The sequence below is a fragment of the Pseudoalteromonas luteoviolacea genome, from assembly GCF_021654285.1.
Taxonomy (GTDB): Bacteria; Pseudomonadota; Gammaproteobacteria; order Enterobacterales; family Alteromonadaceae; genus Pseudoalteromonas; species Pseudoalteromonas luteoviolacea_J.
In genome coordinates, this window is sequence record NZ_JAKFZS010000006.1 from 173,015 (window position 1) to 230,685 (window position 57,671).

The window sequence follows — 57,671 nt, forward strand, 5'->3', positions numbered from 1 at the left end:
ATATGTTTAGTGCATCTGACATATCATCATACCATGTTAGCCGTTTTTCAATATCCTTATCTAAGAATGTAAATGCAGAACTGGTATTAAATGCATATTTATCTGGCTTAGCTTCACTTAGCGTATATTGTGCGAATATAACAGCTGAAAGCACAAAGAAGAAAAATGGTCTAAATATACTTTGGCCATAATTACTAATGAATGAATAAGATAATATTGCCAATATCTTAAGCGGGTTGCACCCAATCCATTTTTTGATTTTGAGTGTTTGCGCATTAAAGCGCACAGTTTGTTGATAACGTATGCCATACTTACGCGCTAATTCTGTCAGCTTAGATAAGCGTTGTGCGTTTTCTTTATTGATGTCACTGTTAAAGTTGTAAATAATAGACGGCTCTACGATTAGAGTGCTGAGGTCAATTAGCTCATCCTCATTAATCTCTCTTAGGTCTGGCACAAATTTAAATTTGCCTTGTAACGATGCGCCATAATGAAACTTTGCATTTCTAAAATCTAGACCACCTTGCTTAGGTACTCCTTTTGGTTTGAAGAAAAACCGACATGCAAATTTTGCATTTTTAAAGTCCAGGGCATCATCAAACTGTATGTTTTCAAATTCAATTTTTTTACAGAAGTTTGCGCTATTAAATTGAATAGATTTTTTGAATACTGAGCTAGTAAAAAAGGCGTTGTCCTTGAATGTTGTATTTGAAAATATGGCGCTCTCACTAAAGCAGCTTTCGTGAAAATGTACACGATCATCGAATAGTGAGTGTGAGAAGCTTGTTTTACCGAAAAAATGTGCGTTGGAGAATGTGCTATTTTCACAAAACAAAGCGTGCTCAAAGTTCGCATGATAGGCTGTGTCAGTATTTGAACAAAAGGATGCTGAGTCAAAAACTGCTGAATTACTAAATGTCGTGTTTAGAAATGTGACATTGGTCTTAAAACATGCTTCTGAAAAGTAAGCTTTTTGTTCAAACTTTACTTCAGAAAAGTGAGCGTCTTTTAAAAATACGGCTTTGACAAAATCCACATCACCTTTAAAAACAGCATTATTGAAACTGACAGGGTTTTTAAATTTTGCGTGATAAAAGTTAACTTGGCCATTAAAGACAAAGCCGTCAAAGCAAATAACTTTCTCTGTTTTGAGCTCTAGCCCATTTAAAGGGATTTGTTCTTGAAAGTATTGTGGATATTGAGTGGCTAAATTATCTAGACAAAATTGAACATCTTCAAAGCTGACATCTGTATTAGGGTTGGCATACATCCATGCATTCCAGGCGTTTTTACCTTTGAGCCATAATTTTAATGCTTTATCTCCGCTTAAAACATGGTGTTCCTCTGTGTGAGTCGTGTGCTTGTCTGCTTTATTAATTTCCATTTCTCTTCATGTTTAGTAAGACTTTACTGATTATATAATACTGGTTTGATCTTTTTTTAAAACTAAAAATGGCTGTTTTTTACTGTGTTTACACTGTGGTTTCATTTGAGGTTTTAATTTATAAATTCTGCTGCTTTTATTTAATAACCTTTAGAGGTTTGTATTTTTATAATGGAAGGTTGCTTTTTTGTTTTTCTTGGTTTTTTTGTGTGAATTATTTTGTTTTATAGATGGGTTTTTGGTTGAAAAAATGATTTTAATTGACAATTTTTATCAAAGATAATTTAATTTGTTCTTTGTTTTTTTGTTGGTTTTTATTAACTGTAATCTGCTTTTTAATTCATTATTTAATTTTTTGTTTGCTGTTAATTTTTTAATTGCCTGCGTTTAGTTTATGGTGTTTTTGAGTTTTTGGTTAAGTTGAAATGACCTATATAGTACTAAGAGGGTACATGGAACATTGTAATTCAACAGTTTTTGTGGGCGATAACTTTTGCAGCCGATGTGGCGAAAAAGTTAGCAATGAAAATAAATATTTAACACTTTTTGATATATTACCTGAACAAAAAGAATTACTAGAGCAGTATTATGATAGTTCAATCGTATTTACAGGTGAAGTAATTGCGACGCAGTTATATCAACGTAAAATTGTTTCTGATGAAGAGAGTAAGTCTTATGCGAATAGTCAAAATAAAACTTATTCTTACTGGTGGATTGAGCTTAAAAATAAAGAGGGTGATATCTATACATTTTCAATCTCAGCAGAGACAAAGGGTATTCATACGATTAAAAAAGGTGATGTATTTTCATTAGTGAGCCCATATTGGTATCAGTTGAATGCACCAAAGGATAATATTCCAGCAAACTCGATGATTACCAATAATGATACACCACCATGTTTTATATTTCATGGTCGGCCCCGTCATACTGGAGAAGGGTGTCATCAGTATATGATGAAAGATATCGAGAAACCTATTCGTGGCTCATTTCAAATAGCCGAAACACTAGGTGCATGGGCTTTTATTTGCGTGACTTTAATTTCTATTCTTGGTATTTCAACATTGTTGGCTTGGGGCGCATCATTGGTTACATTGGCTGCTGCGGCAAGGTTGGCGTATCGATGCAATAACGAGAAGAAAACATATCAAACAAAGCTAGAAAAGTTTAAGGCTTTAAATACGTTCATCAGTCAAGTGGCATCAATTTCTGCTGACCAGTTAGGCTATGATTTTGCTGTGAGGTCTGTATCGGATACTGATTTAATATGTGGCGGCTGTCATACAAGAGTACCTGAAGGCACACCTTATTGCTTTAATTGTGGTTTCAAGTCAACAGTAGAGACTTCAGAGTCATTAGATAAAAGTGATAAAACGTCTCTAAGCGTGAGTGAGCTTAAAAGTAGCTTAATGCAACAATACTCAATGAACTACTCTGAGCAGTACACTCACAAAAATGTGTTGCGTTCAAATCAGGTTGGAGATGTAAAACTGTGTTTCTTACTGGGTAAAGTTGTGAGTAAAGAAGTGTCAAACACTGTTACCAATAAGAAAGTTCATACAGGTACAAACTCAACGGAGGATAAGCATGGGCTTACGCAATACTCGAATGTTTATCAAACCTTGAGAAAATCAGAAATGCATGGCCCTGTTAATATAGAGTGCAATGACGGCAGTATCTATACCTATTATTTTGATTTAGATATGCTCGGAAGTCTTAATGAGGGAGATTGGCTTTCTTTTGGTCAGTCGGTTGCTACATTAAATGGTGAAACCTTCGTATTTAGGGAGTATGCCTATAATATGACTCAAGATATTGTATATCATGGAAACAGTCTTTCACGCTTTGAAGGGAATTCGTGTGTTGGTGTATGGTGGTTCCTTGGTTTATTGATGCTGATAGCGACTTTCTTTGCATTGGACATCAATGATGGCGAATTGGCTTCTGTGCCATTTATATTGTTTGTATTAAGCAGTGTTTATTGGCGAGTGAAGCATAAAAAGAATATCAAAGAGAATAGACTGCAAAAAAAGAGAGTACTTGATAAGTTTCTTAGTATGAAGAAAGAATTTATTGATAATCTAGAACAGATCCAAACACAAAGTAAAAATTTGTAGTCTCTTGCTTTGGGCAATATCTCTTAAATCAAAAGAGTGAACTAATGAACGTTTGGCAGAGTGTTTTATTTTTAAAGCGTCCCCAGCTTTAAATTCACTGATAGTTTTCGTTAATTCGGGTTTTAATTTTGAGATAACTTATGGGTAGTCGCTAGGGTGTTTTTAGGGCATACCTTAGCGACTACTGATTATATTATTTAGGCTCTAGGGTTATCTGCAAAGTTTGTTTTCCTTTCGCTATATTATGCCAGCTTCGATAAGGCTTAAAATTCGGCGCAACGATCTGAATGTCGTACCTTCCTGGTAATAGTTGTATATTATCCGTGTATTTTGGCTTTATATTCATAATACGAATATTTGCAGATTTTGCGTTTGTCTTTACTATCAAATATGATGGTTCTGGCAATACTTCTTGCACAGCCTTCAACGACTCTTTACCTTGCTGGGATGTTGGTAATTTGGCATCAATTAAGGCCAAGCTATGAGTGTATGGCTCGACATGTTTATAAATATGGGTGGATGCCTCCAAATTAACACCAAGCGGATGTAAGAAGGGCTGAACATGTAATGTCCATCTCAGTGCAAATGAATATACAGGGTTACTTACCGACTCCACTTTTTCTAAAAAATGGTTCACAGGGCTGTTATTGTTGGCCGTAAATTGATTACTGATCACCAATACAGGCATTACGATAAGCAGAATAACAGGGATGCTCTTAATGCAAGATACTTGCCACCATGATAAGTTCTTACCCCAGTGAGGTTTAAAAACTTCGAACGCTTTAACTGGCAGTTTAATGATAGTTAAGCAGATCAAAAATAAACTGAGTGACATTGAAATAGGTGGAACGATGACTGATCTCAAAGCTTGTTTACCCGCATTCTCATATTTACCACCCTCTTCGAAATGTGGGCGAGCATCGACTATCATCTCTAAGTATCGCTGCGTTCGTTTATCGATGTTTGGATCAAGTACATATTGTTTAAAGTTGGCTTTATTCCAGTCGGTGCGTACATTGTGGACATACATCTCTCCCATATTCTTTTTAATTTCATTTTGAACACTGGGGTGGAGTTGGAATGCTTGCCAGTTTAAGTTTATCGGTAAGTCGAGCCCCCGCTTGCGTGTTTCTTGAAGCCAGCGCAGATCTGCTTCGGCTTTGACTTTGTCAGCGACAGCTTGTGCAAACAGTAAACGCTGGCCAATATGCCATGATTCAGGCAGCTTTAGTCCTTGTCCTATTAAAGAGGTATGGATACGTTGCTGAGTTTTACTATGGCTACGGAATGTTGCCAATGAATCAATGCTCATTGGGTAACCAGTGTCTTCTGTGAATTGGGCATGGAAGTTTGGGTGTGCCAATATGAGTCTTTGATAATGCATGGGATCATCTGTGTATTTGTAGCGCTTATCTTTCATTCCGCCATCGCCACCGGTTGCTAAATCCACAGCTTGCACTGCGGTGAATAAACCAGCAGTTAACACGCCAGCTAAAATCGATCCAGCAGTATTTTCTAGACCGCTCACTTCTTCTTCAATTAACCAGTAATCTGGAGAAATATAGCCGAGGCCGGCTTTATTTATTTCTTTTTTATATGAATCCGAGAAGTTTGCAATACAGGCTGAACGACGATCTCGTTGAGAGTACTTGCCGTAGTACTCATGGCATTTATTGACTTGTCGATGATATTCATAAATTTTAGGACCATATTTTTGAGCACGGGTTTCTGCTCGCGCAATATAGGTTTTAATGGCTTGTTGATACTGTTGCCAACCTTGGTTTACCTGCTGCTCAATATCCTGCCAATACATCTGCTCTCTATCAGGAATGGATGCTAAAATGCGGTTGTACTCATTCGAGCCTTCGGCGTATTGACTATATTGCTCAGACACGTTTTTATATAGTAACGAAAAGTCTTCGTAGTAAGCGTCTATATCTCGATAGGCTTGCTTTTGAACAAACTGCTTAATGATGTCTCTTTTATGTGTTTCAAGGTTGTCAGCCAAGGTATCATCTGCATACAAAAGGCCACCAAACAAAGCTAAAAAGGTTAAATTTTCAGAACTGTTTAAAGTTTCATTGTCATATTCAAGGCCTGCTACTGTCACGGCATTGAGCGCCAGTGCATCTCTCATGGCAGCACTGAGTACAGCATATTCACGCTGTTGTGCGGTAGATGGTTCAATTAATAGCCGTTCTACAAGTTGTTTTTGGCCAAAATATACTGTTGGCCAAATGATGATGGTTAGGCAAATAAGTGAAATACAACCTCTTAATTTAGTTTTATATACTTTAGCTGGAAGAAGATCGGCCAGGAGTAAGGTGACGCCAATCCCAGATATTGCTCGGCCAAATACTTCTAGTTGCTCCAATGCATGCTCTGAGGGAGTACCCAGGCCAACAAGCGATACAAGTTGCGCATTAAAAATGATTTCTGGTACCAAATAGGCAAGGCTCATTAAGAAGAAAAATGCTCGCCAGAATGCGGGTTTATATTGGCTATTCACTCTTTGTCTTCCTAAGTTCTACTTCGACTGCTTTATCGGTTTTTAGGTCGACAGCGGTTTCACTCTGCTTTGGACCTGCATGTGTTTTCAAAATGACGGGAACGTAATTGTGTGTGGTTGCCGCTCCATCAATGGATTTAATTGTGTCATTGAGTGCAGGATATAAACCGTTACCGTAATAGGTCGAGACCTCATTTAAGCGCTCAAGATCAAGATCTGCAGGCAAATTGGCCAGAATTTTCGTAAACGCGGTTGTACCTTGATACGCTTGCATTTTGGGGAGTTCATATTCAGTGCAAAAACCATATAAAGTGTCATCAATGATCACAGAGTTTGGGCGTGTATGCACCGCAAGCTGACTTAATTGCTTAGCGTGAAAAGCATGACCATTAATCGTGTATGTCGCCACTGGTAACTTATTAGCATTGACCAATTTTCTGATGCGAGTGGCGTCTTCTGCATATTGGCGTATGTCTATCGCGATGCCAAAGTTATGTTTGAGGTGTCTTTTTAATTTACTCATACCTTGAGGGTTGTCGTGTCTATTTTCCTTAAATCGACGGCTCCCAAAGCCTACGATATCCTCAATTAATTCGCTGTTCCTTTGATAAATATTGTCACTGGCGGCTCCATGCTCTAGCGTTTTTTTGAGCAGCATGACTGACTTTTTGGCTGGTCGCTGAATATATGAGAGAAAAACATTAGAGTTTACTTCTCGCATCTTGATTAATTGGTCTAACTTTAAGCTCGAATAAAAATAACGTTTATGTCCAAGGAGCTGAAGCGCTAAAGTATCTAGTTGCTCTAACTCTTTTTTGCTTGTTTGCGATTTTATCTCAATATTTAGAAGTTGCCCTGCACGTGCTGAATTGGCAAAAGTAATCAGTGTGTCTCTAAGTGTTGGAGGAAGTACTTCAAGCAGTTGGCCTGTTTTTTGGTCGCGGGTTCTGAGATAGCCCCACTCTTGGCGATAGTTCAAACGTTCTATTTTTCGGCGCTTGTTGTCGATGGTACCCGTCTCACGCCCTGTACGACTGTCGTGGTGCAATACCCAAACATCATCAGAAGTAATGCGCACATCTATTTCAATCACATCGAATCCATTGTCCAGCGAATCAATCACGGCATTGAGGGAGTTCTCAGGATATCGAATAGATCCCCTGTGACTCTGAAGTTGATAGTTACCACATTGTGTTTCGTTGGCGTAGTTAATATTTCCAAGATGTGATTGGTAAAAGCCTCGAGCTGCAATGGCTTCTCTTAGCGCCGTTGCTTCGTAATGTTGTTTAATCGTTGCGGGGTCTTTTTGAGTTGGCTTGGTACTCGAGCAAGCACTGAGCAATAAAGCAATCAAAATGAGAAATAAGGTAAGCGGAATGTTAATAGTGCGCATAGTCCATTTAAACACGTATAAAAACCCGTAATTGAAATTTAAAATGCTATAAAAGTCAATGTATTAGATTGTTTTTTTTAACTGAAAACAGTGTTCAAAAATATTTTGTTCAAGGGAGACTTGTCTGTGGTATTGAAGCTGTAACCTTGTTGGAAGATATTATGATTATATATTGCGTTATTTAACGATTTTTATTTGCAATTTGTTTAGCAGAGCAAGGTATTAATGCCCTGCTTCTGAACTAAGTTATTGGCATTTTGATATAAGCGTATCTTTTAAAAACTGTCCAATTTGAGTTTGCGTGTCACGATTAAAAGTGTAATGCCCGCCTTCAAGTGCAATATGTTGATAGGCATGCGGGTAATTGACTTTGTCTAACTGTTTAATGATTTGATTGGACATCATGTATGATGGCCACACTTCATCTTGTTTGGCCGAGACCAGCAGTATCGGTCCTTTATTTTGTTCAATAGGAATTCTGGCAGCGCTAATAATGTCCTTGTGTGCACTGGATAAGGCGTGCTCAAAAGCCGGCGTAAACTCACCGGTAAAGTTGCCTTTTTGCATTTTCCAAGACAGCAAAGGCGCCTCTACATAGTTGAGAGGCTGTTCTTTTAACATCCACCCGGAACGAGATGACGGCGTTTTGACTGCATTCCAACTTACATGAGTCGGCATCACGGCTACAACGTGGTTGATATTGTCGAAATGACTCCCTAGTAACAGGGCTAGCTCTGCCCCCTTGGAAAAGCCATATACAGCGATGCAGTTTTCATTAATGTGCGGGTCTTTTGCCAAGGTATTGATCCGCGCTGCGATATCCTCAAGTGATAATTCTACTTGTTGTGATGGCGTTGATTCTGTGCCGTAGTAGCCCACTGCCGCCACAGAAAGCCCCATGTCATGAAAGCTATTTAAAAATGGTTGCCAACGGGGCTTAGCTAAAGTATTACCTCCCTCACTGCCGCCAAATACAATAACCAGCGGGTGTTTTTCTCCATCCTTAATAAAGTGTTTTTTTACGTCTGGTTCAGAGCTAGAACTGCAAGCCGCAAGGAGCCCTACCAAGCAAAATGGCATCATTGATTTCATAATTTTTTCCTGTTTTTATGGTTATAGGTTGAGTATTTTTTTGAGGAGTTTAGCCCCGTTTCTACTGCTGGTTATTTGTATACGTGAGTTTTGCAATGTGATCAGGTAACCACCTGTCACCCAACGCTCAAGTGTGTCAATTCGGTGTGTGTTTAATATGCTATCGCGATGCACTCTTACAAATTGGCTTGGTAACATGTGCATTAAATCATCTAAAGCAAAATCAAGGGGGTATGACTGAGAAGGTGTATATGCGATGGCTTGACCATGCTCAAGTTTGATGGCCTCAATGTGATTAACTTCAATCATACATACTTTACCCACAAACTTGCTGGTTAAAGTTTGTGTTGTTTTTTGTTGGCCAACTACCTTATGGTTAACTCGATTGAGTGCCAATGCCAACCTTTCGGTATCATAGGGCTTTAGTAAATAGTCTGTTGCGCCCATATCAAAAGCATCGACAGCAAATTCACTATATGCAGTGGTAAAAATCAGCTGGCCAGAGTACCCATCTTGGATCAGGCGTTTGGCAAAAGCGACGCCATTTATTTGGGGTAAATTGATATCAACAAACACCACATCAAGTTCTAAATCTTGCAGTTCTGTTAAACTCGCTACAGGTCTTGAGTTGGTATAAACGAGCGTACATAGATTTAGCTCTTCTAGCTGAGAGGTCAGCTTATCTAACGCAGGCTTCTCGTCTTCAATTATGGCAACTTTAAGCATTTATACCGCTCCTTTGGATAATGTAAAGCATGCTTTTGCACCACCACTTGGCACATTACTGAGCTCAAGTTGTGTGCCCATTTCAAGCCGTAACCTTGATTGTGTAATTGCTAAGCCAAGTCCAGTATCTAGCTCGCCAGACAAAATATGTTCCGCAAACCCTTGGCCGTTATCTTCTATTGATATGGTGAAGCTGTGGCCATGATTGATAGCACTTACTTTTACGGTGAGTGGTTTTGATACACAGTGTTTGAGCGCATTTTCTAGCAGGGGTTGTAAGATCATAGCTGGGAGCTGTGCATTGAGTAAGTTGTCCTGAATATCAAATTCGAATGTCACATCCTTACCGAAACGCGCTGTCTCTATTTTACACCATTGATTGATAGCAACTAGCTCATCCGCCAATGAGACAGTTTTATTTTGCGCATTGTTATGGCTGGCATTATTGATGGAGTATCGCAAAACCGTAGATAAGCTATGCACCAGTCTCTGCGCCGTTTTTGGTTTTGCCACAGTGAGCGCTGAAATGGTATTTAGGCTGTTAAAAAGAAAATGTGGGTTGAGCTGGCCATGCAATACTTTTATTTCGGCTTGCTTACGCAGAAGTTGTTCGTCTTTAAGGTGCTTCTGATTTAAATAAAACTTACAGAGCATAAAAATGCCTATGCTCCAAGGTAGTGCTACAAATACTGCATCAGTGATTGTGAGTGCTGGAATACTAAGCAACAAGGATCTTAAACTCCCCCATGTGTAACAGCCCATCACGACAGTGAAGTAAAATACACTTATTTGTGCTAGCCAATTGTTTATTTTTAGTATGTTGATCCCCAAGTAGCTAATAATCATAGGCAACCAATACATGAAAAGCACACACAGCAGAGACGAATATAAAATCAAGCTTGAGTAAGCCATACCTCGCTGAATCCAGTCAGTGAAGCTGATAGCTAAACTCACCAGTGCCATGATTACCAGTGCAAGCAGTTTTTCTGTATTGTTTAAGTGTATTTCAGTCATAACAAGATCAAAAAGTAGATAGTGCAAAGCTATATTACTGATAAATAAAGGGAGTGCAGTAAAAACTAGGCTCAATAGTCGTTTTTTGACTGTGAATGGTCAGCAAGAGGTTATTTGTGCAATTTTTTGAGTTGGAAAATAAAAAAGCGGCAAAGGATTACCGCTTTTTATTGATCACATTGTGAATTCAGAGGCTTAAAAATTTAGACTAGTTACGGTTGTCGTAGGCTTGCCATTCTAAGAACAAGCCAATTGTGTGGCCGCCAATTCTACCTGCTTCGGAGATGTCATCATGTATTGCCATTGCAGCATCTCTGTACATTACTGAGGCATCAAGGAGCTTTTGCTTATGCTCGTCTTTACACTCAAGCGCTAAACTCTCGTTAGGTAAATTGTCACAGTCGCGATAAGTGGCGTTTAAGTCATCGACAATATGCAATTTGAAGTGATCAGATAAGTCCCCAACATACTGTGTAATAAGCGGTTCTGAAATATGTTCAATAGCTTTAAATGAGGCTGATAAGGTCCAGCAGCGCTGCCATGTGGCTGGAAATTGCTGCTCGGTTTGCTCTAAATAAGTGATATGGTTTGTCGCATGATGAGGCTGTTGACTATAACTCAGTGCGATATCAAATGCGGCACAATTTTGCGGCGTTAAAAGCAAAGATTGCTGGGTTGTATTGTATACCGCGTGATATGACTTCCAAGCGGGCGCATAGCTGTGTGCGAAATTAAACCAAAGGTCTTGCATGGTGTTAATCAAGGTATCGTGAAATCTTGGGTCATGAGATACGCCATGCTTAGCTAACCAGTTTAGGTTATCTAATGCTGCGCGGTTTTCATTGTTTGCGATCAATTCAAATGTTTGCGCTAGCATCTGATCTACATCGACTAGGTCTGTATTCGCAAAGCTTGCAGAACTTGATACAGCAGCGAAAAACAAAGAGGTTGCACAGATGAATTTTTTCATATTTCTTTTTTCCTTAAAGAGTTATTTTGGTGTTTTAAATAATGCCTTTCGTGGCAACAATCTCACTTTCTAATGTTTAGGTATTAGTGAGTAAGATGTTTTTAGTAAGCAATTCGTATGCCATGTCTTGGTGAATTGAATGAGTTGTTGGCGTTATATTGATTATTAGAGGCTGCATAAGCCTTTAGTTAATGAGCTAAAAAAGAATAGTCTGCGCTTTTTGCTCGCCAAGGCTAATCAAACTAGAGGCTTTGGATTGCAAACTGCGCAATTTTGTACAAGCACTTTTAGGTCACTTACGTTAAGCTGAGTTGGAGTAAGGGGGAAGTCTATGCAGCAATCAAAATTTAGCTTTCACCACGAGTTAGGTGGTTTGGAAGTACTTCATAATATTGACAAAAAAACTGATTTTGGGCGGCACAATCACAGTGGTTACACAGTGGCTTTGGTCGATTGCGGCGCACAGCGTTTTTTTCGTTCTGGCGCGCAGCACCTTGCTGGTAAACATAGTCTAATCTTGATTAATGCTGAACAAGTACATGATTGTAAAAAGGCGTGTGAGGGGATCTCATCTTATCGCTCTATGTACCCAACGCCGGAGTTGTTTAACAGCTTAATGGACTGTAACCAAAACCGTGCGCCTTATTTCAGTGAGGCGGTGATGTATAACCCAGTGCTTGCCCTGCAGCTACATGACTTGTTTACCACATTGGACTCAGCAGCTGGCTTGCTGGAAAAGCAAACTCAACTTGTGCATTTTTTAGATAATTTGTGTCAGTCAGCAGGCAAAGTAACGTTAGCTGATGAGCAAAATTCGCTGAAATGCAGAATAGAGTTAGCAAAATCTTATCTGCTCGATCATGTGTTTGATGACGTGTCATTGGCTGATTTAGCGCAGCTTATTCACATGAGCCACTTTCATTTTGTACGCTCTTTTAAAGCTCAGACAGGGCTGACACCTCATGCGTTCCAAATTCAACATAGATTGAATCACGCCAAGGCGCTGCTTCGCCATGGTCAGAGTATCTCTGATGTGGCGAGTCATGTTGGGTTTTATGATCATAGCCACTTTAGTCGTCATTTTAAGAAAAATATGGGGATCACCCCAAACCAATACAAACAGGCGTGTTAATTCTATGAAAGTTGCAATAAAAAAAGGCTTGCTTGATATGCTGCCACTCAACTTGGCGGTGTTGCCTTGGGGTTTGTTATGTGGCTCTTTGGCGATTCAAAATGGGTTTACAGCATTGGAGGCACAGCTTATGTCTGTGCTGGTATTTGCGGGTTCTGCGCAATTGGTGGCGGTAGAGCTAATGGCCAAAGAAGCCTCACTACTAACCTTGCTGGTAACGACATTCATCATTAGTGCACGTCATTTACTATACGGATTAGCCATACGTAATAAAATGGTCGATAAACCGCTTCGTTGGCGCGGGCCAATTGCATTTTTCCTCACTGATGAACTGTTCGCTTTTTCTCACCATCACCGAGCATATCAAGGTAAATTGCGTCTTGTGTATGCACTGGTTGCAGGCGGGAGCTTCTATCTCGCTTGGAATGTGTGGACATTTTTTGGCATTGTGGCAGGGCAGTTTTTACCTGATCTGACTAATTTAGGTTTGGACTTTGCCATCGCAGCCATTTTTATAGCGCTGGTGGTACCTGGGGGGTCAAACCTCCCTGTATTGTGTGCCTGTTTAGTATCAGGGATCAGCATACTGTATTTCAAAACCATACAGTTTGAATTTGGTTTGGTGGCTTCTGCATTGCTTGGCATGAGCACAGGTTATGTTTTGCAGGCAAAAGAGGACAAATCATGATAGTTACGATTGTTGCGCTTGCATGTGTCACTTTTGCCACTCGATATCTATTTTTAGCAAAAAACTTACCGTTTACCATTGGTCCGAGATTTCAGCGTTTGCTGAGCTTTAGCGCACCATGTGTACTGACTGCGATTTGGGTGCCAATTGTGTTTATGCCAAATGGGGAACTGGTTACTGAGTTGAATAACCCTTATTTATTGGGTGCTCTAGCAGCCGTTTTTTTGGCGTTTAAATTTAAGAATCTCTATCTCACTACCTTCGGAAGCTTGCTTGTGTTTTATCTGTTTTTTTGAATCACTTTGGGATCTCAAACGAGTTCAGGGTGACGAGGTTTAGTTGAGTGTTGTTGGTTTAAACAAGTTGCACTTTCTTACCCTGTCGTTGCGGGCTTGTCCCGCAATCCATGTTTGAGAGAGGATTGGGACCTGTATCGAGTTCAGGATGACGGGGTTTAGTTTAGTGTTGTTGGTTTAAACAAGTTGCACTCTCTTACCCTTGTCGTTGCGGGCTTGTTCCGCAATCCATGTTTGAGAGGGTATTGGGCCCTGAAGCGAGTTCAGGATGACGGGGTTTAGTGTTGTTGGTTTAAACAAGTTGCACTTTCTTACTCTGTCGTTGCGGGCTTGTCCCGCAATCCATATTTGAGAGGGAATTGGGACCTGTATCGAGTTCAGAGTGACGGGGTTAATTTTTCCAAGGAGGTGGGCTTAATTGAAGGTCACCATTAAAAAGCCCCTGAAGCCAGAGGCGACAGGGGCTTATCGTTATCGCTTTATGTTATCGTCTGCGGCGAAGTAGCGCAGGGAAAACAAGCAGTAATAGAAGAGCTGGCATTGAACCGCTAGAGGAACGAATTGTTCTGGTTTCTTCGCGTTCAATCACATTTACTGTGGGGGCTTTTACTGTTATTACGAGTGTGCCAGATGCGTTTGCACCTTGCTCATCGGCCACAACATAATTGATAGTCACTTGACCTTCGCTGTTCGCTTCAGGCTTAAACGTGATGGTGCTATCAGTAAAGGTCACTTCACCTGAGTCTGCGGTTGCGCTTATAAGTGTTAACTTTCCACCTTCTGGGTCTGAGTCATTGGCGATGACATCGACTGTGAGGGTGTCATTGTTAAGTACTTCAGCCACATCATTCATGGTAACAGGTGGTTGGTTCTGCTGCACTTGTGCAACCACATTGACTCGCATCGTTGCAGTACTTGTCCCGCCTTGAGCATCACTGATTGTATACTCAATTGTATCAACACCAATGAAATCAAGCGCACTTTGATACTGCAAACTCGAATCGCCATTGATTAGCACTGTGCCATGTACAGCAGAGGCATTGATCACATACAGGGTGTCGTTATCAGCATCAGTATCATTTTCAAGTACATTGAGTGCAACTGATTGGTTGCTCGTTACCTCTTGGCTATCGTCTACAGCAGTAGGTGCGTTGTTGTCTGTTACAACAATGCTTACACCACCTGGGTCGACAATTTTACCGTTTTTAATGCCATCCGCATCGTACTCGCCACCATCTACCAGTGTTAGCCTGACACACCATGCACCTTCGATTAGGCCTTCCTGCCAGCTGCTATCATTCATGCTTGGGCAGTAACCTTGCTGGCCCATGGCTGAGTGGATAGCGTTACCATTTTGCGTTGAGAATGTGATCCAGCCTTGATTTGGCAGGTACTTACGATATTGGGCATTTGCTGAGACCGCGGCTTGCTGAGGCAATACGATTTTGACACTCTCTACACCACTTGGCATGTCAACGACAAAGTCAAAAATACCACCGCGATTTTCCATGCCTTCGTCCGCAGAGATTAAGCCTATTTGCACTGCTTCATTGGCATTGAGCGAGGCTGCATTTTTGTTGCTACCCAGACTTACACTACCAAGAGACATACACACACCGGCTTCTACCTCAATCAGACCAGACTCCCAGTTATTACCTGAAGAAGGCAGAACATTACATTGCGCATCAATTGGGTCTAAATAGTTAGGAATACCATCAGCATCTTCGTCACCAAAACCTTCTTGCGCATCACTAATGAGGTCGCCATCTGTGTCTGTATTATTGTCCAGTACCGGTTGCTCTGAAACCACATTAAAAATCACAGTTTGAGTATCAAATAGTCCAGCATTATCAGTAGCAGTTGCACTGACTTGGTAGACACCGACAGAAAGTGTAGAAGCATCAATACTAAATTGAGTTGGAGCCGTGCTTTCATTATTCAAATCAGCTTGTGCCTGCCACTCAATGATGTGTGTATCTGTGCTATTTTGATCCTGTACATCTGCCGTCAGTGTGATCAGGCCATGCTCTGCAACCATGATTGAACGCGCTTCATTTTGTTGCATTGCATTTAAAGTAAGCGTTGGTGCAACGTTTGACTCTACGATGGTAATTTCGTGTTGTTGCTCAGTAACTGCATTCAAATCATCGGTATTTAATGTGATCACGATGGTTTCATTTGCATCGCTTACGTCATCACGAACGGTTTCGATAGAAATGAGGCCTTGTGTGCCTGACTCGATAGTGACTTGGCCTGATGCCACTGTGTAGTCTTCTTCACCAGCAGTACCAGAAATTGCAAAATCAATATTTACAGGGTATGCGAAATGCTCCCCACTTAACGTCACAGGTATCGTTGCCGTTTGGCCCTCAACAACAAGCTGGCTTGGAGAAGGCATACTTATCATCGGACGCACATTTACTATCTGTGCTGCACTTGCACAGACATCGGCTGAATTACATGCTTGCCAGTAAACTTTATTGGCACCAGATGCCAAGAAGTTACTACCAATGAGTTCAACAGCAATTGGTTCACCGCTACTATCTACTGCGGTGGCTACGCCTAAGTCTACCTTAGTAAGCTGGCCTGTTGCATTTACAGTCAGATTAGCAGGTGCGGTGATCACAGGTGCAGATGGCTGATTTTGGCGAAGCTCTAACACAGCTTCTGCGCGGCCGCCAAATCCATCTGAAATTGCATAACGCACCTGAGCGATACCATTAAATGTATCATTCGTGCTAAACACAATCTGGTTGTCTTCAATTACAGCAAGACCAGTATCTGAATTAACAGCCACCAGCGATAAGGTGTCACCATCAGGATCGCTGTCATTGTCTAATACAGCTATCGCTATAGATGATTGACCTTCGGCAAGTTGTACAAAGTCATCTTGTGCAACTGGTGATAGGTTATTCGTACTAATTTGCACGTTGACAGTTGCCTGAGCACTCTCTGTGCCATCACTGATTGTATAGCTGATAGTTGCATGGCCTGTATTCAATGCAGGCGCTTGGTATTGAAGCACATCGCCGCTTACTTCGACGCGACCTGTATTGGTTGTTGCCGCAGTGATGTGAAGTGTGTCGCCATCGACATCAGTGTCATTCGCAAGCACGTTGATGTTAGCTAGTACTTTTGCAGAAACCACAGCTGAGTCGTTGAGCGCTGATGGTGCATCGTTTTGCGGAGCAATCGTGATTGCAACGCGGGCACTTACGCTAAGTCCAGCTTCATCACTGATTTCATAGGTGATTTGTGCTGTACCATTATAGTTTTCAGCAGGTGAATAGGTAATGGCAGAGTCTGAATAGCTCACCTGACCTAAGCCTGAACTAAGCGCCGCATTTGTGATTTTTACGCTTGCCATGTTTTCGTCGATATCGTTATTTAATACCGAAACCGTCACACTTTGATCTTCAAGTGTATTGGCGGTGTCATTGGTGGCGACAGGCGCTTGGTTTTTGGCGATAACATTGACAGAAAGTGTTGCTGTGGCAGTACCGCCATTGCCATCATTGATGGTATAGCTGATTATTGCTTCACCAACAAAGTTTGCGCTTGGCGTAAAGCTTACTTGCGTATCAGAATAATTAAGCTCACCTTCACCTGAAACGATTGTAGCGGCGCTGATAATAAGTGGATCAGAGTCTGCATCCGTGTCATTTTCTAGCACATCGATAGTAACAGTTTCGCCTTGTACTGCGTCTGCAACATCATTATTTGCAATCGGCGCTTGGTTATCCGGTATGATAACGACTTCCAAATCGAAATCGGTGATTACAGGGTCATGATCCGATGAACGGTATGGCGAGTCTGAGAACCATCTTGTTAGTTGATCTTCTGATTTACCTTCGGTGTTGTAGTCTAGGCCTGCGGCTTCATCAGCATTAATATGCCAGTGCATGGTTTGCACAACACGTTCCATTGAGGCATTGGCAGTTAACATGTGATCTAGGCTGCCTGCTACACCGCTATAGTAGTATGAATAATTATCGCCGGTGTCTTTTTCAAGACTGATATTGGCAAATCCCGCATCGTAAAATGCTTGCATGGGCGCTTCATACGCATAGGCATTAAAGTCACCTAAAATGGCGTAAATAGGCTCATTAGTGCTAGAAAGCCCTGAATTTGTCTTTGTTTCACTGTCAGTTTGAGCAAGTGCTGCAATGACTGTCTGAGCTGCTAATAAGCGCTGGCCATTACACGCGCCCTCGACTGCATCATCCATATCTTCACCACATGACCCGCCTTTAGAACGGAAGTGATTCACAACGACACGGATTTCTTTGCCACCGTTAATTGGTTTGAATGACTGCAACATGGGGGGTCTGTGTGCACGTGTTGCTTCATCGAATGGCGCATCTGTGATCACTTGCGCACTGCCTTGAGGTGTCACACGGTTATCACGGTAAATAATGCCGACAGTCACCGCATCTGTACCAACTTGCTCTAGCTGAGGGTTGATGTATGCCCAATTATTAGTGCCATCTCGCTCATTTAATCCATCAATGAGGTTTTTGATAGCACTGTTGTCACCGTAGCCATTGTTTTCGATTTCCATTAGGCCTACAACATCAGCATCTGAAGCCAATATTGCACGGATCACTTTGCTGCGTTGGCGATTGAACTCTTGTTCATTGTTCGCGCCGCGACTGTCAAAGTTGACGAAGTAGTTCAGTACGTTAAAGCTCGCAACACGAATATGTTGCTCTGATTGACGTTCTGCTGGCTTAGTACGACGAGAGTTAGACTGCTCGAAGCTGGGTAAGCTAGTTGGAATAAGCTTGTAATTACCATAGGTGTAGTGAATCACCCCTGACATGTTCGACACTTGGTCGCCAGAGCGAAGTGGCATATCAGTACTAAAATTTGGGTAATAACTGATTGTTTCAGGGTTACTTTGCGTTGAGTTGTCATCGACAAGTAACACGTTTCTTGTGTTCAGTTCAGCAAGCTCTAGGCGACGAGGGTCGTCTTTAGGGTACTTGTTGGTAGGCTGCATTCGCATGCCTTGAGACAAGTAAATCTCACCATATTTAGTAAAATTATGGCTCAGGGTGACATGTAGCGTTTGTGGCATTGATACCCACATACCTTCAAGTGACTCTTGCTCAAAGCCTTGTGCAAACGGTAAATTCACCTCTGTTGGTGTGACCTGCGTTAACACATCTGTGGCACAAGAAAGTGTCTCGGTTACTGTACTAATTTGTGTTAAGTCATACTTTTCAACCACGGTGCCCAGCACTCGGACTTGTTCACCAACTGTGACCTTGGTATTTGCATCCGCGACAAAAATGCCTTCGGAGGTGGTGCTGTCAGTGTCTGCATGTTGGTCTTCTTCTTGAATGAAGAATCCGCCATGTTGACCGCTGTCTTGGAATGTGGCCACAACAACGCCTTCAATCACAACAGATTGATCCACCAGTGGGCTTGCAGTCTGATTGCCCTGTACCTCACTAATGCGTGTTGCAGGGTCATTACATGCGCCAAGCTCAACTTGCGGCGGGGTTGTTCCACCATCAGAGCCACAGGCCGCAACGCCACTACAGCCAAGACCGTCTGCGGTATTTTTCTCGAAACCTTCCCATTCAATGCTTGGGTCAAATGTATCATCTAAGCTTGTATCACCTGATGTGATCCCTTCTTTACGACGTAGGGTTTTATCTTTGGTTGAGGTATTACCGCTGCCCCATGCACTACCAGGATCAGTACCAACTTGACCAAATACATCGGCAATTTGGCCATCAACTGTCAGTACAAGTGCATCGTCTCCGTTAAAGTAAGTGATGGTACTGGTGCTGTCTTGACGACTTTTAATCTCGTCATTTGCACTGCTGTTAGCAATAACGTGAGTTTCGCCATGTTTTAATTCGCCAGATAAGGTTTGTGTTCTTAACCCCTCTGTCGTAAGCGGCTTTCCGTTATCTGCTAAGGTAATTGTAACGCGACTAAGATCTAAAGTTGCACCGGTAAAGTTGGTAATTTCAACGGCTTTGTTGCTGCTGCTACCTTCAATGTACTCGGTGAAGATCACTTTGCTGGCTTCGACCTGTTCACTGACCTGAATCGAAAACGCAGGCAAGGTCACAACATCTGTATTGCCATCAGTGACACCGATGACGATATTGCTTGCTATACCAACATCTTGAGATGATGGGGTACCAGTCAGTTCACCATTTTGCGTGTTGAATGTGGCCCAAGACGGCTTGTTGGTGATTGAGAAAGTCAGTGTGTCATTGTCTTCATCGTTTGCTGCTGGTCTGAAGCCATATGCAATGCCGACGACAGCACTTGTACTCGGTGTGCCTGTGATTGTCGGTGGGGTTTTAATCGAACTTGAATCAACCACGTCAATGCTGAAGCTTGGCAAAGACACCGTTGATGTACCATCAGTCACTGAAATTTGAATTTGCTCATAAACGGCAATATCTGCCACTGATGGCGTGCCAGATAAACGGCCTGTTTGCGTATCGAATGTCGCCCATGATGGTTTGTTAACGATAGAAAACGTCAAGTCATCGTTGTTTTGATCTGATGCCGTTGGCGTAAAGCTATACTCACGACCTGTGCCAACGATGCGTTCAGGTTGACCGCTAATGACGGGGGCTACATCACCTAATTTAGGACAGGTATCAGCAAAGAGGGTTTCTGCAAACTCTGGATTATCGATAAATGGATTTCGGTTACCCTGTTGCTCTACAATGCGTTGGTGTCTATCTAATTCTAACGGATCTACTGTATCTTCACGGTGCCAATCCATAAGGTTACACAGTACGCCTAAAGTTGGTGAGCTACTTGCGCTGATATTATTCACAAGCTCAAGATCTGGCATGTTGCCGTCAGTGCCATCATAGCGTACCGCCATGTAGAACATCATACGAGCGGCATCGCCTTTTACCGCGTCTCTTGGTTCAAATGAATCGCTATCAGTAAAGTTACCCGGTGCGTTACCCACTGGATTACCGCCATCATCATAATCTTTGCTGCTGCGCGTTGAGTTCACCTGTACATTGGTCGGTCTTAAATGGTGAATATCGGTGTAACCATACTGGCTTTCACTTGGAAAACCATGAGATTTTGGCCAGCTGTGCTCTCTGTTCCAATCCGTAGTGCCGCCACCATTGGTATCTTTAGACTGGCTTTTTCCTGTGTAGAACAATAGTACATTGTTTGGATTATTTGGGTCTTCGTCGGTGTACTTTAAGGCATCCCATACTTGCGAGTAAGTTAACCTCTGTTGACCTTGTCTTGCAATTAAAGCAAGCGCACTTTCTAACTCCGTACCAACTTTGCCAATTGCAGAGGCGTAGTAGGTAGTGTAATCATAGTTACTGCCCGGTTTGTCAGTAACCGTAATTGAAAATGCAGGTAAACTCACAGGGGCATTCACACCGTCTGACACTGAGATAATGATGTTGTCATGCTCACCGACATCAGATCCCATTGGAGTACCACTAAGTTGACCCGAAACGTTATCAAATGTTGCCCAACTTGGTTTGTTGGTGATTGAGAACACCAACTCATCATTTTCGAGGTCGATGACTACAGGTGTGAAGATATACTGCCGAGTCGCTTGCACGGATGTGTTTGGTGTACCAGAAATAACAGGTGCATCATTGGTGCCTGCAGCTCTAACTAAGATTGAAAAGCCGTTAAGTGCATTGGTCACTGTACCATCATTGACGGTGATAACAATGTTGTCATAGGTTCCGATATCAGCTGCTGTCGGTGTGCCTGATAGCGCGCCTGTTGTTGTATCAAAGCTTGCCCAACTCGGCTTGTTTTCGATGGCAAAAACCAGTGTATCATCATCAAGGTTGGTGACAGTTGGAGTGAACACATAGGTATCAGACGCATTCACTATGCCTTGTGGCGACCCAGTTATTTCTGACGGGATATTACCACTGCCGCCACAGGCAGCAACGCCTGAGCAACCAAGGCCATCAAAGGTGTTTTTTGCAAAGCCAATCCATTCGTTTGCTGGGTCAAACGCATCATCTATGGTGATATCGCCGTTTTCGATGCCTATTTTACGACGTAGCGTTTTATCTTTTGTACTGGTGTCACCTGCGCCCCAATTACTGCCTGGATCTGTACCGACTTGCCCAATACTGTCTACGATGACGTCATTAACCATCAGGGTTAACGCATCGTCACCATTGAAATAAGTGGCGGTACTGGCTATATCGCCAAGTGCTTTTAGTTCGTCACTTGCGCCGCTGTTGTACAGTACATAACTGCTGCCGGCAGCAAGCGTGCCAGATAGGGTAAGCGGGGTGACTTCATCCAGCTTTTTACCATTTGCAGTTAACGCAATACTGACGGTGCTAAGGTCGATGCTATTGTTGCCAAAATTAGTAATTTCAAGCGCTTTGTTATTGCTGCTACCTTCCACATACTCTGTAAAGATAACATTTGCATGTGCGTGTCCCATGACGACACTTGAACACAGCCCCATAGCGATGCAGCGGCCCAAGTATCGCAGTTTTCCGCGATGCTTATTGTTAGAGTTCATATTTTTCCCGTGTGTTTATCACTCTGTTTTATCATTTGCGAGTTAGATTATTTTTAAGGGTGCAAATATTCCCATTAAAAAATGGGAGGCGAATATAATACTCTATTATGAACTTTTTATTAAAAATGCCTTAAACATAAGACATCTAATTGCAACAATTACCCAACTCTAGTTATTAACACGCTCTACAGCTTAAGTATTTTAATGGGGACATTTGTCCTTGCATAATACCATGATTTATAGAGGTTTCTGTCATGTGTGGATTTTTTGTTACTTTCGATTTGCGTGTATCTGCGGGGGGATCTCACTTTCTATAAAATCACTTTGTTAACATTTTTTAATTATTTAATGCTTTTTGTATACAATAAAGAACGTTCTAATTTTTACAATTGTTTACGTTTTGAGTTCTTTTTGAACAGGCCACATGGTTTTTTTTGAAAGGAAAGTGGTTAAAAAACCGATAATTGCAATAATGTGGCCGGTGTCCACATAAACCCGGGGGCTTCAGTTATTTTAATGTCCTGCGGTCGCTGACTGCTTATCAGCTAGATGTGATTACACTCTAAGCGGGCAGACAAAAAAAGGTGAGGTTAAACGCCTTTTTGGCTGCCCTGATATTGCTTAGCCTGAATGTCTCTGAAATTAAGAGCTTTAAATAATTAGCTCAATATGTGGGCATTGCTGAGCAATAAATGATGTTAAACTTTCTCTGTCCTGCGCCTCTAGAGAACCAAACACCATGAGCCTGTTCACATTATGTTTGGAGGCATATTGGATCAGGCTTAGGTACTCACTTGAAAAGTGATTTACGGTTAGTGTTTTGGGCTGAAGCTCCTCTATCAATTGTTTGATTAGAAGCTCATGAGTCCACAGCTGTTTACAGAAATCTATCTTGAATGTATCAATAGAACCTGAATTCAGTTGACGAACCTGCTCGAATGCTGGGAAGTAAGGACATGCCAAATGCTTACTGTTTTCCAGTACTTTGTTGAAATCACCGGAAATTGTAAAATAACTGATGCTAAAGTCTGCATTCAAATAAAATTCAATGCGGCCTTTCATTTCGCCTTTGATACTTTCAATTCCTGTACCCCAATATTCTAGTTGACCATTTGAATCCCATCCGTGCATTTCATCCGTGCAGAACTGCTCATTTACCATTGTTTCTATTTGTAGTTCATGTATCGCAGTTGAATTGTAGTGAAAATGGGTGTTCTCACGGTTCATACCACGTATAAAAACATCTTCGCTTGATACTCTATCTTTTGGATAAATGCCGTATATGGTCCCAGTATACCTCTCGTCATTTAAATACATGGGTTCATCTGTGGTGCAATCGACCAAGTCATCGAGTATGGCATGTGTTGTTTTATTTAAATAAGGCGGCTCGTAATCACACTCTTTAACCCCTTCTTTGTACATATGTCGGCTGGTTACAACCCCGTTGGTATGGCTAATTGCCATACCCGTAAAGAGGATATTTTGATAGTAATAGCGCTCTTGCTTTAACTCTAAAGCCTCAAAAAGTACCATTAACAATCCGTGTGTATTCATTGTCCTACCTTTTACTTTTTATTTTCGTCAGATTTTTTAAGTGTTTAAGATGTCCATTACAACTTTGAGAAGCTGTAAAAGTAATATCCAGAGCGAACTTGCAGACTATATAATTATTTGAGCAAGTTATCATTTGAATGCACGCGATCACTTATTGTTGCTCCGCTGGGCTGTATTCAAACTTATTATGGTTGTCTGGGTGCCCTGAAATTAAGAGCTATAAATAATTAGCTCAATATGTGGGCATTGCTGGGTAATAAATGATGTTAAACTTTCTCTGTCCTGCGCCTCTAGAGAACCAAACACCTCGAGCCTGTTCACATTATATTTGGAGGCATATTGGATCAGGCTTAGGCAATCACTGGAAAAGTCACTTATTGCGAGTTCTTCGGGTTGAAGTTCCTCTATCAATTGTTTGATTACAGGCTCATGAGTCCATAGCTGCTCGCAGAATTTTATATCAAAGCAATGTATGGGCTCTGAATTCAATTGACGAACTTGCTTGAGTGCTAGGAAGTAAGGACATGTCAGGCTTTCGCTGTTTTCCAGTACTTTGTTGAAATGACCGGAAATTGTAAAAACACGGATGCTAAAGTCTTCATTCAATCTAAATAAAATACGTCCTTTTATTTCGCCTTTGATGCTTTCAATTCCTGCATCCCAATATTCTAGTTGGCCATTTGAATCCCACTCGTGTATTTCAACTGTATTGAACTGCTCATTCACAATGGATTCTATGACCAATTCGTGGATTGCAGTTGAGTTGTAGTGGTAATGGGTGCTTTCACGGTGCATGCCACGTACAAAAACATCTTCGCTTGATACTCTACCTTTTGGATAAATGCCGTATATGGTCCCAGTATACCGCTCTCCATTTAAATACATAGGCTCATCTGTGGTGCAATCGACCAAATCATCTAATATTACATGAGTTGTTTTATTTAAATAAGGCGGTTCGTAATCATACTCCTTAACCCCATTTTTATACACATGCCGGCTGGTTACAACCCCGTCGGTATGGCTAATAGCCATACCCGTAAAGAGGATATTTTGATAGTAATAGCGCTCTTGCTTTAACGCCAAAGCCTCAAAAAGTACCATTAACAATCCGTGTGTATTCATTGTCCTACCTTTTACTTTTTATTTTCGTTAGATTTTTTAAGTGTTTAAGATGTCCATTACAACTTTGATAAGCTGTAAAGGCATGGCCTACACTTTATGCATCGTCCAGATGCATCTACACTCCCATTTTGTTCCAGTATCTAATTGTTATTTTTATAGTTTTTAGGTCTTTTAATTCCATTATGGTGTTAGTTTTAAGGCCTGAATTGACATTTTTTGTTATCTAAAATAAAGAATGTTAATTATTCAAATTTATAATTTAAATTGAAAAATATATTAATTTAACAGCTCACTTATCACCCTGGGGTTATCGGTTTTATTATTTTAAATTTATCCCTTGTTTTTTTATCGTCTTTATTTCTATCAAATGTGTGGTTTTTTGTAAATTATATTTGCTTTTTTACGGGGCTTCCTTTCATATAGCTAGGTCTATTCATCACCCTAAAGAGGTGATGCTTATTTATTGCAGCGGTGGTTTTTTTAAGTTTTAATCTAATAGATAAATAATAAATCAAAGATAAAGATGGATAATTCTCAGAATAAACTCATTGATTTAATGGATGCTATGTATGTCACTGTTGGTAACATGCGTGAGGCACATTGGCTTGGTGATCCGCAATGCGGCAGCGAGGGAACCTTGGCACAAGAGCAAGTGTTGTACGACAGATATCAAAGCCTACGCCAAGAATTAGTGTCTTTAAACCCTGACTATATTAACGCCAATGCTTTTATTGTTAATCGATATGGTGAGCAGTTATCTTTTGCGCAAGCGCAAGAAGTGATGAATATTAAAATCAATGCGTTTGAAAGCGGCAATATAAAACGTGCTGAGATACACGAAAAAGAGGCCCTGTTGCAGCGTCAACAGCAGCTTGCTGAACAAAGAAAGCGCCAACAAGAAGATGAAGCGAAAAGCCAAACACAAGCCCTTCTTGAATTGAAGCAGTCATTGGCCCCATGGCGAAACACAGAAGAAGTGACCAAGCCCGAAGAGACTGAACTACAAAAACACCAAAGGCTGCAATCGCTTGCACAAAGTCATCAATTTGTATCTTATATCGATAGTTTTCAAGAGCTCTATCAGGCCTTGCGCAGTGGCGTTGCTTTTGATGAGTTAACTCAGTACTTAGTTGCACCAGAAAAGGATGAGGGCTTGTATACGTTGTTGTGTGTCGTGGATGATCTTGTGCTTTATCAAGGCACAGAGCGAAATCTTGCGCCGGGTTCACATTTTTTTCGTTTGCTCGCTTTGCAGTATGAACCGCAAAGGTATTATGAGCGCTATACTCCTTTGCCAAGCGGTGCTTTTGCCCTAGTTGAAAAAAGGCGTATCGCAGTCAAGATGGCAACAGAGCTTGCATTCCAACCGATTGACGCCATGCAAGAAGTCCTTGTGTTCCGATTACTCGACAATAAATAAAGCGCTTAGTTAGATATTTTGAACTGAGACACACTACCGAGCATTTTTCTCTCCCACTGATGCGTTAACATGATTTTGCCCTTGTTAATATCTTAGGGTCATGATAGCGTGCACCCGCCGTTTAAAATGGTTATATTTAGGGCTAATAGGTTGAAATATATCTAAATAAATTTGTTAACTATATTTTTTATTTTTAGGTTGAAAGAGGTGTTTATGAAGTTATCAGAGAGAAAGGACTCTTTGCGTATCATCGTCAGTACTGTGGTATTTTCTACAGTACTATCGGCATGTGGAAGCAATGATACCAATGAGGTCGTCGTCCAACAGAGTAAGCCTGCTGCAAAGCCAACAGTAAACCAAGCTGTGGTGGTCGGTGCGGGTTTGTCAGGGCTAACAGCGGCCTATGAGCTAGAGAGTATCGGTTATGATGTAACGATATTGGAGGCTAAAGATAGGATTGGTGGGCGCATAGGCACATATGATATGGGTGAGCAGCATGGTGAAATTGGTGGAGAGTTTATTGATGGGCCGACGGTACATCAGGAAATCCATCGATATGCTAGTCTTTTCAATGTGGAACTTGCAGACACCGGATATTGGGGAGAAATAGAAAGCGGTGCTTATTATGTTGATGGTCAATTGGTAAGCTATACCGATTTTGAAAATAACTTTGCACCGCACATTGTTGCGGATTATAACCGTTTTTATGATGAGCTAAGTCTTCTTGCAGATGCAGTCCCAGATCCTGATGAGCCCGCGCTTTTAGATAAGGCAAAAGAGTATGACCTTACAACGGTGCAAAGTTGGATTGATGGGCTTCAATTACACCCAGAAGCAGAGTTACTTGCAGAGCAATTTGTCAGAGGCGAATTTGACGAGCCAAGCGATCTGTCTCTATTGCACTTAGCGCAGTATGCCAAAGTCTATGAGCAAGTCTCTGATGATGATGTGGAAGGTTATCGTTTTTTAAAAGGCGGTAGAGCGATGGCGCAAGCCTTTGCGGATAACATTGAAGGTGATATCCACTTAAACCAGCCAGTAGTAAGTATTAGCGAACAAAATGATCGTGTGACGGTTGAAACTACAACCGGTGGCAGCTACGAAGCGGATGTGGTGGTGGTTACAGTGCCGCTACCCGTACTAAACAAAATTACGTTTACCCCACATTTACCGCAGGCCTTGACTGATGCAGCAAACAGCATCAACTACGGGTCTCATTCCAAAGTACTTCTGCAATATAGTCAGCGTTTTTGGTTAGACCAAAATTTGGGTGGTGACACAGTGGTTGCTGGTGGCCTACCGACAGGGTGGACTTGGGAGACAACTGAGCGCCAAGGCGGCACCGGTGGTATTCTTATTACATATACATCTGGCGATTACAGTCAGATACAAAAAGAGTGGACTGATCAACAGATTGTTGATGCAAGACTAGATGAAATCGAAGTAATGTACCCAGGCTCTAAGCAGTACCTTGTGGCAACAAAAGTGCAAAACTGGGTTGCTGAAGAGTGGACGCAGGGTGGTTTTATTGCATACGGACCAGGTCAAATTAGCAAATACTGGAAGCTATTTCAGCAGCCAGTTGGCCGCGTTTATTTTGCAGGAGAGCATACAGACACTTTATATCTAGGTTATATGGAAGGTGCTGTGCGCAGTGGTGTGCGTGTATCTCAGCAAATTAAAGAGCTAAATCTTTAAGCTTCAAAAAAGTGCCTTTTATTAGGCACTTTCAAATACTGCCAATATTAAATACTCAAACCCTAAATATGTGGCTGACTTTGCACTTAACTTATTCTTAATGAACTAATTTATCATTCTGATTCTATTGGCTATTTTTATTTTTTGGGGATGCTTTTGAATCATTAATAATATCCTTGTTATTTCTATCTAATTTGTTTGGTTTGATTTTTATAGACGAAACTCTAGCTCAACAAAGTGCCAGTAAAAGGGCATGAAAATAATAATAGGAAGGTAGTTATGAGACGATATCAACTCAATGCGCTTGCAGTTGCTGTTTTATTATCAACAGGGGTAAATGCGCAAGTAGCCATAGTCAATGCAGAGTCTATCGCGTTGCAACAGAAAAATAGTGACGCACAGTTGCACAAAAGCTTATCAGCAAACTTTAATACACCACAAATCTTTCAAGAGGCGCAAACCCAGACAAGGGAGTGGCATGGGGAAGTGACTACCGCAAAGGTGCTCACGGTATTAATGGAATTTAATGATATTCCAAATAATTCTATGAAACCGGATGATTTACCGAGTAAGCATTACTTAGAACACTATAGTATCAACCATTATCAAAATTTAATTTATGGCGAAAACGGCTATACGGGCCCCAAGGGGGTGATGTTACCAACGGTGCGTGATTATGTGCTAGATCAAAGTGGCGGGTCATTTGATATCAATGGTGAGGTGTTTGGTTGGTATACATCCCGCTATGACCATACGGTATATAAAAGAGATACGCGCGTACTTGTGAAAGAGGCAGTTCATCATGTCTTAGCCGATGAAAGGTTCAATTTAAGCGATTATGACTCGAATAATGATGGTCAAATTGACCACTTAAGCATCATTCACTCAAGCCTTGGCGGTGAAAGTGAGCCAAGGGCGCTACGTCCAGATCCACATAGTCCTTACAAGCAGTTTATCCACTCACATCGCTCAACGGTAAACCAAGTGGTTACTAACCAGAATGTGGATAAATCGGCGCGGATAGGCAGTTATTTTATTCAACCAATAGACACCCCAATGGGACTTTATGCGCACGAATTTAGCCATAGCCTCGGATTAGCGGATGAATATGACCAGACGTACACCACTGATGAATACGGTATAGCTGGAGAAACGGTTGCGTCTTACTCTTTGATGTCTTCCGGTTCTTGGGGGGGCGCTATCAGAGGCTCCAAGCCAACGGGTTATAGTCCTTATGCGAAGTTGTTTTTGCAAAATAAATATGGAGGTAACTGGGTTCAATCGTCAGAGATCAATAGCATTGACTTAGATAGTGAAGGAACTGTGGTACCGTTTTCCGCTGCGGGTATAAAAGGGGTCCATAACGATTTGGTTAAAGTGAACTTGCCTCAAATGACTAAGCAACTTTACCAACCGATACACAAACAGGCATTTGATTTAACGAGCTATAGTACAGTGGCTTTTGCCGTATCTTTAAAAGGTAGCCAAGTACCTTCACTCAGCTTGGATTTAAACGCTGAGCAATCTATAAATTCTAGCTATGGGTTTACATTAAATGTAGAGGTACCAGGGACCCATATTTCTGACAATATTAAACCTTCGAATAGCGAAGATTTCATGATGAGTGCGAATAATACGTTTATTCGCTCTACAAATAAGCAGTGGCAGAAAGCCCATTATGACTTATCGGCATATAAAGATCATGACACTGTTTTTATTTCTTTGAGTAACTATGCAATTGCTGGTGATTCAACTTACGTAGCAGCTGATAACATTGAGATTTTTGACGGCAGTAAACTTATTAAGGCCGTGAATTCGAACGAGACTGAGCATGTTTACTTTTGGAACAATGCAGCATTGTCTGATGGCTCTATTCAATATACGCCTTATTATTTATTAGAGTGGCGCCAGCATGTTGGCTTTGATGAAAGTCTAAAAACCGAGGGCATGGAAGAGGGCCTGTTGGTTTGGTATGTTGATCCATCTTACATGACTGACTTTTTTGATATTTCTAGTACGGATAATCAAGTTGCAGCGCACCCGGGAGAAGGCTGGATCGGCATTGTGGATGCGGATAGAAACCCTATATTTGAATATCAATCAGAGTACACAAGTACTGGGCAGTGGGTTGCTGACAAAAGTATCATACCGCAAAGGTCTGGTGAGCAAATTAGAGATGCTGCATTTAACACCTTACCTCAACGAGGCAGTATGGGGGAGGTAAAAAGAATGGATCTTGCAAATGGTGGCTATTTAGAAACGATTTTACGAGATGAGTTCACAAGTCCAAATCCTCGATTTGCAGATTGGGACGATTATACCAATTATGTTCGCCCATCGACTGGTAAAAAGCTTCCCAAGCTAGGGTTGATCTTTGAAGTATTGAACCAATCAGAAGATGGCTCGACCGCCAATGTACGAATTTCTAAATCTTGGTAAGGCTTTACTTACTAAGTTAGGCACTCAAGCCCAGAAATAGCTGGGCTTTTTTATCTGCTTTTTTCTATCATGTTACATATGAACAATTTTTCCAGAATATAGCCAAAAACCTTCTATGCTTATTTAGAGTATTCATTTAGTTGCGGTAACACTTACTTGGTGTGAAGTGGAGGTGAGATGTCTCATTATAAGCCAACAAGGCTTATGGGCTGGTTGTTTACAGGGGCAATGTTGTATTTGCCCACACAGTGTGTCGGCGCGCAAGAGATTGAAAAAATATCGGTCACAGGAACGAGGCTAAAGCGTTCAATTCAATCTGAAAGCCCTATTCCCATTGCAAGTATTGATGCAAAAGTACTTTCGACAATTGGCGCGAATGACGTCAGAGATCTCATCGAAACCTTACCATTTAATGCAGGCGCGCAGAATAATTCTGATAACTTAACGCAAAACTTTACCGTCGGGACTTCAAATATCAATTTGAGAGGGCTCGGCGTCTCTTCTACCTTGGTGTTATTGAATGGTCGGCGGCAAGTGGTATCTGCGGTTGTCACAGATCAAGGGGCTAGCTTTGTTGATACGGCATCACTTATTCCGACCTTGGCAATTCAACGGGTTGAGATTCTTAAAGACGGAGCATCAGCGATTTATGGCTCAGATGCGGTTGCGGGAGTTGTGAACTTCATTAGTCGAGATGATTTAAACGGCAGTGAAGTGCAGTATGAATATCGCAAACGGATGAGTGATGGCAGTCAAGACGAGACAAAAGTGGACTTTGTATTTGGTAGTGATACGGGTAAATCAGGGCATGTTTTGGTCGCTGCGAGTTATTTGGAGAGAAACAGTTTGGTGCTCTCAGAGGTCGATTGGGTGCAACCTGCATTTAGTAGCTTTGGCAACCCTGGGAGCTTTGTGATCCCGTCGCTTGCCAATGATGACAACCCCGATGGCCTCACCGTTGCAGATCCCAATTGCGTGCAAAATGGCGGGAGTGTGTCCGAGGGCAGCAATAGTAATTCATTTTGTTTGTTTGATTTTGCCCCTCAAATTACGGCGGTACCCAAAGAAGACAGATTACAGCTATACATGCGCACAAAATGGGCATGGAATGATGATACAGAGCTGTGGTTTGAAGCTGGCTTTGCAGACAACGACGTATCAAGAGAGGTCTCCCCAAGTTTTCCGGTATTGAATGCCCCCAGTGTGTTAGCAAGCCATCCTAACAATATCTATAACGAAGATATCTTCTTCCGAGGTCGCCCATTCGGTGTGGGCAAACCCACGGAAATAAACTTTTATTCGCATCAAACTACCCGTGTTGCATTGGGAATTGATAGGGCCATAGGCACGGATAAATTTTGGCAAGTATCCTACGTGAATGCCAAAAATGAGGCGTTTTTAAACCCTAAGGATGTAATTTCCGATAACTTCCAGTCTGCATTGCTTGGGTATGGTGGCATTAATTGTCGGCAAGGCCTTGGTGCTGTAGCAGGCGCAGGAGAGTGCTTGTATTTTGACCCATTCGATCCGCAAGCAAGCGCCAATGAGCAACTCCGAGGCTATATCATTGGCGACTATATTGGCAATGTGGAATCTGAGATGCAAGTTATTGAGGGCGTCATAGCGTTTGATGAATTGTTTGAAATGGAGGCTGGTTTCGCGGCAATGGCATTGGGTATGCAATATCGAAAAGAGTCTATTCGCTCTGTGTATGATGCCTTGACCCAGCAAGATAGGTTCGCCTTTTTAATCGGTAATCAGAATGTTGAAGGCGACCGTGATGTCAAAGCGGTATTTACAGAATTGAGATTACCTATCTTTGAACAGCTAGAGCTGGGCCTTGCACTGCGCTATGAAGATTATGGCGATTTAGGCGGAGATACCACAGATCCTAAGGTGTCGATGCTTTGGCATGCCTCTTCGAATTTATCTGTGAGAGGATCATTTAGTACGTCGTTTCGCGCTCCTTCTGTGCATCAGTTAAAAGGAGTACAAACGAATTTTGCCAATATTACAGACCCCAGAGACGGGTCAACGACATTTGGTGGCAATAGAACCGTAGGCGATCCTAATTTAGTGCCAGAAACCTCTACAGCGCTGAATATCGGGGGCACCTTTAGCGTAAACCAGTTTGATTTGGATATAGACTATTGGCGTTTTTCGTTTGAAGAGGTGCTGACGCGGGAAAGCCATCAAGCCGTTGTAAACACCTTTGCAGATGATCCTGAGCGGGTAATTCGCACATCAGCTGGCACAATTTCAATCGTCAATACCCGCTTCATTAATGCGGAAGCCATTGACACATCGGGTATAGATTTTAATGTCATGTATCAGTGGGATACACTTTTTGGCAGATTCACGCCCCAGCTTTTGGGGTCATATATTTTGGAATATGATTTGACCGATAATGCCGGTGTGGTTAGCGATGGCCTTGGTAAACTTAATCGCAATACGGTGGGTAATCCGACCCCTAAACTTAAAGGCAGCTTTGGCATAAACTGGCTGTTTGAGGCACACAGTGCCAATGTTTTTTTTCGCCATGTTGCCAGTTACGAAAATGATGTCACCTTAGAGAAAATCAACTCGTTTAATACACTCGATCTTCAATATGAAGTCGATATGGGTGAGTTAATAAAAGCAGGTGTAAATACAAATATTACCGTGGGTGTTGTAAATGTAACGGACAAAGCCCCGCCTTTTGTGGATATTGCAGGCAGTTACGACCCCAGAACAGGCGATCCAAGAGGGCGCAGAGCGTATATCAAATTAAAAGTTGAGTTTTAAGCTGTGATGATGAGTTGGCGTGCGATGGCTGGGCACTTTTTCAAAGTAAAATGTCAATGTGGCAACTTGTCAGTCTATCTCGCTGCAAGCTTATTACTGCTGTTAAGCCAGCAAGCATATGCAGCACGCGTATTGCAGTTTGTGACGTTAGAATATCCTCCCTACCAATATTTAGAAGGCAATCAGCCAAAAGGTGTTGGCATTGCCATGGTCAATGAGATATTCGAGCGCATGGATAAGCCGATTGCAGTTAGGTTTATGCCATGGGGTAGGGCAATTAGAGAGATCCAATCGGGCCATGCAGATGGCATCTTCACAATTTACAGCTCTAAAGCGCGAAAACAAACCATGCTGTTCTCTGAGCAAGTCTTGATCAATCAATCGGTGTCTATTTTTAGTAAGCGAGATAGTAAGTTAAACCTAACTGGCACAATTGATGAGTTGAGTGATTTAAGCGTAGGCTTGGTCAGAAATGTCAGTTATGGCTTTGAAATTGACCAAGCAATCAAACAAGGACAGATCCATAAAATCGTGGAAGCAAACTCAGGCATGCAAAGCTTTAAACTTTTACTGGCTGGCCGTGTTGACATCGTAATAAGCAATCAGTTGGGTGGGGCGGATATATTACGCCGACTTGATATTCAAAATGAAATTAAACGTCATACAGAATACGCATACGCCATACCAAGTTATTTCGCATTTCCAAAAACCAGACGCGGAGAAAAGCTGAAAAAACGCTTTGATGACACCTTGTTGCAAATGAAAGCAGATGGCACTTATCAAGCGGTATTGCAACAGGCGCTGGATTGTACGGGGAGTGACTGTTGATGCAGAGTGCCGTTCTGTATTTGATTTATGGTTTCGAGGGGGATTAAATCATTTAAGTGCTATGCTAGGCATGCTCTTGCAATATTGCTCTTAACTTTTCTAACGGCATTGCTGGTTTGTCCTTATGGATCATCGCATGGCAATTTGGACATAGAGGAATTAAATCACGGAGTGGGTCAACTCTATGGATACCTTGAATCGAAGCAAGATCTGTGCGGTGATGTACATGTATGAAATCTTTACCAATACGTCCATATTTACTTTCCATGTTGATGTCGCATGCTGCACAGGTGTAACCATAATGCTCTATGCACTTTTTCCTAGCCACTGGATTCCTTTCAATCGCAGTTGAAATAATTGAAAATCTTGCACCTTCTTTAAGAATTGTTTCTTCAGCTATTTCAGAGAATTGGCAACCAGCAAGTGTCCAACGTATATTCTGACCAGCTTGGACAGAAGAGCTACAATCTTTCCAAAGTTTTTCTGCGGAGATATCAGTTAGCACTGCTTGTCGCTGATGCATATACCCCAAAATAGGGTTTTCTGTATTAAATACGTAAGGTCCAGTAACCTCAAAAACACACTTTCTACGACCATTTGCGTTTACAATAACAAAATCACCTTCTTTTACGTTTTTATAAAGATTCCAGAGACTTGGACCTCCTAAGTGCGCATTATCCAAATTTCGGTAAGAGGAGTCGATCAAGTTTGTTATCTCTGATTGATTGTTTGGGGCTTTTTGCGTTAGGTTACCAATATCCGACCAACCAATAGCGATACAACCTAAATCTTTCATGAGTTCAATCGCTTCTGACGCATTTTCATGATGGGCAATTAAACGCCAAATATTCATAGTTACCTCCAAATGCCTAATAAAAAATAGGTAGATAAATAGATAAATAGGACAGACACTTTTCTTCGCAATAAGTCTGTACCTGTCCCATTTGGTTTTCTTTGGTTTTATAATTAGCGACTAAGGAGCGTAAACCAAGCTTTTTGCGCTCTTTCTCGACTGTGTTGTTAGTAGCCTAAAGGCCAAATATCAATAACTATTTGGGTCTTTAATTACAAGGCTTAGTCGTTAATATGTAGTTATCATTTTCTTTTTTAACAAACGTTCCGTTATCATTGACGATATCGTAAAGCTTAATTGTGCATTGTTCTCTGCCATTAATAGTATCTACATAATACTCAGCTTCGTAATTGCTTCCTGCTAGAGGAGTAAATCCAATTTTTTTTACGCAGTATGCATAACCGTCAATACGTGTATTAGTTCCGTCAACCCAAACTCCAGCGAAATAAAAGGAAATGGGTACACCCGCTTCAACTTTTAATTATGTTTGCTGCTTTTCGTGAACCTCAGAGCGGTATAACAAGAGCAAATAGCAAGAGCAAATAGGACAGGCACTTTTTATTTTCCGGATAACGGTCCTATAAGGGCTAACGATAAATCTGTATCTGTCCCATTTGGTTTTGAAGCTACATATTGGCAACTACTCACACACTCTATAAGCAGTTAGACCATCTTTAAACCAATAATATTCTTTACATCCTTCTTTGTATCTCACGCCCGTATCGAAGGAGTCTAAAAGCTCTAAGGCAGAAACAATTCCAGATTTATCACGGTCGATGACCTCGAATGGCAGAGCAGATCCAAACAACCCCAATAAATACAAAATAACTAGCAATAAAAAAGGCGCAGATATATGCACGTTTTTTTTCATTTCGGGAACCCTAACGCCGTAAATAAACGTCAAAAATTAGTTGGCTAAAATATTAAGCGAAGCTGAGCTAAACATTAGCACTCTTGCGCTTAAATAGCTTGTTAGTAATACTACTCAAAGATTGCCACCAATAAAATTAAAACAGAAAAAATACTAATAGAAACAAGCTTTTTGGTTTTATAGTGTTTCACTTTTTTAGTTTCAATTGGCTCTAACGGTATGCAGTAAAGAGAGTAAATTGGAAACATTGTGGTGAAAGCAAACCAGATAACCAAATATAAAATAGTCTGAGTAAATATCGATAACGCACCAAAAACAACGAAGCCAAGAAAAACTATTTGCCGATAAGAGTCATTAACGCCTTTAGCATCAATAGAGTGTTTTCCGCAGTTTGAACATGTCGCAGGACTACCTTCAAAAGATAGAAACTTTGAAAAATGACTTACGCTTTTATGATTACAGTGTGGACAATTAAAGGCCATACTTCCCTTGTATTGCAAACGCCCTGCCAATAATTAAGCCAATAGCTGGCGGGCGACTAGCGCAGCAATTAGCATGACAGCCTTGGTGAGAACATTTGTGATTGTCTCGTCGGGCAATCTGTTGTGTGGTTTTGTTAGAAGTGTTCCCGTCGATACTCTCGGTTCGGATCATGAGGCCTTATGTTACAGCCTAATGTTGCACTATATCTTTTACCAAGATCACTTGTTAGCTCGACAACACATAGAAATGGTTTTCCTAGAGCTGAGCCAAACCAGTGATATTTACTTTGATACTCAACATCAAACATGAAAACTACAACAGCCTCCTCTAAGTAATCAAACCTGGCGCCATTACTAGCTGCAATTTTTACCATAAGGTCAAGATATGCCGCACTCAACTCCGAAAATCTATGTGTCTGAGGTCGAACTTCTTGTCGCAAAACATCAATAACGACTTCGTTTACACCTTGCTCTAAAGCAAAGGAGTAAAGTTGCCCTATTGCCCAGTACCCAAGCAGATCGTTGTTCCGGCTAATACAAAACTGAGCGAGGTTGTAAGCGATACCTTTGAAATGTTTACGACTGGACATAGAGTTTTCCGTAGCTGCTAACGCTGAGCACAAACGGAGGTCGGCTTTATACGTTTTGTTAGGCATTTTGTTCAAATTCCACGGAAGTATAACCAAGTAAAGATGATGAAAATGATACTTCAGATAGGTTTAAATCAGGTTCTGAATTTAGAGCTTTGTTCAATGCGACTACTTCTGCAGAGTGGGAAATGAGCATTTCTACGACTCTTTGACTGAATATATCAGTGTATCCGTTTCGAAATATATCGAGCGCAATACCCAATGCAGTAGTAAAGATATGACTATCTGAAACCTTAACCTTTTCTCCTGTATCCGTGAGATCAAATTCTGATGGGAATTTCTGTACTCCCATTGTCTTAAGTAGTCCCCAGCCAAATGCCATTGGAACTAAATCTGCATATAATGCAGCAGCTATATTAGAGAATCCTTCCTTAACTAGGAAAGCAATTGCATTTTCTTTATCTCCACTGGCGAGTATGTAAGCTCGTGTGGTTTCTAAAAGATATTTTTCTGCTTGTGAATGGTCCATTATTTATACCTAACGCCGTAAATAAACGGCAAAGTTTAGTTGGCTATAATTTGAGAAGCAAAAAAAAGCTAACTAATTTTTGTCCGTATCTTTTAGTTTGCTTAGTTTACTAGCTTTAAACTAATACATTTTATTTAAATGGGTTTTGAAAAACAAATGGGACAGAAAAACAAATGGGACAGAAAAACAAATGGGACAGAAAAACAAATGGGACAGGCATTTTTTAAAAAGTTAGAATTGAACAGCAAAATGTATTCCAAGGCTAAGGTATTTCTTAGTAGCGAGGTTAAAATCCGCCTTATGGTAGAAATAAATATAATTTAGGAATATATTAATTTTATTAAACAAGAAGAGCCTAGATTGATAAGCAAGGCTAAATCTACTTTTTACTAACCAACTCCTTTATACCAATTTACATCATTTTTAGCGGCATGTGCTCTTAACACAGTTTGTGAACCCGCAAAGTTACCATAGTGATTTCCAAAATTTTGCACCCTATCCAGCCACGTCGCTTCTTCGATGTTCAGTGATACTAAAATATTGGGCATACTTTTTGGTATGTAACCCCTTTTTTTGGGATGAACATGCCGGCCCGTCCAGTCAACTAGCTCAAGGTAGTCAATTAATGAGAAAGGCATTGTGTTTTCATACTCCCTCGCACCAAACGGTGTTAGTGATTTAGGTTGTTTAGTTTGGCGCTTGGCTTTATTTGGATTTGATTTCTTTGCGTTTGATTTGGTGTTTTTAAAGTGCTTTATGCGCTCTTGAATCGATGTGAAATCACTATCCTCTAGATTATTTGCCATGTTGGATCGAATTGGATTTAAGTCCACATAGGCCATACAACTGAGTAATGCCGTCTCATCTAACAAGGCTTGTGATTTATATCGCCCTTCCCAGTATTTACCCGTGCAGTTATCTTCCTTATTTGCTTCCTTTGCGATGAACTCATTAAGATTTTTCATGAACCAACTAATGTCAAACAGCCTAGCTCGCCACTTTTCAACTAACTCAGATACAAGCAGTTGCTCTGCCTCACTAAGAGTATCACCGTTTCGCTGTTTATCAGTGATGGGACTACCCTTGTACAACTTATACCATCTAGATATTACCTCGTTATCTGACCAACTAAGTGCTTGCTGTCTATTCACTTTAACAACCAAATGATAGTGATTACTCATAATGGCATAAGCCGCTATTTCAATCGCAAACACACTGCTTAGCAGTTTTACTCTCTAGACTAACCAAGTCCGTCTATGGTCAAAGTTTTTGCCAGTGTACTTATCGTCTCCGCACAAAAAAGCACGGCGTACACACCGTGCTATTAAGTGATAATAAGGCGTCGACGACAAATCTATCAGTGCTTTCCTTGCTCTTGTCATTCCTATTTAACTCAATTTTAAACTGGATGTTTAAACAGTAGTTAAATAGCTCGATTTAAGCAATAAATTTGTGCCTGGCCCATTTGGTTTATTTATGCAAAGAATTTTTGCCTGTCCTATTTGGTTTTTCATTTGGTTACGCGTTTTTTCTAACTCAAAGAGTCGTTGAGTGTTTAATTTAAAGTTGATAATCTACTTAAGAAGTTTGAATAAAATGTACTAGTGTCCATTCTAGATGTATACATCCTAATTAGGATAATCAAGGATTCGTACTAATAAAATGCTAACCGCTAGGAATAGAGAGCTAGAGAAACCCATGACAAGTACACTGAGTTTTATGCAAGAAGATTTTCAATCTACTTTATTCCCCTTGAAAACAAATCTAATAATGGCTGAATACCATGAAGATGAACTTTCAAACTATATATATCAAAAGGTTTTGAGAAGTGATCACCTAGGTGATAGCTTTCTCCCTCAGCAAACTGTATATGCTACTAAGCCCAAAGGTCACCTTCGAAGAACTGTTAAGCTAGATCCAGTGGCTGAGTACTTTATCTATGACCTGATATTCAGAAATAAGACAATTTTCAGACCCCAAGTAAGTGATACTCGAAGAAGCTTTGGCTACCGCCTTACAAATGGATCGAGAGTACCTGTACATGTTGCATATTCAGAATATAAAGAACACCTTAATGAGTGTTCGAAGCTCTATCAGCACAGTATTCAGTTCGATATTGCTTCTTATTTTAATAGCATATACCACCATGATTTATCCTATTGGTTTGTAGGTAAAAATATATCGGAAGTAGATAGTATTGCCGCGGGACAGTACTTTAGAGAAATAAATTCAGGGAGAAGTATAGACTTCCTTCCCCAGGGTATTTATCCATGCAAAATGATTGGCAATGAATTTTTAAAATATATTGATTTGTCCGGCAGCATAAAGTCAGCCCAGATTGTACGGTTTATGGATGATTTTATCTTATTCGATAATGATCCAAACGTATTAAGGCAAGATTTTATCCGAATCCAACAGCTACTTGGAAAGTACGCTTTGAATATAAACCCATCAAAAACCTATTATGATAATAAAGTTGGAGACATACAGGAAACATTAAGTGACATTCGTCAATCTTTGAGAGAAATCGTTACTGACATTGAGGAAATTCACACTGCATCTGGCGTAGATGTTATTGAAATTGAGCACATCAAAGAAAGTAATTTAAGTAATGAACAAGTGGATGGTTTGATGGCTCTTTTGAAAGATGATGCTATAGAAGAGTCTGATGCAGATCTGATCCTAAGCTTTTTAAGACTACATAGTGATAACCTACTTGAATTAATGCCTGTTTTATTAACAAGATTTCCTAACCTTATAAAACACATTCATTCAGTATGTGCAGGCATTAGGGATAAAGAAGGGTTGACGAAAGTCATCTTTGATTACCTAAATGCTGAATCTGATTTTCTTGAATATCAGCTATTCTGGCTTGGTGCAATACTGGAGGATTATTTAGAAGGTGAAAAATTATATGGAGAGTGCTTAATCAAAATATATGAACTTTCCGTAGATTTCAAAATATCTAAAGCAAAAATACTTGAAATACCGGAGCTAGGCTTTGGACTAAAAGAAATTAGAGATGAATTTTTGAAAACTGGTCAATCTGACTGGCTTTCATGGTCTTCTGCTATTGGTTCACGTTTATTACCTACGGGAGAACGTAATTATTCACTTAACTATTTTTCAAAGTGCTCCCCAATGAATTTATTAGTTTCATCATGTGTACAAAAAATATAGTGTATTAACATCGGATAACAAGTTAAATCACTCGGACATAACTATGCTGCGCCGGGTATAGAAGCGTTGCGATTGCCCCATTAGCGCAACCCCATTCAACGCCAACTTTGACTCCATTCCGCAAATAAAATTAAATCCTACCCACAAAAAAGTGGCCTCATACGAGGCCACTAATATACAGATACGTTGAACGTTCAATGAGCTTAATTGCTACTCAAACCGCGACGCTTCAATAGCGCATCGGTAGTCGGTGCCTGGCCTCTAAATGCTTTGTAAGATTCCATTAATGGGCGTGAGTTACCCACCTCTAGAATATTTTTGCGGTAATGGTCGCCGATCTTTCTGTTTAAACCACCTTGTGATTGCACATAAGCGAAAGCATCTGCCGCTAGGGTTTCACTCCACATGTAGGCGTAGTAACCTGCTGAGTAACCACCGCCCATTGAGTGTGAGAAATAGGCAGATTTATAGCGTGGTTGAATATGCGGTACGTACAAGCCGTGCTTCTTCAATACCTTTTGCTCAAACGCTTCTAAGTCGGTTACTTTTTCTTCTGGTTTAAGTGAGTGCCATTCCATGTCCACTAGGGCTGCAGCAACGTATTCTAGGGTATCAAAGCCTTGGTTAAAGCTACGTGAGCGCACTAACTTATCAAGCAGTGCTGGTGGAATTGCTTCGTTGGTTTGGTAGTGCTTGGCGTAATTAGCAATGACTTTTGGGTGAATGGCCCAGTCTTCTTCAAATGTAGATGGGAATTCAACAAAGTCTCTTGAAACCGACGTGCCTGATAAAGAAGGATAGTTCACATCCGACAGCATACCGTGAATGCCATGGCCAAGTTCATGGAAGATGGTTGTTACTTCACCATAGCTCAGTAAGGTAGGCTGTCCTTCAGGTGCTTTGGCGATATTCATCACGTTCACGACAACAGGTTTTTGCTCAAGTAAGTGCGACTGATCAACAAATGAATTCATCCAAGCACCGCCTCTTTTACCCTGACGGGCAAAGTAGTCTGCATAGAAAATTGCTAGGCTCTTGCCATCGTGGTCAAAAACTTCATACGCTTTAACCTCTGGGTGATAGACAGGTAAATCTGGGCGCAGTTTAAACTCTATACCATATAGTTCTTTCATGGTGAAGAATACACCGTCTTCCAGTACACGATTAAACTCAAAATAAGGCCTAACACTGCTTTCATTTAATGCAAACTTATCTTGGCGCACTTGCTCAGCATAAAACGCCCAATCCCAAGGTTGCACTTTAAAGCTTTCACCGTTTTGCACTATTTTGTCTTGAATTGCTTGAGTTTCTTGCGCCGCGTTTTTCATTAACTGTTCAGTCATGCCGGAGAACATATCAAATACAGCTTGTGGATTCTGCGCCATTTGATTTGAGAGTCCATAATGGGCCCAATTATCAAAGCCGAGGATTTGAGCGCGTGTTGCACGAATTTGCGTAAGGCGACTGACTATCTCAGTATTATTGGTTTTGCCAGTTTGTGCGCGGTTTGCAGATGCAAGCCACACGCGCTTTCTTAAATCGCGGTTTTCTAACTGTGCAAGGGTTGGCTGGCGCGTGGTATTGGTGATGCTAATGAGGAATTTACCCTTGTGTCCCGCTTTGTCAGCAGCAGCTGCCATAACGCCAATTTGTGCGTCTGTTAAGCCTTTGAGCTGTGCTTTATCTTCTACAACTACAGCAATGTTTTGTGTTTCTTGCAGTAGGTTTTGGCTAAATTGCGTTGTCAGTTGTGAGTGCTCTTTGTTCAGTGCTCTGATCTGCGTTTTTTGTGACTCGTTTAGCTTGGCGCCCGCTCTAACAAAGTGCTTGTAGTAAACTTCGATCAGTCTTACTGACTCGGCGTCAAGGTTTAGAGTTGTACGTTTATCATGGATCTCTTGCACACGTGCAAATAGCTTATCGTTTAAATAAATATTATCGAAATGCTGGGCCATGAGTGGCGAGAATTGCTGTGCTAATGCTCTGCGCGTTGGGTTTGAGTCAGTGCCACTGACGTTTGAAAAGTACGCACTTGCACGGTTTAGCTGTGCACCGCTTTTTTCAAGGGCAACAATGGTATTTTCAAATGTCACTGTATTTTGCGCAATGATGTCATCAACTTCCTGAAGCTGTTGTGAAAAGCCAAGTTCAAATGCAGGGGCGATATGCTCATCTTTGATCACCGTAAAATCCGGTGCTTGATACTGCAATGAACTTGGGCTCATAAGTGGGTTTTGTGCTGTATTTTGCGCAGTTGCTTGTGTGTTTGTCATTGGCTGAGTTGCATTTTGGCTATTGCATGCGCCGAGTAAGATAACCGAACTTACGGCTAATGCGATTGTTTTCTTTATCATACTGTACTTCCGAGATAAGTGTGTACTGAATATTTAATGCAATTGTTGAGGCTTTTTTTAAAAAAACATTCATGCAAAAAGCTGGTTGGGAGTCGCTTTAAGCATGATGTTCTGTGCGTTCTTTGCGCAATGTACCTGAATCATTGAATTGTATGATATGTTATATTGTAACAAAATAAATGCAATTATATTTCTCTCAATTATTGCAACAAATTATTAAGATTATGATTTTATTGGTTTATATTGATTTTGACTGTGTAAGTACGCGTTATTGCTATGGGTAAAATGAATATGAATCTTCGATGATGTCTACAAAAAACAAGATAAAAAAACTTGCAAATCACCAAGTTGTAAGATGTTATATTATAACAATTATTAAGATGAGATGATTATGTTTAAACTTTCACCACTGATGCTAGGCTTAATCGCGCCGTTATCAGTCCACGCTTATGCGCAAAACATCCAAGGTCTAGTTCAAGATCAAGATGGTAATGCAGTTGTCAATGCGACCGTATCAGTCATGGGTTCACAGCGAACAGCCCAGTCAGACAGTAACGGTAAGTTTGCTTTGCAGACAAATTCAAGTGGTGATGTTGAACTACATATCACGGCATCTGGTTTTGCACATCAAAACAAGGTGGTAGTGGCATCGAGCACAGGCACAAGTAATATCTTAGTGACCTTGAATGCGTCAGCGATTGAAGTACTCGACGTCAAAGCTTCTCCATTTCATGCCTCGATGATGGAGTCTTCTATGCCTGTGAGCGTGTTGTCTGGCGACAAGCTTCGTGAGCAACAAGCTGCAACGCTTGGTGACACGCTTGCAAAGCAAGTAGGCGTACATACCAGCTTTCACGCCAAGGTTGCCAGTACTCCGGTTATCCGAGGCTTAAGTGGCCCACGTGTATTAATCACGCAAAACAGTCTCGATGTGAGCGACGCCTCTCGTGTTGGTCCTGATCACTCTGTAGCATCAGAAACCTCAACAGCCCAGCAAGTCGAAGTTCTTCGCGGACCGGCAACGCTATTTTATGGCAGTGGTGCAATTGGTGGTGTGGTTAATGTAGTCGATGAGCGCGTGCCCACGCGCAGTGACACATTTGGTGAAGTATTAGTTGAGCATGCCACGGGCGATGAGCAAAAGTTAGCCAGCTTTAACTTCAACACGGGTGTTGAGCAGTTTGCGTTTCATGTGGATGGTTATGTCAGAGATTCAGAGGATTATGAGATCCCTGTGCCTGCTGAAATCAGCTCGGAAAAAAATCAATCTGGTGATTATACCGTTGAGAACAGTGCTGAGGAGTCATCTGGTGGCACGGTAGGTACATCTTATTTATTTGATCAAGGTTATGTGGGTGTTTCTTACGGTAAAATGACCCGTGAATATGGCATTCCGGGGCACAGTCATGGCGATGAAGCACCAACGGTTTATGCAGATTTAGATCAAGACAGATGGCAGCTTATCGGCAAATATAGCTTTGATCATGCATGGCTAAACGAAGCAAACTTTAGAGCGGCTTACACAGATTATGAGCATGCGGAAATAGAGCATGGGGAAGTGGGGACTATTTTTGCCAACGAAAGCCATGAAGCGCGATTAGATGTGATGCATCAACCCATCTCTGGCTGGCGCGGTGGCGTCAGTGTGCACTACAAGCGCAGTGACTTTTCAGCGCAAGGTGCCGAGGCATTTACACCGCCGTCGGTAAGTGAAACCTTTGCCATAGCCTTGATGGAAGAGCGTCATTTTTCTGGTGTATTAGTGCAGTTGGGCGCGCGTGTTGAGCGCGTCACTATTGATGCGCCAAATGTTGTGTTATCAAGCGGTGACTTACAAGGTGCTGACGACCACGACCACGACCACGACCACGACCACGACCACGACCACGACCACGACCACGACCACGACCACGACCACGACTACGACCACGACCACAACCACGACCACGACCACGACCACGACCACGACCACGACCACGGTAGTTTAGTCGCCAATCGTGTCTTTGCGGTCGATCATGAATTTACTCCTATGAGCTTATCAGCAGGTGCGGTGTGGGATTACCAACCGGGCTATAACGTCGGTATTTCAGTATCGCGATCAGAGCGTGCACCTGCTGCATCAGAGTTATTTTCGTTTGGTCCGCACATCGGCACTGGTACTTATGAAGTGGGGGCTTTGTTTAGACAAAAAGCAGACAGTTTGTCATTTGAATTAAACCCAGAGGATATTGACTTAGAGCGCGCGCACAATATCGACTTAACTTGGCGAAAACTGGAAGGTGATTTCGGTTTTGTACTGAACGCGTTCTACAACCAAATCGATAATTACTATTATCAAGTCAACACGGGATTGATGGCCGATGATGGTCATGATCACCACCATGATCATGGAGAACATGATCATGAGCACGACCATGGTGAACATGAAGATCATGGTTTACCTGTCTATGTCTTTAAAACAGATGATGTGATCACACATGGTTTTGAGGCTGAGTTTGCATGGCAAGCAACAGATGCATTGCATGCAACTTTATTTGCAGATTTAGTCCGTGCACGCTTAGATCAAGGCGGTAATTTGCCAATGGTTTCACCGGTGCGCTTTGGTACTAAACTGACCTATAGCCTCGATGAATTCACCGTAAACCTTGATGTTGTGCGATATCAGAAGCAGTCTCACATCGCAGCCCATGAAACGGTAACACCGGGTTATACCTTAGTAGATGCCAGCATTAATTATGATTTTGCTGCACTAGGACAAGACTGGGTAATGTACCTAAAAGGACATAACATAACGGATACAGAAGCACGCGTGCACACCTCTTTCTTAAAGGATAAAGCACCTATGCCGGGCAGAAGTTTTGCTTTTGGTTTTAGAGGCTATTTCTAATTTTTTTGTCACTGTAGTCAAAGGGGCTTAGGCCCCTTTTTTCATTGTCTGAATAATGACAATTACCTAAAGCATCTTGTAATTGAGTCCAAAGCTGACAATAGGTTTATTCTCCGCCGCTTTTTAAAAACTGAATCTCAGGACTTTCAAGCGAAAATACTCGGCCATCATCTAGCTCCATTTCAATGTAAAAACTCATCGGATAGTCTACATCTGGTGCCGTGTTTAAAATTAAATCTGTCGTAAAGCCAAGTGATTTTAAAGGCTCGCCATCGGCTGTTTCAATGTACTCATTTAATGCGATATAGATGCGTTTATCGTCTTTATAGACATAGTATTGATTTGGGAAGCTGGCAAAAGACACCGAAAAGAATTGGTTTAAGTTACTGCCTGCTGGGGCCGATTCATTAAAATCATAAGGAGAAGTGATCACGATGGATTGGATGTTTTCTTTGGTTGTCTTAGGTACTGGTGACAGTGCATAGGCCTTACTGATCAGTGAGGGCGGCATTAAATTAAATAGAGATGCCTTGAGAGTCACTATTTCTGTGACTGTGTCTAATCCAAAAATTAAATGATTGTATCTAATCGGTGTATTTGCTTGATAAGGTTCGTCGCGTCTAATGTCTTCTTTTGCAAGTGTGGAGTTTAGTTCGCGATTAAATAAATGCAGTTCTACACCTGTAACGATTTTTTCGGTTTGGGACTCGCTTGGTGGTTGAGGAGTTGTCGGCCCACTTGAGTCTGAGCCGCAGCCAAATAAGGTTGTCACCAAAACAAATAATCCGGCTGAGCGTAAATAGCGCATAGTAAATCCTTTAATATCAATTTTACGCTATAAAGTATGGACTAAAATAGGAACGCTAATTGTTATTTATTGTTACCGAGGAAGTTTGGGAGAGCTGTTAGGCTGAATGGATAGGTTTGGGTGCTCAGCGATGAGCTGAGCACCTATTTGCTTTAAATTTCAGTGGCAAACTGTGTTTCGTTTAGCGCTTTTTCAGACTCAACTTCTCCTCGATGGTCAGTAGCCAGCTTTTCATAAAGCAGCGGCAATACAATCAGCGTGAAGAACGTCCCGATCAGCATACCTGCAACCAGAATAATACCAATGCTGTTTCTTGCTTCTGCACCAGCACCTGTAACAAGGACTAATGGGAAGTGACCCAGCACGGTTGCGCCCGTTGTCATCAAGATAGGGCGAAGGCGGGTTGCCGCAGCACCTTTGACAGCCTCAAATTTGTTTTTACCTTCAAGCTGCAAATGGTTGGCAAATTCCACAATTAAAATCCCATTTTTAGCGATGAGGCCAATTAAAGTAATCAGGCCGATTTGGCTGTAAATATTCACCGTGGTAAGCGATAAAAACGGCAACATCAGTGCGCCAGATAAGGCCAAAGGTGCGCACCCAAGTAGCACCACAAGGGGATCTCTAAAGCTATTAAATTGAATCGCCAATAAGAAATACACCACAATCATAGCGACCAAGAGTACCCCAACCATAGTATTACCCTCTTTACGAAGCTGCCTTGATTCGCCTGCATAATCAATAGAGTAATGCGCTGGCAAGACTTCTTTGACAATGTCTTCAATACTGCTTAGGCCCTGCTCCTTGGTGATGTGTGGCAGCACGCCCGCTAAGATCCTGAACGAGTCTTGTTGGTTAAATGAGCCCAAAACACGAGGACTGGTAAAGGTGCGCAAAGTGGCAAACGCAGAGACTGGAATGAGCGTGCCTTGGTCATTTCTTACTTGCATATCCAGTATATTTTCAGGATTGTAACGCTCATCATCACCCACAATTGGGATCACGCGGTAAGCTTTACCATCTTTGTTGAAGTAGTTCACAAAGTTGTTGGACATCAACACACTCAGCTGGTTATTTACATCCGCGAGATCCAGACCTAGATCAGCAACCAGTAAGCGGTCTATTTCTAGCTCTGCCTGTGGTAAGTCAATTTTAAGGTCAGTATTCACAAACATAAATTGGCCGCTGGCGTTGGCCTTGGCAATGATTTGGTCTGCGTATTGCTTCATCGTTTGCGCATCATCACTGGATCTCAGTACCACTTCGACATCAAACTGGCCTGCGGTTGGTAAAGAGGCCGGCAGGATGGGGAATAAGCTTAAACCTGTGACACTACCAAGACGACCGTATAAATCAAACAATAAGTCATGTACTGAGTTTTCGCGCTCTTCATAAGGGGCCAGCTCCACACCACCGAAACCTGCGGCAGCGGTGACAATTTGCCAAGTAAATTGACCGCCTTCGGTCGCGTTCATCACGCGTGCTGTTTCATTCATTTTCTCTGCGGTGTAGACCTGTGAAGACTCAGGCGGCGCTTCTATCACTACTTGCACACTGCTCTGATCTTCAATTGGTGCCAGTTCTTTTTGCGATAACAAGTAAAACGGCACAGATAGGAGTGAGAACACAATAGCGACAAAAAATATTTGTGTACGCCACTGAAACAAGGTGTCTAAGCTCTTGAAATAGAAAGCTTGCAGTCTATCAAAATAGCCATTCACTGTTTGAGTCAACTTGCCTTCTTTACCGCCTTCTGGGCTAACATAGGCACTCATGATGGGCGAAAGCGTCACAGCGACGAGTCCTGAGATTAAGACCGCAATGGCCAAAGTGAAGGCAAATTCACGGAACAAGAAGCCAGTTAAGCCCGTTAAAAAGCCAATTGGTGCATACACGGCTGCAAGGGTTAAGGTCATCGCAATGACGGGCACAAGTAGCTGTCTTGAGCTGATCAGCGCCGCTTGCAATCTGGGCTTGCCTTCTCGCATGTGGCGGGCGACATTTTCAACGACCACAATGGCGTCATCGACGACCAAACCAACCGAGAGCACGATGGCCAAAATGGTGAGTAGGTTTAACGAGAATCCCATGACCGAGATCACCGCAATGGCACCTAAAATAGAGATTGGAATGGTGATAAGCGGCACCATGGCGGTTCTGAATGAGCCCATCATGGCAACGACAACGATACCGACCAGTAGTACAGTCTCCGCAAGGGTGGTAAAGATCTCCTTGATTGAATCACGCATGTAGAGTGTACCGTCATAGCCAATCGATATTTTCATCCCATCAGGTAAAATCTGGTTGATTTCGGCTAGCTTTGCATAGAGCGCATCACCGATATTTATCTCATTGGCACCAGGTAGCGCCCAAACTGCTAAGAATACCGTATCGTGATAATCTAAACGGGCGGTCACCATACCGGGGGCTTCGCCAATTTCAATATCGGCAATATCGCCCAGTTTTAGCTGTGCAGTGTCTGTCTCTTTTACAACCAGCTGCTCAAAGTCAGCAACGTTTTTTAGGCTGGTGTTGGCCATTAAATCGATGCGTTGACGACTATTTTCGGTGTAGCCTATGGTCGCAATGGTATTGTTGGCTTGCAATGCTGTAAATACATCGCTGGCGCTGAGGTTATAAATGGCCAGTTTATCTGTGTCTAACCAAACACGCATTGCTGGGTTTCTACCGCCCTCGAGGGTGACTTTTTGCACGCCTGGAATATCTGACATAGACGGCACGACATTTCTAACTAGGTAATCACTGACTTCGTTTCTTGGTAAGCCTTGCGATTCAACGTCTAGGTAAAATACTGCGTAGGGGCTATCAGCTCGCACAATTTGAATGGCTGGGTCTTCAGCACCAGTTGGTAGTTCAAATTTAATTTGGTTAAGGCGTGTTGTTAGCTCTGCAAGGGCATCGGTTGTGCTGTGATTCAAATCAAGCCAAGCGGTTACTTTGCTGAGCCCTGATGTGGTGACAGAGTCAACGTAGTCTACGCCGGGCACAGTCGAAGCCACACGTTCTATAGGCTCGGTAACATAGCCTTTTACAACATCTGCTGCTGCACCTGTGTAAACGGTATTGATGACGAGCGAGGCACTTTCAATTTTTGGGTATTGCTGAACGGAGATCTGCCGAGCGGCATTCACACCCGCTAAAATAATCAATAAGGACAATACAATTGCCAACACCGGACGGTTGACAAAAATATCCATTATTGACGGTTTGTTTTCGTGTAATGAGCTCATTACTGCACTCCGTTTTCACTTTGCGTTGACGCCGTTTTCCCAGTAAAAACCAATAAGTTTTCTCTGAGTTTAAATGCGCCTTCGCTGGCAATAAATTCACCGCCTGTGAGTCCTGACAATACAATTTGATTGTCTTGAACTTTGTCACCTAACGTCACTTTAATGGGGGTTGCACGCCAGTTTTGCTCATCGTCTTTTTCTAACTTGTATACAAACTCACCAAAGTGGCTACGTGTAATCGCATTGGTGGGGACCATCACCGCGTTCACGGTTGTTGATGGGATTTTCACCATGGCCATTTGATTGTGATTAAATTGTTGATCTGTATTAGATAACAAAGCACGATAGCTTTGCTGGCGTGAGTTCAAATCAATGCTCGGCTTTTTTGCGATGATCTGTGCTTTATAGTCGCTTTGAACATTTTGGTTGTTATTTGAAAATGAGATACTGACTTCACTGCCAATGCTTGGCTGAGACAAGGTCTGTGGCACATGGAAATCGACCCAAATAGCGTCATCTTTGCCTACCATAGTGGTAATTTGACTATTTACGTCGAGAAACTGGCCTACTTGGTATTGATCAAACCCAGTGTGACCTGAAAAAGGTGCTGTGATGGTTTTTTTAGCGATTAAAGCTTTTAGGTTTTGTACTTCGGCTTCGCCAATGCTGACATTCGCTTCTGCTTGATCAACCTCATCAGGGCTAATTCGTTTTTGCTCAAGTAATTTGACCACACGCGCATAGGTCGATTTTGCCAGTTTAACGCGTGCTTTTGCCGCTTTTAGATTAGCTTCATCGATACTGGTATCGAGCTTAATTAAAACATCTCCTGCATTAACAGTGTCCCCAGGGTTAAACCCAACTAAGGTGATCTGTCCTGGGTACTCATTGCTGATAGTCATGTTTTGACGCGCTTGTAGTTGACCCACGACTTTAATATGAGTGGTATGCTCAACCGCTTGCGCATAGGTGCTTTTCACCGAGGCCGAAGGCTCTGGGAAGGATTCACCGAACGCAATCATCGCTTGTATTTGGCTAAATTTAATGAAGCCAAGACTGGCAATCACAACAAGGACAATAAAAATAGCGGTGAGCCAACGTTTAATATTCATAATTACTCCTATTTGTGATTAACGCAGATTAAGCGTTATCAACTGTTGTTCAATGTGATTAAGCGAAGCGTCAGTAAGTGGCTGCTTCCAAGGGTAGCTATTAAGTAGACGTACAGAGCTTCTGATTATTGGGTGATTAAGTGGTAATGAGGCAAGCAAAGAATCAGTTCCTTCTATAATTTGTTTTGTTTGTTGTACACGCTGTACTTGCTCGAAGCCGACGGTCAGCGCCCAGCTACTGATGATGATCTCTTCTATGACTTCAGACAAGTTTGGCACAGCTTCAAGCTCTCCTGCATTAATACCTTCGGCGAGTGCCACTTTAAAAGAGGATTCACAGCGAGACTGGGCTTCAATAATTTTACCGGTCCAGTAAATAGAACCTTTTTTGATTACAGCTTCATTGGTGGCGTATGTTTGAAGTGCGTAATCAAACTCGAATAACTGGAGCTTTTGAGGTGATACTAAGCTAATGGCGATGATTTTTTCAGGGGCAGTGAGTTCAAGGGCCAGCACTTGGGTAAATACATTGGAGAGGTGAGTAAAAGACTCGTTGGCAAGGGCTAATACGATGTCTTCTTTACTTTGTACAAATTTATAGACAGACCCCATAGAAAGTCCGGCAATACGCGCAATTTTTGCCATGGTGAAGTCAGTAATTGATGACTCATTGATACATTGCTCGGCGGCTGAAAGGATCATCTTTTGCTGAGTTTGTTGGTCATATTTTGGCGCAGGAGCCATACAAGTACCTCTAGATTAACAGTTTTGACTTTTATTCGAATGGTGTTCGAATGCGGTTATTCTATGCTTGTAATCTTCTTTGTCAATCTAGGTTTTTATAAAGATTTTTATCTAGTTGTTTTGTTGGGAATAAAAAATCATAATTTTAAGCTGCGCACTTGATGATCTTTTCGAGAACGTTTAGTTTTACGGTGGTTTTTATGAAATAAAGGAGATATGCAAAATGAACTTGAAGAAAAAAAACCTTAAACAGCTAAGTGAAGATCTGCACTTAAACCCTAAGCAAACCGATATGGTTGCTGGTGGTGCCAAGCCGCCTGTGCGACTGATGTGTACGACAACTTTAGATACCGAAATGAATCATTAATTAAAGATTTAAGTACTGTATCAGCTGGCCTTTATCGGGCGGTTATTATATGGCCTAGTTAGATAAGGCTCTTCCAAAGCATACTGTTAAGCCTGTAACTTGGCTAAGTATGCTTTTTAGGCTTAACGGCTTTTTACAATCCTCTTTACCCAACAACATAATTCATACGTGATTGACTACCGTGCATATTGCTTTAACTGACTTTGTGCATGCTTTGATTAAATATTTCAAACTGCCACTCGTATTAATAACAAAGAACAAAAGAGTTTAGTTATGGCTGTAGGTAATTATCGAAAAGCACAGGTATTAAAAAGTGAATTTTTAACACCGAATATGAAACGTATTGTTTTAACTGGAATGGATTTAGCCAGTTTTCCAGAAGGGTTTGAAGCCGGATATGTAAAGTTACTTTTTACTAAACAAGGCAGAGTATTACGCGAAGATGAAGCTTTCGCGCAGTTGGCAAACAATAATATTATGATGCGAACCTATACAGTGCGCGCATTTGATAAACAGGCTCAGCAATTGACGATTGACTTTGCACTGCATGAAAAAGAAGGCGCAATAGCACCCGCTTCTGACTGGGCTAAAACCGCTCAACTTGGTGATGAAATCATTGTTGGCGGGCCGGGTAAAACAATTGGTGTTGATCACAGTGCTGATTGGTTTTTATTAGTAGGGGATATGACCGCACTGCCAGCCATCAGCTGTTATTTAGAAAGCTTGCCTGCGAGTGCTCATGGGCGTGCAGTAATTGAAGTGACCAGCCCAGAAGATATTCAAGATTTAAATAAGCCCAGTGGTATTGAGGTTATCTGGCGAGTGAATGCCACACCGGGTAAAAATAGCCCTTTGCTTAACACTGTTAAAGACATTGACTGGCAGCAAGGAGATGTATTTGTATGGTGTGCATGTGAGTTTGATACCATGAAGGCGCTTCGCCGTTGGTTTAAAAAGGAAAAGGGGCTCGAAAAGGAGCAGATGTATGTCAGTAGCTACTGGAAATTAGATTGCACAGAAGAAGAACATAAAGCGGAAAAGCTCGCTGATTCATACCTACCAAGTTGATCTCAATACGCTTGATTTTTGCGGGCCCACCTTTGCCATTGCTGATTTTGTTATGGGCAATGGTAAGAGTGGGCCCTGCAGTGGCTATTTAAATCGCACTCAATTTGCTGCATTGATGAATTTAATCCTATCAGAAGAGTTAAACTTATTCTGTCACATAGCATGACGGTGCACTCAGTAAACAGATTTAGTACCTTTTTAATCTACAAACTCGCCGAGTTGTAAAGTGTGTTGATGGACAGAGAGCTGTCAGTTATTTGTCTGCTCCACTCAACTAATGTGAATTAGCCATAACATAACGTTTATGGTGATCTAACTTGAGATGACTTCGTGCCAATCAATAAGTATAGTGGTCAATTATTTTTGACCACTATACTTATCCTATAAGTTGCCTTTCAACTCGGCTTCAAACTGATGGTGTGTATTTAAAACTTACTCAAGCTATATAGTGAGACAAGTCACTTTTGCTCATTTAGAGTTCTCATCGACTATTTTTTAGATTTGTGCGCTTTGTAAGCCTTTTAAGTTTTTATTTACTGTTTTACCACAGCAAAGCTCAATAGTTTTAGTAGATGTGTGGTCTAATTGATTCCCCTGCCACGCAATATAACCATCTGGACGAATGAGTGTGAATAAGCTCTTATAGCGTTCTTCTACCAATTGTTTATTCAAATAAACAAACTTTATCGGTAAGTGCTGAAACTGTTGAGTGTCTAGTTGCTTTTGTTCTGGTTCAAATAAACAAAGTAACACAAAACCCTGTCCAAATAAGTCTAAAATCGATTTATCTCTTTCAATATATAAATGAGGGGCTCGACACCCAACGAGTGCTTGATCCTGCCAATCAACAGACTTGTCAACATCACCGCCTTTGCACACAACATCAGAGTGATACCTTGATCCTAAATGAATATCTGGTGAGTTAAACTCTCGGGCAGCTTGTTGGTCAATCAAAAGTGCCTTAAAATCTGCTCGACATTGCTCACCTGTGGCAGAATCATCGTCAATATGCGTAGGGACAGGCCTTTTGAGTGTACGCATTAGATTTGACTTAGACTCTTCCAAACTCATTAATGCGACAGGTCTACGCTCTTGCTCGTATGTATCTAATAGGGTGTCATCAGCATCTCTATTAAGTACTGCTGCTATTTTCCATGCTAAATTGTCTGCATCAGCAATGCCTGTGTTCATACCGTACCCTCCTGAAGGAGAAATAACGTGCGCAGCATCTCCAGCTAATAGAACACGTCTATCTCGATACTTATTTGCTACCCTATGTGACAGCTCCCAGCGAATACTGGACTTAATATAGATCTGCGTATCAAATTTAACTGCTTTTTTTACCATTGCAATTGGATCAATCACTTCATCAGTTTGAGGCTTTACGGTAAGGCGGTATAAACTCTTTCCATCCATAGATCTTAATGGATACCTCAGCCCGCTAGAGGTGACCATAAAGTGAATCATGGAATTGTTATCCCCAAGCAAATCATGAAGGTAAGGGGCTTCAAAAAGAATATTCTCAAACACAGTACTTGGGTGGTGCTGCTCAAACTCTATATTACATCCTTGTCTAATTTGACTACGACCGCCATCGCACGCAACGATATATTGCGCTTGAAATTCTGTTACATCATTAGTTTTAGTATGCTTAGCTTGTACTACAACACCTTTATCATTCTGTTTAAAGTCAATGACTTTAGTATTAAGCAGCAACGGGCCTTCGGGGTATGCTTGTAAGTGGCTTTGTAAATTAGGGCATAGCCAATGGTGGGGACAAACGGCTTCAGTCTCTGGTGAAAAGCTATGTTTGATGCCGTTTAAATAATTACCTCTTTTCAGACGATATATTTCATGCCCACCCAATCCTGTTGTCCATGTCACATCCATTGGGTGTGATTCTGGCCATCCACTTTTATATAATTGAGCGCTCACACCAAGCTTACGAAATATCTCCATAGAACGTACGCCGACTGTACCAACTCTTGGATGATTTATTAGCCCATCTGTTTTCTCTAAGATTACAAAATCAACCCCTAAGTGCTTGAGGCTTAAAGCCATCGTTAAACCGACAGGGCCACCACCAACGATGATTACTTGCGTATTAATACTTTTCATATTTAACGATCCTAGTTAAAGCAAGGCTGCTATCTTTAAGTTTAAATACAACAACCAACATCTATATTACTGTCAATAAGAAACTAATGAGATTTGTTTGTCTGCAATAATAATTTGATATTGTAAGGTTATCAAGGTAAATAAAAGGATATCAGCATGTTGAGTTTTTAATTTTACATGTAAGAATGATGGGTCATTTTTATAGCAAACATAACCTTAGAGTCAAAGAAGGGGTTATACGCTTAACGATACTTAACTGAATTTGGATCACAAATGAAACAATATCCCAAATTGCCTGAAAAGTGGCAGGCTTCTTACATTAGTCAATGGTGCCCTATGAACCCAGATAATTTTGTTTCTAGTGGCATGGCATGGTTTGACTATAGCCAAAGAAAATATGCGATTGAGGGGCTGTCTAATCCATGGAGCGTTTCAAAAAATGGTTATCAACTTTGGATTTCTGAGAAATGCTGCGGAGAAAAGGCGGTTATCAGACGAAAAAAAAGGCTTATTTTCCCAGACCGAATTGAAACTGAATTAGAAACAGATGAATATCAAGGTAAACACCCTCTACCTAGAAATGTTCTAGAAATTTGGCAAGCTAGGATGATTGGCAATGAAACCATTGACGGTATTGATGCTCAAGTCTGGCAATCTAAATCCAAAGACAAATTACTCTATCTCTCTTCACAAGAAAAACTTCCATTGCGTCTTGAACTTCAAAAGGGAGAGCAGATCCATGTAAAAACATTTGTTGATGGCAAAATCACGGTTCTCAATAATCATGTTTTTGACTTCGAACCCGAATCAAACAAGCAAGCCCCCTTTGATCCAAGGCATGCGTCTGTCATTGCATCTCCCTACGCGATTTATGAAAAGTATCGTAAACACGATCCCGTTCACTTCGGTGTGCCGCTACATAAAGGTCTTAAGGGCACTTGGTACATATTTGCATACGATGATATTAATAAGGCTTTAAAGTCTAAGAGCTTAATCAGAAAACCTCTCAATAAAGAAATCGCCTTAGTCCCCCCACTTTATAAAAAGTATGAATCTATTGTTTCCCAATGGTTAGTTTTTCAAGATCCGCCCGATCACACACGTATTCGCTCTACGCTTCAACGCGCGTTTTCAGGAAGAGCAATTAATAAAATGGAATCAATGATTGAAGGTATTGCGAAATCATTGCTCACACAAATAGAAGGAAAAACACAAGTCGAATTTATCTCTGAGTTTGCTTTACCGTTACCAATCATCGTTATTTGTCGTTTGTTGGGTATACCTGAAGATAGTCGCAAAGAATTTGAATCCTTGTCATTGGCATTACTTGACGCAAGTTTCTCTGTAAATAAAAAAGACAAGCGTGTTTTTGAAAAAGCTGAAGCTTCTATGCAAGCTCTAATTTCATATTTTGAGGAAATAATAGAAGAAAAAATCACAAACCCACAAGACGACTTGATCAGCCTCATGCTAGACAAAGAGGCCGATGATATTTTAACCAATGAAGAAGTTATCTCGAATTGTATTCATATTCTCAATGCTGGTTATGAAACAACAATTAATTTAATTTCAAAAGGTACTTATGCACTACAACAGGATCCGACATTTTATTTAAAAGTAAAACATAATGTAGAAAACATGTCCGACTTAGCAGAAGAGCTACTGAGGTTTGATGGCCCTGTTCATATGATAACACGCTGGGCAAGTGAAGATATAAAGATTGGTGGCCAACAAATTAAGCAAGGTGAGCAAATTGCGATGATGCTTGGGTCGGCAAATAGGGATCCACAGTTTTACTCTGAGCCAAATAAATTGCGATTTGGTAGAAAAAAGTCTCACTTATCCTTTGGTGGCGGGATCCACCATTGCTTGGGGGCTGTGCTCGCAAGGCTTGAGGCAAAGGTGGTCTTTCCTCTGCTTGAGGATTTTATTCTAAACTACAAAGTTGACATGAAACAAAGCCGACCGTATGAGTGGAATAGTTCTATCGTATTTCATGGTTTCAAAAAACTGCACTTTATTAGAAAGTAAACTTGTCTTGGCTGGTGCGACATATAAGTGTCGCACCAACCTAGATTACATATAATTTCAATAATGCATCTTATCCACTCACGGCTGACGGTTTCGCCTACGCTTGTAAGCACATTGTAAATTTGTTCAGGACTCCAATCGATACTAAGTAAAAAGCAAGCATATTCAATGCGCCTAGCCGGTATCTGATACTTGCGAACAGCCACATGCCTTTTAACAAAATAAGTATGCGCATTCTGAGGGCAATATTGCCCATGCGTTTGATTTCTTTTTAGTTCACGATACATCGTTGCATGGTGACACTTCACTTTTTTGGCTATTTCAGAGATTGAAATTCCTAGCTCCAAAAGGGCAGAAATCTGGTATCTTCTCTCCTCCGTCAACTGCTGATAACTCATAGTAGTATTGCTTGTTTCTTTGGCGAGAAGAGCGTACTACTTTCGGCAGTTGGCTTCCTCTCCTATACCTTTCTATGAGTGTCGCACTTATTATCTGAAATCAGGCTTTTTCGCATCGTAAAGTTTCCTTCTTATATTGATAGAAATTCTACTTATTAACTGTTTCAGTTTATGGTGGAGTTACAGCACCACTTTCGAAGTTTGCTTCATCCTCTACACTTTACATGAATTCAGAACTTATTATCTTAAATTACTTATAATTAATTTAATATCGAAATTAGATAATGAAGAAGGAAGTTATAAAGCGAAAGCAATTTAGTTGGTATTAAGTTTTAACCTATGTTGTGGTT

At 41.4% G+C, this 57,671-nt stretch carries 38 protein-coding genes (1 of these 38 cut by a window edge); 15 read left to right on the top strand and 23 right to left on the bottom strand.

Annotated elements, in window-relative coordinates:
- A protein-coding gene (locus L1077_RS07320) for a pentapeptide repeat-containing protein (protein ID WP_237136233.1) crosses the window boundary here: on the bottom strand, positions 1 to 1,384 show its 5' portion. It extends 197 nt beyond the left edge of the window; only the first 1,384 of its 1,581 coding nucleotides appear in the window; it begins with the start codon at positions 1,382 to 1,384; its stop codon lies beyond the left edge, outside the window.
- A gap of 452 nt (positions 1,385 to 1,836) precedes the next feature.
- On the opposite strand from L1077_RS07320, the gene L1077_RS07325 reads away from it, so the two are divergent.
- Positions 1,837 to 3,498 carry a hypothetical protein gene (locus L1077_RS07325; protein WP_237136234.1) on the top strand — a complete coding sequence of 554 codons (1,662 nt, stop codon included), beginning with the start codon at positions 1,837 to 1,839 and terminating at the stop codon, positions 3,496 to 3,498.
- Between the two features lie 193 nt (positions 3,499 to 3,691).
- Here the strand turns inward: L1077_RS07325 and L1077_RS07330 are convergent, their stop codons facing one another.
- From L1077_RS07330 to L1077_RS07355, 6 genes are all read right to left on the bottom strand, one after another.
- Positions 3,692 to 6,007 (bottom strand): carboxypeptidase regulatory-like domain-containing protein, encoded by a 2,316-nt coding sequence (locus tag L1077_RS07330; RefSeq protein WP_237136235.1) that lies wholly within the window; start codon positions 6,005 to 6,007, stop codon positions 3,692 to 3,694.
- Entirely contained in the window at positions 6,000 to 7,415 is a 1,416-nt protein-coding gene (locus L1077_RS07335; RefSeq protein WP_237136236.1) for a glycerophosphodiester phosphodiesterase, read from the bottom strand. Before L1077_RS07335 ends, L1077_RS07330 begins: the two co-directional genes overlap by 8 nt.
- A gap of 231 nt (positions 7,416 to 7,646) precedes the next feature.
- Complete coding sequence (locus L1077_RS07340; RefSeq protein WP_237136237.1) at positions 7,647 to 8,492, bottom strand: acyl-CoA thioester hydrolase/BAAT C-terminal domain-containing protein; 846 nt, start codon at positions 8,490 to 8,492, stop codon at positions 7,647 to 7,649.
- Positions 8,493 to 8,513: 21 nt separating this feature from the next.
- Positions 8,514 to 9,218 carry a LytR/AlgR family response regulator transcription factor gene (locus L1077_RS07345; RefSeq protein ID WP_237136238.1) on the bottom strand — a complete coding sequence of 235 codons (705 nt, stop codon included), beginning with the start codon at positions 9,216 to 9,218 and terminating at the stop codon, positions 8,514 to 8,516.
- The gene (locus L1077_RS07350; RefSeq protein WP_237136239.1) at positions 9,219 to 10,232 is read right to left on the bottom strand and encodes a sensor histidine kinase; all 1,014 of its coding nucleotides are present in this window, start codon (positions 10,230 to 10,232) and stop codon (positions 9,219 to 9,221) included.
- 208 nt (positions 10,233 to 10,440) lie between these two features.
- Positions 10,441 to 11,202 (bottom strand): hypothetical protein, encoded by a 762-nt coding sequence (locus L1077_RS07355; protein WP_237136240.1) that lies wholly within the window; start codon positions 11,200 to 11,202, stop codon positions 10,441 to 10,443.
- A 331-nt stretch (positions 11,203 to 11,533) separates the two neighbouring features.
- On the opposite strand from L1077_RS07355, the gene L1077_RS07360 reads away from it, so the two are divergent.
- The 3 genes from L1077_RS07360 to L1077_RS07370 are packed head-to-tail and all read left to right on the top strand — an operon-like array spanning position 11,534 to position 13,318.
- Positions 11,534 to 12,334, top strand: coding sequence for an AraC family transcriptional regulator (locus L1077_RS07360; RefSeq protein WP_237136241.1), 801 nt, complete (start codon positions 11,534 to 11,536; stop codon positions 12,332 to 12,334).
- Between the two features lie 4 nt (positions 12,335 to 12,338).
- On the top strand, positions 12,339 to 13,022 hold the full coding sequence (locus L1077_RS07365) for an AzlC family ABC transporter permease (protein WP_237136242.1): 684 nt from the start codon (positions 12,339 to 12,341) through the stop codon (positions 13,020 to 13,022).
- Positions 13,019 to 13,318 carry an AzlD domain-containing protein gene (locus L1077_RS07370; protein WP_237136243.1) on the top strand — a complete coding sequence of 100 codons (300 nt, stop codon included), beginning with the start codon at positions 13,019 to 13,021 and terminating at the stop codon, positions 13,316 to 13,318. The genes L1077_RS07365 and L1077_RS07370 overlap by 4 nt, the downstream gene beginning before the upstream one ends.
- 484 nt (positions 13,319 to 13,802) lie before the next feature.
- On the opposite strand, the gene L1077_RS07375 is transcribed toward L1077_RS07370, so the two are convergent.
- From L1077_RS07375 to L1077_RS07385, 3 genes are all read right to left on the bottom strand, one after another.
- Complete coding sequence (locus L1077_RS07375; RefSeq protein WP_237136244.1) at positions 13,803 to 21,833, bottom strand: ExeM/NucH family extracellular endonuclease; 8,031 nt, start codon at positions 21,831 to 21,833, stop codon at positions 13,803 to 13,805.
- A gap of 651 nt (positions 21,834 to 22,484) precedes the next feature.
- Complete coding sequence (locus tag L1077_RS07380) at positions 22,485 to 23,387, bottom strand: hypothetical protein (RefSeq protein ID WP_237136245.1); 903 nt, start codon at positions 23,385 to 23,387, stop codon at positions 22,485 to 22,487.
- Between the two features lie 210 nt (positions 23,388 to 23,597).
- Complete coding sequence (locus L1077_RS07385; protein ID WP_063363486.1) at positions 23,598 to 24,509, bottom strand: hypothetical protein; 912 nt, start codon at positions 24,507 to 24,509, stop codon at positions 23,598 to 23,600.
- 523 nt (positions 24,510 to 25,032) lie between these two features.
- Here L1077_RS07385 and L1077_RS07390 point away from each other — a divergent pair.
- The 5 genes from L1077_RS07390 to L1077_RS07410 all read left to right on the top strand — a co-directional run bounded on the left by L1077_RS07390 (position 25,033) and on the right by L1077_RS07410 (position 33,678).
- Positions 25,033 to 25,929 (top strand): hypothetical protein, encoded by an 897-nt coding sequence (locus L1077_RS07390; protein ID WP_237136246.1) that lies wholly within the window; start codon positions 25,033 to 25,035, stop codon positions 25,927 to 25,929.
- 213 nt (positions 25,930 to 26,142) lie between these two features.
- Positions 26,143 to 27,627: a flavin monoamine oxidase family protein gene (locus L1077_RS07395; RefSeq protein WP_237136247.1), complete on the top strand. Its 1,485-nt coding sequence runs from the start codon at positions 26,143 to 26,145 to the stop codon at positions 27,625 to 27,627.
- A gap of 279 nt (positions 27,628 to 27,906) precedes the next feature.
- The gene (locus L1077_RS07400; RefSeq protein ID WP_237136248.1) at positions 27,907 to 30,066 is read left to right on the top strand and encodes an immune inhibitor A domain-containing protein; all 2,160 of its coding nucleotides are present in this window, start codon (positions 27,907 to 27,909) and stop codon (positions 30,064 to 30,066) included.
- Positions 30,067 to 30,243: 177 nt separating this feature from the next.
- Positions 30,244 to 32,850, top strand: a complete 2,607-nt coding sequence (locus tag L1077_RS07405) for a TonB-dependent receptor plug domain-containing protein (protein ID WP_237136249.1) — start codon at positions 30,244 to 30,246, stop codon at positions 32,848 to 32,850.
- Positions 32,851 to 32,856: 6 nt separating this feature from the next.
- Positions 32,857 to 33,678 (top strand): substrate-binding periplasmic protein, encoded by an 822-nt coding sequence (locus L1077_RS07410; protein WP_237136250.1) that lies wholly within the window; start codon positions 32,857 to 32,859, stop codon positions 33,676 to 33,678.
- A gap of 64 nt (positions 33,679 to 33,742) precedes the next feature.
- Here the strand turns inward: L1077_RS07410 and L1077_RS07415 are convergent, their stop codons facing one another.
- The 4 genes from L1077_RS07415 to L1077_RS07430 form a co-directional block, all read right to left on the bottom strand.
- Complete coding sequence (locus L1077_RS07415) at positions 33,743 to 34,531, bottom strand: HNH endonuclease (RefSeq protein WP_237136251.1); 789 nt, start codon at positions 34,529 to 34,531, stop codon at positions 33,743 to 33,745.
- A gap of 640 nt (positions 34,532 to 35,171) precedes the next feature.
- The gene (locus tag L1077_RS07420; protein WP_237136252.1) at positions 35,172 to 35,402 is read right to left on the bottom strand and encodes a hypothetical protein; all 231 of its coding nucleotides are present in this window, start codon (positions 35,400 to 35,402) and stop codon (positions 35,172 to 35,174) included.
- Between the two features lie 616 nt (positions 35,403 to 36,018).
- Positions 36,019 to 36,474 carry a hypothetical protein gene (locus L1077_RS07425; protein ID WP_237136253.1) on the bottom strand — a complete coding sequence of 152 codons (456 nt, stop codon included), beginning with the start codon at positions 36,472 to 36,474 and terminating at the stop codon, positions 36,019 to 36,021.
- A gap of 58 nt (positions 36,475 to 36,532) precedes the next feature.
- Positions 36,533 to 37,003 (bottom strand): hypothetical protein, encoded by a 471-nt coding sequence (locus L1077_RS07430; protein WP_237136254.1) that lies wholly within the window; start codon positions 37,001 to 37,003, stop codon positions 36,533 to 36,535.
- Positions 37,004 to 37,141: 138 nt separating this feature from the next.
- On the opposite strand from L1077_RS07430, the gene L1077_RS07435 reads away from it, so the two are divergent.
- Positions 37,142 to 37,327 (top strand): hypothetical protein, encoded by a 186-nt coding sequence (locus L1077_RS07435; RefSeq protein ID WP_237136255.1) that lies wholly within the window; start codon positions 37,142 to 37,144, stop codon positions 37,325 to 37,327.
- Positions 37,328 to 37,392: 65 nt separating this feature from the next.
- Here L1077_RS07435 and L1077_RS07440 read toward each other — a convergent pair whose 3' ends face one another.
- Together L1077_RS07440 and L1077_RS27565 are read right to left on the bottom strand one after the other, a co-directional pair.
- On the bottom strand, positions 37,393 to 38,184 hold the full coding sequence (locus L1077_RS07440) for an alpha-amylase family glycosyl hydrolase (protein WP_440589540.1): 792 nt from the start codon (positions 38,182 to 38,184) through the stop codon (positions 37,393 to 37,395).
- A 54-nt stretch (positions 38,185 to 38,238) separates the two neighbouring features.
- Positions 38,239 to 38,385 (bottom strand): hypothetical protein, encoded by a 147-nt coding sequence (locus L1077_RS27565; RefSeq protein WP_343222120.1) that lies wholly within the window; start codon positions 38,383 to 38,385, stop codon positions 38,239 to 38,241.
- Positions 38,386 to 38,701: 316 nt separating this feature from the next.
- Between L1077_RS27565 and drt5 the strand changes: the two genes are divergently transcribed.
- On the top strand, positions 38,702 to 40,183 hold the full coding sequence (gene drt5 / locus L1077_RS07445) for an antiviral reverse transcriptase Drt5 (RefSeq protein WP_237136256.1): 1,482 nt from the start codon (positions 38,702 to 38,704) through the stop codon (positions 40,181 to 40,183).
- Positions 40,184 to 40,386: 203 nt separating this feature from the next.
- Here the strand turns inward: drt5 and L1077_RS07450 are convergent, their stop codons facing one another.
- Entirely contained in the window at positions 40,387 to 42,537 is a 2,151-nt protein-coding gene (locus L1077_RS07450) for a M3 family metallopeptidase (RefSeq protein ID WP_237136257.1), read from the bottom strand.
- 391 nt (positions 42,538 to 42,928) lie between these two features.
- On the opposite strand from L1077_RS07450, the gene L1077_RS07455 reads away from it, so the two are divergent.
- On the top strand, positions 42,929 to 45,424 hold the full coding sequence (locus L1077_RS07455) for a TonB-dependent receptor (protein WP_237136258.1): 2,496 nt from the start codon (positions 42,929 to 42,931) through the stop codon (positions 45,422 to 45,424).
- Positions 45,425 to 45,530: 106 nt separating this feature from the next.
- Here L1077_RS07455 and L1077_RS07460 read toward each other — a convergent pair whose 3' ends face one another.
- The 4 genes from L1077_RS07460 to L1077_RS07475 form a co-directional block, all read right to left on the bottom strand.
- A complete protein-coding gene (locus tag L1077_RS07460; RefSeq protein ID WP_237136259.1) occupies positions 45,531 to 46,232 on the bottom strand; it encodes a hypothetical protein in 702 nt (233 codons plus the stop codon).
- Between the two features lie 152 nt (positions 46,233 to 46,384).
- Positions 46,385 to 49,483 carry an efflux RND transporter permease subunit gene (locus L1077_RS07465; protein ID WP_237136260.1) on the bottom strand — a complete coding sequence of 1,033 codons (3,099 nt, stop codon included), beginning with the start codon at positions 49,481 to 49,483 and terminating at the stop codon, positions 46,385 to 46,387.
- On the bottom strand, positions 49,483 to 50,595 hold the full coding sequence (locus tag L1077_RS07470; protein ID WP_237136261.1) for an efflux RND transporter periplasmic adaptor subunit: 1,113 nt from the start codon (positions 50,593 to 50,595) through the stop codon (positions 49,483 to 49,485). Before L1077_RS07470 ends, L1077_RS07465 begins: the two co-directional genes overlap by 1 nt.
- A gap of 18 nt (positions 50,596 to 50,613) precedes the next feature.
- Positions 50,614 to 51,339: a TetR/AcrR family transcriptional regulator gene (locus L1077_RS07475; RefSeq protein ID WP_237136262.1), complete on the bottom strand. Its 726-nt coding sequence runs from the start codon at positions 51,337 to 51,339 to the stop codon at positions 50,614 to 50,616.
- 223 nt (positions 51,340 to 51,562) lie between these two features.
- On the opposite strand from L1077_RS07475, the gene L1077_RS07480 reads away from it, so the two are divergent.
- Both L1077_RS07480 and L1077_RS07485 read left to right on the top strand, forming a co-directional pair.
- Positions 51,563 to 51,706: a hypothetical protein gene (locus L1077_RS07480; protein WP_237136263.1), complete on the top strand. Its 144-nt coding sequence runs from the start codon at positions 51,563 to 51,565 to the stop codon at positions 51,704 to 51,706.
- Between the two features lie 273 nt (positions 51,707 to 51,979).
- Positions 51,980 to 52,774, top strand: coding sequence for a siderophore-interacting protein (locus L1077_RS07485; protein WP_237136264.1), 795 nt, complete (start codon positions 51,980 to 51,982; stop codon positions 52,772 to 52,774).
- Between the two features lie 495 nt (positions 52,775 to 53,269).
- Here L1077_RS07485 and L1077_RS07490 read toward each other — a convergent pair whose 3' ends face one another.
- Entirely contained in the window at positions 53,270 to 54,892 is a 1,623-nt protein-coding gene (locus tag L1077_RS07490) for an FAD-dependent monooxygenase (protein ID WP_237136265.1), read from the bottom strand.
- Between the two features lie 273 nt (positions 54,893 to 55,165).
- Here L1077_RS07490 and L1077_RS07495 point away from each other — a divergent pair, with 273 nt between their 5' ends.
- Positions 55,166 to 56,923, top strand: coding sequence for a cytochrome P450 (locus tag L1077_RS07495; RefSeq protein WP_237136266.1), 1,758 nt, complete (start codon positions 55,166 to 55,168; stop codon positions 56,921 to 56,923).
- Here the strand turns inward: L1077_RS07495 and L1077_RS27685 are convergent.
- Entirely contained in the window at positions 56,887 to 57,321 is a 435-nt protein-coding gene (locus L1077_RS27685) for a transposase (RefSeq protein WP_369334825.1), read from the bottom strand. The genes L1077_RS07495 and L1077_RS27685 overlap by 37 nt on opposite strands.
- Positions 57,322 to 57,671 lie beyond the last annotated feature (350 nt).

Bases quoted from the DNA above. Each gene is read 5' to 3' on its own strand.
- L1077_RS07325 (WP_237136234.1), top strand. From the start codon at position 1,837: ATGGAACATTGTAATTCAACAGTTTTTGTGGGCGATAACTTTTGCAGC.
- L1077_RS07340 (WP_237136237.1), bottom strand. From the start codon at position 8,492: ATGAAATCAATGATGCCATTTTGCTTGGTAGGGCTCCTTGCGGCTTGC.
- L1077_RS07345 (WP_237136238.1), bottom strand. From the start codon at position 9,218: ATGCTTAAAGTTGCCATAATTGAAGACGAGAAGCCTGCGTTAGATAAG.
- L1077_RS07350 (WP_237136239.1), bottom strand. From the start codon at position 10,232: ATGACTGAAATACACTTAAACAATACAGAAAAACTGCTTGCACTGGTA.
- L1077_RS07355 (WP_237136240.1), bottom strand. From the start codon at position 11,202: ATGAAAAAATTCATCTGTGCAACCTCTTTGTTTTTCGCTGCTGTATCA.
- L1077_RS07360 (WP_237136241.1), top strand. From the start codon at position 11,534: ATGCAGCAATCAAAATTTAGCTTTCACCACGAGTTAGGTGGTTTGGAA.
- L1077_RS07365 (WP_237136242.1), top strand. From the start codon at position 12,339: ATGAAAGTTGCAATAAAAAAAGGCTTGCTTGATATGCTGCCACTCAAC.
- L1077_RS07370 (WP_237136243.1), top strand. From the start codon at position 13,019: ATGATAGTTACGATTGTTGCGCTTGCATGTGTCACTTTTGCCACTCGA.
- L1077_RS07375 (WP_237136244.1), bottom strand. From the start codon at position 21,833: ATGAACTCTAACAATAAGCATCGCGGAAAACTGCGATACTTGGGCCGC.
- L1077_RS07380 (WP_237136245.1), bottom strand. From the start codon at position 23,387: ATGAATACACACGGATTGTTAATGGTACTTTTTGAGGCTTTAGAGTTA.
- L1077_RS07385 (WP_063363486.1), bottom strand. From the start codon at position 24,509: ATGAATACACACGGATTGTTAATGGTACTTTTTGAGGCTTTGGCGTTA.
- L1077_RS07390 (WP_237136246.1), top strand. From the start codon at position 25,033: ATGGATAATTCTCAGAATAAACTCATTGATTTAATGGATGCTATGTAT.
- L1077_RS07395 (WP_237136247.1), top strand. From the start codon at position 26,143: ATGAAGTTATCAGAGAGAAAGGACTCTTTGCGTATCATCGTCAGTACT.
- L1077_RS07400 (WP_237136248.1), top strand. From the start codon at position 27,907: ATGAGACGATATCAACTCAATGCGCTTGCAGTTGCTGTTTTATTATCA.
- L1077_RS07405 (WP_237136249.1), top strand. From the start codon at position 30,244: ATGTCTCATTATAAGCCAACAAGGCTTATGGGCTGGTTGTTTACAGGG.
- L1077_RS07410 (WP_237136250.1), top strand. From the start codon at position 32,857: ATGATGAGTTGGCGTGCGATGGCTGGGCACTTTTTCAAAGTAAAATGT.
- L1077_RS07415 (WP_237136251.1), bottom strand. From the start codon at position 34,531: ATGAATATTTGGCGTTTAATTGCCCATCATGAAAATGCGTCAGAAGCG.
- L1077_RS07420 (WP_237136252.1), bottom strand. From the start codon at position 35,402: ATGAAAAAAAACGTGCATATATCTGCGCCTTTTTTATTGCTAGTTATT.
- L1077_RS07425 (WP_237136253.1), bottom strand. From the start codon at position 36,474: ATGTCCAGTCGTAAACATTTCAAAGGTATCGCTTACAACCTCGCTCAG.
- L1077_RS07430 (WP_237136254.1), bottom strand. From the start codon at position 37,003: ATGGACCATTCACAAGCAGAAAAATATCTTTTAGAAACCACACGAGCT.
- L1077_RS07435 (WP_237136255.1), top strand. From the start codon at position 37,142: ATGGGTTTTGAAAAACAAATGGGACAGAAAAACAAATGGGACAGAAAA.
- L1077_RS07440 (WP_440589540.1), bottom strand. From the start codon at position 38,184: ATGAGTAATCACTATCATTTGGTTGTTAAAGTGAATAGACAGCAAGCA.
- L1077_RS27565 (WP_343222120.1), bottom strand. From the start codon at position 38,385: ATGACAAGAGCAAGGAAAGCACTGATAGATTTGTCGTCGACGCCTTAT.
- drt5 (WP_237136256.1), top strand. From the start codon at position 38,702: ATGACAAGTACACTGAGTTTTATGCAAGAAGATTTTCAATCTACTTTA.
- L1077_RS07450 (WP_237136257.1), bottom strand. From the start codon at position 42,537: ATGATAAAGAAAACAATCGCATTAGCCGTAAGTTCGGTTATCTTACTC.
- L1077_RS07455 (WP_237136258.1), top strand. From the start codon at position 42,929: ATGTTTAAACTTTCACCACTGATGCTAGGCTTAATCGCGCCGTTATCA.
- L1077_RS07460 (WP_237136259.1), bottom strand. From the start codon at position 46,232: ATGCGCTATTTACGCTCAGCCGGATTATTTGTTTTGGTGACAACCTTA.
- L1077_RS07465 (WP_237136260.1), bottom strand. From the start codon at position 49,483: ATGAGCTCATTACACGAAAACAAACCGTCAATAATGGATATTTTTGTC.
- L1077_RS07470 (WP_237136261.1), bottom strand. From the start codon at position 50,595: ATGAATATTAAACGTTGGCTCACCGCTATTTTTATTGTCCTTGTTGTG.
- L1077_RS07475 (WP_237136262.1), bottom strand. From the start codon at position 51,339: ATGGCTCCTGCGCCAAAATATGACCAACAAACTCAGCAAAAGATGATC.
- L1077_RS07480 (WP_237136263.1), top strand. From the start codon at position 51,563: ATGAACTTGAAGAAAAAAAACCTTAAACAGCTAAGTGAAGATCTGCAC.
- L1077_RS07485 (WP_237136264.1), top strand. From the start codon at position 51,980: ATGGCTGTAGGTAATTATCGAAAAGCACAGGTATTAAAAAGTGAATTT.
- L1077_RS07490 (WP_237136265.1), bottom strand. From the start codon at position 54,892: ATGAAAAGTATTAATACGCAAGTAATCATCGTTGGTGGTGGCCCTGTC.
- L1077_RS07495 (WP_237136266.1), top strand. From the start codon at position 55,166: ATGAAACAATATCCCAAATTGCCTGAAAAGTGGCAGGCTTCTTACATT.
- L1077_RS27685 (WP_369334825.1), bottom strand. From the start codon at position 57,321: ATGAGTTATCAGCAGTTGACGGAGGAGAGAAGATACCAGATTTCTGCC.